General features: G+C 68.2%; 39 protein-coding genes (1 of these 39 running past the window's edge). 14 read left to right on the forward strand and 25 right to left on the reverse strand.

From position 1 onward, the window contains the following. From A8G18_RS03630 to clpB, 9 genes are all read right to left on the reverse strand, one after another. Positions 1–204, reverse strand: partial view of a lysoplasmalogenase family protein gene (locus tag A8G18_RS03630; RefSeq protein WP_064062733.1) — the start only. The gene continues 525 nt to the left of window position 1, outside the view; the window shows 204 of its 729 coding nt (coding positions 1–204); its start codon is at positions 202–204; its stop codon lies beyond the left edge, outside the window. A 23-nt stretch (positions 205–227) separates the two neighbouring features. Continuing rightward, entirely contained in the window at positions 228–1349 is a 1122-nt protein-coding gene (gene galK / locus A8G18_RS03635) for a galactokinase (protein WP_064062734.1), read from the reverse strand. After that, entirely contained in the window at positions 1346–2461 is a 1116-nt protein-coding gene (gene galT / locus A8G18_RS03640; RefSeq protein WP_064062735.1) for a galactose-1-phosphate uridylyltransferase, read from the reverse strand. The genes galK and galT overlap by 4 nt, the downstream gene beginning before the upstream one ends. Positions 2462–2465: 4 nt before the next feature. After that, positions 2466–3005 carry an orotate phosphoribosyltransferase gene (gene pyrE, locus A8G18_RS03645; RefSeq protein ID WP_016935249.1) on the reverse strand — a complete coding sequence of 180 codons (540 nt, stop codon included), beginning with the start codon at positions 3003–3005 and terminating at the stop codon, positions 2466–2468. An 86-nt stretch (positions 3006–3091) separates the two neighbouring features. Further along, the gene (locus A8G18_RS03650; RefSeq protein WP_064062736.1) at positions 3092–3664 is read right to left on the reverse strand and encodes a LemA family protein; all 573 of its coding nucleotides are present in this window, start codon (positions 3662–3664) and stop codon (positions 3092–3094) included. Positions 3665–3822: 158 nt separating this feature from the next. After that, on the reverse strand, positions 3823–4605 hold the full coding sequence (locus A8G18_RS03655; RefSeq protein ID WP_064062795.1) for an SDR family NAD(P)-dependent oxidoreductase: 783 nt from the start codon (positions 4603–4605) through the stop codon (positions 3823–3825). Positions 4606–4645: 40 nt separating this feature from the next. Continuing rightward, positions 4646–5305: a type III secretion system chaperone family protein gene (locus A8G18_RS03660; RefSeq protein WP_026003530.1), complete on the reverse strand. Its 660-nt coding sequence runs from the start codon at positions 5303–5305 to the stop codon at positions 4646–4648. Between the two features lie 29 nt (positions 5306–5334). Beyond that, positions 5335–6186 (reverse strand): hypothetical protein, encoded by an 852-nt coding sequence (locus tag A8G18_RS03665; protein WP_064062737.1) that lies wholly within the window; start codon positions 6184–6186, stop codon positions 5335–5337. A gap of 68 nt (positions 6187–6254) precedes the next feature. Beyond that, positions 6255–8810: an ATP-dependent chaperone ClpB gene (clpB, locus tag A8G18_RS03670; protein WP_064062738.1), complete on the reverse strand. Its 2556-nt coding sequence runs from the start codon at positions 8808–8810 to the stop codon at positions 6255–6257. 267 nt (positions 8811–9077) lie between these two features. Between clpB and A8G18_RS03675 the strand changes: the two genes are divergently transcribed. Continuing rightward, positions 9078–10238 (forward strand): FAD-binding oxidoreductase, encoded by a 1161-nt coding sequence (locus A8G18_RS03675; protein WP_064062796.1) that lies wholly within the window; start codon positions 9078–9080, stop codon positions 10236–10238. A gap of 61 nt (positions 10239–10299) precedes the next feature. On the opposite strand, the gene A8G18_RS03680 is transcribed toward A8G18_RS03675, so the two are convergent. Together A8G18_RS03680 and A8G18_RS03685 are read right to left on the reverse strand one after the other, a co-directional pair. Further along, on the reverse strand, positions 10300–10866 hold the full coding sequence (locus A8G18_RS03680; RefSeq protein WP_016933127.1) for a hypothetical protein: 567 nt from the start codon (positions 10864–10866) through the stop codon (positions 10300–10302). A 51-nt stretch (positions 10867–10917) separates the two neighbouring features. Then, a complete protein-coding gene (locus tag A8G18_RS03685) occupies positions 10918–11295 on the reverse strand; it encodes a hypothetical protein (RefSeq protein WP_064062739.1) in 378 nt (125 codons plus the stop codon). 281 nt (positions 11296–11576) lie between these two features. On the opposite strand from A8G18_RS03685, the gene A8G18_RS03690 reads away from it, so the two are divergent. Continuing rightward, positions 11577–12101 carry an AMIN-like domain-containing (lipo)protein gene (locus A8G18_RS03690; protein WP_242496793.1) on the forward strand — a complete coding sequence of 175 codons (525 nt, stop codon included), beginning with the start codon at positions 11577–11579 and terminating at the stop codon, positions 12099–12101. A 94-nt stretch (positions 12102–12195) separates the two neighbouring features. Here the strand turns inward: A8G18_RS03690 and A8G18_RS03695 are convergent, their stop codons facing one another. After that, the gene (locus A8G18_RS03695) at positions 12196–13749 is read right to left on the reverse strand and encodes an AMP-binding protein (RefSeq protein WP_064062741.1); all 1554 of its coding nucleotides are present in this window, start codon (positions 13747–13749) and stop codon (positions 12196–12198) included. 253 nt (positions 13750–14002) lie between these two features. Between A8G18_RS03695 and A8G18_RS03700 the strand changes: the two genes are divergently transcribed. Beyond that, a complete protein-coding gene (locus A8G18_RS03700) occupies positions 14003–14794 on the forward strand; it encodes an FAD-binding oxidoreductase (protein WP_064062742.1) in 792 nt (263 codons plus the stop codon). Here A8G18_RS03700 and A8G18_RS03705 read toward each other — a convergent pair. Continuing rightward, entirely contained in the window at positions 14779–16482 is a 1704-nt protein-coding gene (locus A8G18_RS03705) for a 3-ketosteroid-delta-1-dehydrogenase (protein WP_064062743.1), read from the reverse strand. The two genes, A8G18_RS03700 and A8G18_RS03705, sit on opposite strands and share 16 nt — an antisense overlap. Before the next feature lie 73 nt (positions 16483–16555). Then, positions 16556–17491: an alpha/beta hydrolase gene (locus tag A8G18_RS03710; protein WP_064062744.1), complete on the reverse strand. Its 936-nt coding sequence runs from the start codon at positions 17489–17491 to the stop codon at positions 16556–16558. A 200-nt stretch (positions 17492–17691) separates the two neighbouring features. On the opposite strand from A8G18_RS03710, the gene A8G18_RS03715 reads away from it, so the two are divergent. The 5 genes from A8G18_RS03715 to A8G18_RS03735 all read left to right on the forward strand — a co-directional run bounded on the left by A8G18_RS03715 (position 17692) and on the right by A8G18_RS03735 (position 21233). Further along, entirely contained in the window at positions 17692–18564 is an 873-nt protein-coding gene (locus tag A8G18_RS03715) for an LLM class F420-dependent oxidoreductase (RefSeq protein ID WP_207213573.1), read from the forward strand. Positions 18565–18666: 102 nt separating this feature from the next. Next, on the forward strand, positions 18667–19050 hold the full coding sequence (locus tag A8G18_RS03720; protein ID WP_245207767.1) for a nuclear transport factor 2 family protein: 384 nt from the start codon (positions 18667–18669) through the stop codon (positions 19048–19050). An 80-nt stretch (positions 19051–19130) separates the two neighbouring features. Continuing rightward, positions 19131–19625, forward strand: coding sequence for a flavin reductase family protein (locus A8G18_RS03725; protein ID WP_064062746.1), 495 nt, complete (start codon positions 19131–19133; stop codon positions 19623–19625). A gap of 82 nt (positions 19626–19707) precedes the next feature. Beyond that, positions 19708–20697 (forward strand): LLM class flavin-dependent oxidoreductase, encoded by a 990-nt coding sequence (locus A8G18_RS03730; protein ID WP_064062747.1) that lies wholly within the window; start codon positions 19708–19710, stop codon positions 20695–20697. 83 nt (positions 20698–20780) lie between these two features. Beyond that, the gene (locus tag A8G18_RS03735; protein ID WP_064062748.1) at positions 20781–21233 is read left to right on the forward strand and encodes a hypothetical protein; all 453 of its coding nucleotides are present in this window, start codon (positions 20781–20783) and stop codon (positions 21231–21233) included. 65 nt (positions 21234–21298) lie between these two features. Here the strand turns inward: A8G18_RS03735 and A8G18_RS03740 are convergent, their stop codons facing one another. The 5 genes from A8G18_RS03740 to dnaK form a co-directional block, all read right to left on the reverse strand. Further along, on the reverse strand, positions 21299–22834 hold the full coding sequence (locus A8G18_RS03740) for an FAD-binding protein (protein ID WP_064062749.1): 1536 nt from the start codon (positions 22832–22834) through the stop codon (positions 21299–21301). Positions 22835–23012: 178 nt separating this feature from the next. Continuing rightward, entirely contained in the window at positions 23013–23417 is a 405-nt protein-coding gene (locus A8G18_RS03745; protein ID WP_016933859.1) for a heat shock protein transcriptional repressor HspR, read from the reverse strand. Beyond that, positions 23417–24601, reverse strand: a complete 1185-nt coding sequence (gene dnaJ, locus A8G18_RS03750) for a molecular chaperone DnaJ (protein WP_064062750.1) — start codon at positions 24599–24601, stop codon at positions 23417–23419. The genes A8G18_RS03745 and dnaJ overlap by 1 nt, the downstream gene beginning before the upstream one ends. Before the next feature lie 32 nt (positions 24602–24633). Beyond that, positions 24634–25266, reverse strand: a complete 633-nt coding sequence (gene grpE, locus A8G18_RS03755; RefSeq protein WP_064062751.1) for a nucleotide exchange factor GrpE — start codon at positions 25264–25266, stop codon at positions 24634–24636. Beyond that, a complete protein-coding gene (dnaK, locus tag A8G18_RS03760; protein ID WP_064062752.1) occupies positions 25263–27104 on the reverse strand; it encodes a molecular chaperone DnaK in 1842 nt (613 codons plus the stop codon). Before dnaK ends, grpE begins: the two co-directional genes overlap by 4 nt. A gap of 384 nt (positions 27105–27488) precedes the next feature. On the opposite strand from dnaK, the gene A8G18_RS03765 reads away from it, so the two are divergent. Beyond that, positions 27489–29114, forward strand: a complete 1626-nt coding sequence (locus tag A8G18_RS03765; RefSeq protein ID WP_064062753.1) for a flavin-containing monooxygenase — start codon at positions 27489–27491, stop codon at positions 29112–29114. A 171-nt stretch (positions 29115–29285) separates the two neighbouring features. On the opposite strand, the gene A8G18_RS03770 is transcribed toward A8G18_RS03765, so the two are convergent. Genes A8G18_RS03770 through A8G18_RS03780 form a run of 3 tightly spaced genes read right to left on the reverse strand, consistent with a single transcriptional unit; the run spans position 29286 to position 31752 of the window. Continuing rightward, positions 29286–30110, reverse strand: a complete 825-nt coding sequence (locus A8G18_RS03770; protein ID WP_064062754.1) for an SDR family NAD(P)-dependent oxidoreductase — start codon at positions 30108–30110, stop codon at positions 29286–29288. 8 nt (positions 30111–30118) lie between these two features. Continuing rightward, positions 30119–30952, reverse strand: coding sequence for a mycofactocin-coupled SDR family oxidoreductase (locus A8G18_RS03775; RefSeq protein WP_064062755.1), 834 nt, complete (start codon positions 30950–30952; stop codon positions 30119–30121). Beyond that, a complete protein-coding gene (locus A8G18_RS03780) occupies positions 30952–31752 on the reverse strand; it encodes a mycofactocin-coupled SDR family oxidoreductase (RefSeq protein WP_084421449.1) in 801 nt (266 codons plus the stop codon). The genes A8G18_RS03775 and A8G18_RS03780 overlap by 1 nt, the downstream gene beginning before the upstream one ends. Before the next feature lie 245 nt (positions 31753–31997). On the opposite strand from A8G18_RS03780, the gene A8G18_RS03785 reads away from it, so the two are divergent. The 4 genes from A8G18_RS03785 to A8G18_RS03800 all read left to right on the forward strand — a co-directional run bounded on the left by A8G18_RS03785 (position 31998) and on the right by A8G18_RS03800 (position 36373). Continuing rightward, positions 31998–33170, forward strand: a complete 1173-nt coding sequence (locus tag A8G18_RS03785) for a 3-ketosteroid-9-alpha-monooxygenase, oxygenase component (protein WP_064062757.1) — start codon at positions 31998–32000, stop codon at positions 33168–33170. A 43-nt stretch (positions 33171–33213) separates the two neighbouring features. After that, positions 33214–34395, forward strand: coding sequence for an acyl-CoA dehydrogenase family protein (locus A8G18_RS03790; RefSeq protein WP_064062758.1), 1182 nt, complete (start codon positions 33214–33216; stop codon positions 34393–34395). A 43-nt stretch (positions 34396–34438) separates the two neighbouring features. Beyond that, positions 34439–35371 carry a biphenyl-2,3-diol 1,2-dioxygenase gene (gene bphC, locus A8G18_RS03795; protein ID WP_064062759.1) on the forward strand — a complete coding sequence of 311 codons (933 nt, stop codon included), beginning with the start codon at positions 34439–34441 and terminating at the stop codon, positions 35369–35371. 213 nt (positions 35372–35584) lie between these two features. Next, the gene (locus A8G18_RS03800; RefSeq protein WP_064062760.1) at positions 35585–36373 is read left to right on the forward strand and encodes an IclR family transcriptional regulator; all 789 of its coding nucleotides are present in this window, start codon (positions 35585–35587) and stop codon (positions 36371–36373) included. Between the two features lie 47 nt (positions 36374–36420). Here A8G18_RS03800 and A8G18_RS03805 read toward each other — a convergent pair whose 3' ends face one another. Further along, positions 36421–37125 (reverse strand): PadR family transcriptional regulator, encoded by a 705-nt coding sequence (locus tag A8G18_RS03805; RefSeq protein ID WP_064062761.1) that lies wholly within the window; start codon positions 37123–37125, stop codon positions 36421–36423. 150 nt (positions 37126–37275) lie between these two features. Between A8G18_RS03805 and A8G18_RS03810 the strand changes: the two genes are divergently transcribed. Further along, the gene (locus A8G18_RS03810; RefSeq protein WP_026003359.1) at positions 37276–37530 is read left to right on the forward strand and encodes a hypothetical protein; all 255 of its coding nucleotides are present in this window, start codon (positions 37276–37278) and stop codon (positions 37528–37530) included. 32 nt (positions 37531–37562) lie between these two features. Here A8G18_RS03810 and A8G18_RS03815 read toward each other — a convergent pair whose 3' ends face one another. Beyond that, on the reverse strand, positions 37563–39017 hold the full coding sequence (locus A8G18_RS03815; RefSeq protein WP_064062762.1) for a dynamin family protein: 1455 nt from the start codon (positions 39015–39017) through the stop codon (positions 37563–37565). Further along, positions 39014–40831, reverse strand: a complete 1818-nt coding sequence (locus tag A8G18_RS03820; protein WP_064062763.1) for a dynamin family protein — start codon at positions 40829–40831, stop codon at positions 39014–39016. The genes A8G18_RS03815 and A8G18_RS03820 overlap by 4 nt, the downstream gene beginning before the upstream one ends. Between the last annotated feature and the right edge of the window lie 112 nt (positions 40832–40943).

Below are 40943 nucleotides of genomic sequence, written 5' to 3' on the forward strand. Positions count from 1 at the left end.
ACCCGCGACCAGCAGGGCGGTGTCGGCGCGGTCGGTGTCGTGGGATCGGCGCAGCACCCGCACCGCGAGCGCGGGTGCGATGAGCGGTTTGGCGATCTTCTGCAGTTTCTCGTTCCCGGACACCCCACCGATGACGGTGGCAACCGACGCCGCGGCGAACACCGCGTGCTCGACGCCCCACTTCTTTCGATCGAACCGACCCATGCGCGCACAGTACCCGGAGATGATCAGCAGCGGCGCGCACCGCCGGACGCTGTGGCGCGCAGGAAGGTCGGTGCCGCGAAGTCGCGACGTGCGGCGGCGTCGGCGACCGCCTGCCGCACCGGGTCGACGTGACCGTTCTCGCACAATGCGATCGCCGACCCGCCGAAGCCGCCGCCCACCATCCGGGCACCCAGAGCACCCGCTGCGACAGCCGCGCCGACGGCGGTGTCGAGTTCGGGGCAGCTGACCTCGAAGTCGTCGCGCAACGAGCGGTGCGACGCGTCGAGCAGCGGGCCGAGATCCCGGATCCGCCCTGCCCGCAACAATTCCGCGGCCTCACGGACCCGGGCGATCTCGTCGATCACGTGCCGGGCGCGGCGACGGAGGACGCGATCGTCGAGCGGGTCTGCGGATGCGGCGTTCCGCAGGGTGCCGACGCCGAGGAGCCGGGTGGCGTCCTCGACCTCACCGCGGCGCTGTCCGTACTGCCCGTCGGCGAGCCGGTGCCCGGTTCCGGTGTCGACGACCAGCACGGTCAGTCCCTGCGCCTCCGCGTCGAACGGGATGTGTTCGCTGCTGCCGTCGGCGAAGTCGAGCAGCAGCGCGTGTCCGGGGCGTGCGTGCAACGCGATCCGCTGGTCGAGTCCGCCGGTGCGTGCACCGGCGTAGTCGTTCTCCGCGCGCACGCACGCCGTGGCGAGCCGATCACGGCCGTCCTCGTCGAGGGGCAGCCCGCACAGGTCGGCGAGTGCCACCGCGATCGACGTCCCGAGCGCGGCGGACGACGAGAGTCCCGCTCCGACGGGCACGTCCGAGGCGACCGCGATGTCGGCGCCGGTGAATCCCGGCGGATCGAGCGTCCAGATCACTCCGGCGACGTAGGCGGCCCAGCCGTCGACGTGCCGGTCGCGCAGATCGAGGTCGACGGGGTCGAATCCGGCGCTGCGCACGCGCAGCAGATGATCGGAGCGGCGACGCATCGCCACGGTGGTGACCTGTGGGAGAGCCATCGGCAGGCACAGACCACCGGCGTAGTCGACGTGCTCGCCGATGAGGTTGACGCGCCCGGGGGCACACCAGCAGCCCTCGGGTTCGGTGCCGAACTCCGCCGTGAACGCCGCGCGGACGGTCTCTGCGAGTGTCATGTCGCCACCTCACGTAGCCGGGTGGCGATCCGTTCGGGGGTGGTGTCGCTGATCCACGCCCCCATCGCCGATTCGGATCCCGCGAGATATTTCAGCTTGTCCGGGGCCCGTCGCAACGAGAAGATCTGGCAGAACAGCCGCACCTCCTCGCGACCCGCACCGATCGGTGCCTGATGCCAGGCGGCGATGTAGGGGGTGCGGTCGACGCCGGGGAAGAACCGGTCGACGCGGCCGAGGAGGTCGCGGTAGGCCCGGGCGAGTTCGTCGCGTTCGGGCTCGCCCAGGGCCGCGAGGTCCGGGACGTCGCGGTGCGGGACGAGATGCACCTCGACGGGCCAGCGGGCCGCGGCGGGGACGTAGGCCGACCACGTGTCGCCGGACCACACGAGTCGGGTCCCTGCCCGGCGTTCGGCGTCGAGGATGTCGCTCTGCAGCGACCTGCCGGTCCGCCGGCGATGCTCGCGGGCACGGTCCAGCAGAGTCTGCGAGCGCGGCGGGACGAACGGGTAGGCGTAGATCTGACCGTGCGGATGTTGCAGTGTCACACCGATTTCCACACCGCGGTTCTCGAAGCAGAAGACCTGCTGCACGTCCGGCAGACGCGAGAGCGCGGCAGTGCGGGCGGCGAGCGCATCGATGACGGTGCGCGCCCGGGGCAGGGCGAGGTCCGCGAACCGGACGTCGTGGTCGGGGGTGAACGCGACGACCTCGCAGCGGCCGGTCGCCGGTCGCCGCGGCCACAGCCCGTCGCCGTCGACGAGATCCTCACCGGCCGGCGGTGCCCCGAGCGAGGGGAAACGGTTCTCGAACACCACGACGTCGTAGTCGCCGGCCGGGATCTCGCTGCGCACCCCCGCCCTGCTCGGGCACAGCGGGCAGTCGACGGCCGACGGCAGGAAGGTGCGGTCCATGCGATGCGCCGCGAAGGTCACCCACTCCCCCGTCAGCGGGTCGCGGCGCATCTCGGAGGTCGCCGCGACCGGCGGCAGGTCGCGGCCGTCGTGGAGGTCGCGGGTCGCGGCACCGGAGACGAACGGCTCGGTGTCGTCGAAGTAGATCAGTTCCCGGCCGTCCGCGAGACGCGTGACGGTCTGCCGGACCCGCGCCCCCACGCGGCTACTCGTCGTCCAGACCCAGGTCGGCCAGGCCGAGCAGGGAGCGGTACTCGACGCCCTCCGCGGCGATGACCGCATCGGCGCCGGTCGCGCGGTCGACGACGGTCGCGACACCCACGACGATCGCGCCGGCCTCACGCAGCGCCTTGACGGCGGTGAGCGGCGAATTGCCGGTGGTGGTGGTGTCCTCGACGACGAGCACCCGCTTGCCGGTCACGTCCGGTCCCTCGATCTGCCGCTGCATGCCGTGGGCCTTGGCGGCCTTGCGGACGACGAAGGCGTCGATGGGGCGGCCGGCGGCGTGCATGACGGCGAGGGCGACCGGGTCGGCACCCATGGTGAGGCCGCCGACGGCGTCGAAATCCCAGTCGGAGACGAGTTCGCGCAGGAGCGTGCCGATGAGCGGTCCGGCCTTGTGATGCAGGGTCGCGCGGCGCAGGTCGACGTAGTAGTCGGCTTCCTTCCCGGACGACAGGGTCACGCGGCCGTGCACCACCGCCAGCTCGCGTACCAGTGCTGCCAGTTCGTCGCGGTCACTCATTGCGTTCTCACCCGTCGTTCGTGCGCGCGACGCCGGTGCGGTCGCGCTCGTGTCGGGGAACGAGCCTAGTCGCTGCGACCTGCCGGTCAGGCAGCGACGGTGCCGGATACCGGCTCGGGCTGCCGGACCTCGGTCCCGGTCGCCGCGGAGGTGTCGGTGGTGCGGCCCGGTGCGGGGACGGGCGCGGGCGCCTCGAACAGCGCGACGGGGCCGACGGCCGCGAGTTTCGCGAACAGCGAGGTGGGAAAGCGGCCGATCGCGGTGTCGAGCGCACTGCCGAGGTCGTTGTGCACGCGGACGGCTCCGGCGATGCGTTGCTCGCGGGTCTGCAGTTCCCGGGCGACCCGGATGAACGGCCAGTGGTTGACACCCTCGAGTCCACTGATGAGTTCGTGCAGCGTCGCGGACAGTGCGTTCTCGGCGCCGGCGCGTTCGGTCAGGCCCAGACGCCGGTCTCGCACGCCGATGGCCAGCGAGCGGGCGCCGACGATCGGCCGGATACGTTCGCGTTCGACGCCGGCTCCGGCCGACGCCGCGATGAGCGCGGGCACCAGATCGTAGCGGTCGTCGAGTTCGTGGAGGAGCAGACGAAGGCTCTCCCGGTGGCGTTGCTGCAACGTCCGTAGACGGCGCACGCCTGCGCGCAACCACAGCACCACCGCAACCACGACAGCAACACAGAGCACCACAGCCACAGACGTCACGCGCAGAAATGTACCCAGCGCACGAATCGCGCCGAATACCGCACCCGGCGTGTCCGGCGCTGTGTATCCGTACTGTGATCTGGGAACGCTCGCCGTCAGTTCGTCCGAGCCGATCAGGTGCGGCCGCGGCCGTTGCCGACGGTGTTGGTCAGCTTCCGCACGAGGTTCTGCGGCACCAGTCGTCCGGCCGTCGCGAGCACCTTGTACTGCAGCCCCGGGATGCTGCGGACCTTGCCCTTGTCGAGGTCGGCGAGCGAGGTACGCACCACCTGATCGACGTCGAGCCACATCGGCTTCGGGGTGGACGACATGTCGATCCCGGCGCGCTGGTGGAACTCGGTGCGCACGAAGCCGGGACACAGCGCCTGCACGCGCACGCCCGTGCCGGCGAGTCCACCGGCCAGCCCTTCGGTGAACGACACGACGTAGGCCTTGCTGCCCGAGTAGGTCGAGCCGCGGCCGGGGAGCAGACCGGCCACACTGGCGACGTTGACGATGTCGCCCTTGCCCGCCTCGATCATCGACGGCAGCGCGGCACGGGTGAACGCGACGACCGAGGTGACGTTGACGTCGAGCTGCGCCTGCAGCAGGGCCGGATCGGCGGTCCAGAACTCGCCGGTCGTACCGAAGCCGGCGTTGTTGACGAGCATGTCGACGCCGCGGCCGAGTCGCGCGACGACCTGGTCGCGGCCCTCGGCGGTCGCCAGATCGGCGACGATGATCTCCGACGACGCCCCGAACTTGTGCTTCAGTTCGGTGGCGAGTTCGTCGAGAGCGGGACGGGTACGGGCGACGAGTACGAGGTCGTAACCGCGACCGGCGAGGGTGCGGGCGAAACCCGCACCGATTCCCGAAGTAGGTCCGGTCACGAGCGCAACAGGTCGGGCGGAAGTCATGGCCGTCACACTAGTGACGCCGGCCCCTTCCGACCACCTGTCAACGATGCGCGGACGGACGTCCCGGATCCTGCGTGCCGCGATCGAGTTCGTCGGGTTCGACGAGAGGTGGCAGCACGTGGAGGATGCCGGAAAGCCGGGCCACCGTCTCGATGGCCGAGTCCCACTCGCGGCCGGTGCTGCCGACAGGGATCGATCCGAGGGTCCATTCGCCTTCGCTCCACAGCATCTGCACGTGGTCGGGGATGGATTCGGTGAACGCGACCATCCGCTGATCGCACACGCGGCGCGCGATCTCGAGGTCGGTGGCGAAGACGATGCGCGGCCCGATGGAGCCGAGCAGGTTCATGTCCGGGTCCTTCGGCGGCGGCGTCGACTTCAGCCGGAGGTCGATGTCGACGTCGGAGCCGACCTTGCGCCGGACCGCGACGATCGTCGCGGTCTCCTCGATGTCGAACAGGATGAATTCCTCGCCGCGGCGAACCCCGCGGACGATGTCGATCGCGCCCAGATACTCCTGCTTGGCGAGCGCCGCGCGGTGCCAGGTGGACGGCAGGTGGTCCTCGGCGGAGGTGTACTTGTAGCCCTGCGCCTTGGCCCAGATCTCCCGGATGCGACCCGACTGCTCCCGCCGTGTCCGGTCGACGTAGAGCAGCGCGACCGCACCCAGCAGTGCGACCGCGGCCAGAGAGAACCACATGACAGTCATCGTCGAGTCAGCCTAGCGGGTCAGCGGCCCGAACCACCGAAGGATGGGAGGGACGCGCTGACGACGGTCTCGGCGGTCATCCGCCCCTGTTCGACGGCGCTGCCGGTCGCCACGGCGGTCGCTCCGACCTCGAGACTCCGGGCCGTGCTGCCGGTCAGGGTGATGATCTCGGTGTCGGGTGTGAGGACGACGGTGACGGTCGAACCGCCGATGACGCCGAGCGTGATGCTGCCGCCGTCGTTCGCGGTGATCGTGCCCACGACCGCACCCGCATCACCCATGACCTCGCCGAGTCCGCCCGGGAGCCGGTCCAGGGGCAGTCCCGGTGTGGTCGGTTCGGCCGGCGGCGGAAGGGTCGTCGTGGGCGGGGGTGCGACGGTCGCCGGGGCGCGATCCGACGCGACCCGCGAGGTGGAGTCGTCGGGCCGGCTGAGCAGGAAGCCGATGGTGCCGCCGAGTGCGACGAGGACCACCGCGGCGAGCGCGAGCAGTCCCCGGCGCGGCCCGCGCGGCGGCTTCCCGGGATCCGCGCCGGGTACCGGGCCCGTGGGCGGCCGGTCCTGGGCGGGGAACACCTGGGTGGGCTGATGACCGTGCGGAGGCGGGTAACCCTGCAGGGACGGAGAAGGCTGTTGCGACGGATGAGGCTGCGCCGAGGGGTAGGCCTGCGTGGGCCGGTATTCGCTCCCCGGTGTGCCCCACTGCTCGTAGCGGGTGTACGCCACCGTCGGGTTGGTCACCGGCCGCCCGTACGCCTCGGCCGGATCGTCGGTGTGCAGCACTCGGGTCGCGGCGTCGTCCGTCCCGTTCGACGACTCGTCGAGTGCGTAGGCCCGTTCTTGTGGGGTGCGCGGATCCTGGGGATTCGTCATAACGTCTTCCAGAGTAGGCCGTGCGCGGGCCCGGCAACCGGAGCTGCCGGGACCGCGCACGGATGCCGTCAGGCGCTGATCACGAGGTGATCGCCGTCCTCGCTCACGCCCACGTGAACGGTGTCGCCGTCCTTGATCTCACCGGCCAGCAGCTTCTTGGCGAGCTGGTCGCCGACCGACTGCTGGATGAGGCGGCGCAGCGGACGCGCACCGTACTGCGGGTCGTAACCGCGCACCGCCAGCCAGAACCGCGCGGTGCTCGAGACGTCCAGCGTCAGTCGTCGTGCCGACATGCGTGCGGCGAACTGATCGAGCTGGATGTCGACGATCTTCTCGAGCTGCTCCTCCGAGAGCGGGTCGAAGATCACGACGTCGTCGAGCCGGTTGATGAACTCCGGCTTGAACGCCGCCCGCACCGCCGCCATGATGTGCTCCCGATCGCCACCCGCGCCGAGGTTCGACGTGAGGATCAGGATGGTGTTGCGGAAGTCGACCGTGCGGCCCTGACCGTCGGTGAGGCGACCGTCGTCGAGCACCTGCAGCAGCGTGTCGAAGACGTCGGGATGCGCCTTCTCGACCTCGTCGAACAGCACCACCGTGTACGGGCGGCGCCGCACGGCTTCGGTGAGCTGCCCGCCGGACTCGTAACCGACGTAGCCCGGAGGGGCACCGACGAGCCGGGCCACCGAGTGCTTCTCGCTGTACTCGGACATGTCGATGCGCACCATGGCGCGTTCGTCGTCGAACAGGAAGTCCGCGAGGGCCTTGGCCAGCTCCGTCTTGCCCACACCGGTCGGGCCGAGGAACAGGAACGAGCCGGTCGGGCGGTTCGGGTCGGCGACACCGGCACGCGCACGGCGCACCGCGTCGGAAACTGCCTGCACGGCGACGTCCTGGCCGACGACCCGCCGACGCAGCTCGTCTTCCATCCGCAGCAGCTTCGCCGTCTCACCTTCGAGCATGCGACCGGCAGGGATGCCCGTCCATGCGGCGACGACATCGGCGACGTCGTCGGGCCCGACTTCCTCCTTGAGCATCACGTCGCCGTCGGCCGACGCACCGGTCGCCTCGGCGGCAGCATCGAGCCTCTTCTGCAGTTCGGGGATGCGGCCGTAGCGGAGTTCGGCGACCTTGCCGAGATCACCGTCGCGTTCGGCGCGTTCCTCCTCACCGCGCAGAGTTTCGAGTTGTTCCTTGATCTCCCGGACGGAGTCGATCGCGGTCTTCTCGTTCTGCCAGCGCGTGGTGAGCTGGCTGAGCTTCTCGCGTTCGTCGGCGAGTTCGGAACGGAGCTTGTCGAGGCGGTCCTTCGATGCCTCGTCGGTCTCCTTCTCCAGCGCCATCTCCTCGATCTCGAGACGCCGGACGATGCGTTCGACGGTGTCGATCTCCTCGGGACGCGAGTCGATCTCCATGCGCAGACGCGACGCCGCCTCGTCGACGAGGTCGATGGCCTTGTCGGGCAGGAACCTCGACGTGATGTAGCGGTCGGACAGGGTGGCCGCGGCGACCAGCGCGGAGTCGGTGATCCGCACCCCGTGGTGCACCTCGTAGCGCTCCTTGAGTCCGCGCAGGATGCCGACGGTGTCCTCGACGCTCGGCTCCCCGACGAGGACCTGCTGGAAGCGACGCTCGAGGGCAGCGTCCTTCTCGATGTACTTGCGGTACTCGTCGAGAGTCGTGGCACCGACGAGCCGCAGCTCACCGCGAGCGAGCATCGGCTTGATCATGTTGCCGGCGTCCATCGCCGACTCGCCGGTCGCGCCGGCACCGACGATGGTGTGCAGCTCGTCGATGAACGTGATGATCTGCCCGGCGGATTCCTTGATCTCGTCGAGCACGGCCTTGAGTCGTTCCTCGAACTCGCCGCGGTACTTCGCGCCCGCGACCATCGAGCCGAGATCGAGGGAGATGACGGTCTTGCCACGCAGCGACTCGGGGACGTCGCCGGCGACCACGCGCTGCGCAAGGCCCTCGACGATCGCCGTCTTGCCGACGCCCGGTTCACCGATGAGAACCGGGTTGTTCTTGGTACGCCGCGACAGCACCTGCACGACGCGACGGATCTCGTTGTCGCGGCCGATGACCGGATCGAGCTTGCCTTCGCGCGCCCGCGCGGTCAGATCGGTGGAGTACTTTTCGAGCGCCTGGTAGCTGGCCTCGGGATCGGCGCTGGTCACGCGGCGGTTGCCCCGGACGGTGGTGAACGCGTCGCGAAGGGCGGTCGGCGTCGCGCCGTGCCCGGCGAGGAGTTTCGCGACGTCCGAGTCGCCGCTCGCGAGGCCGACGAGCACGTGCTCGGTGGAGACGAATTCGTCGGTGAGTTCGGTGGCGAGTTTCTGCGCCGTCGTCATGGCCGCGATCGCTTCACGGCCGAGTTGTGGTGTGGTGGTGGCTCCGCTGGTCTGCGGAAGACGACGGACGAGGTCCTCGGCTTCCCTGCGGACCGCGGCGGGGTCGACGCCCACTGCTTCGAGCAGCGGGCCGGCGATGCCGTCGGCCTGGTCGAGCAGCGCCACGAGCAGGTGGGCCGGACGGATCTCCGGGTTGCCCGCAGCGGACGCCGACTGAAGTGCAGCGGTGAGTGCGGCCTGGGTCTTGGTCGTCGGATTGAACGAATCCACTGCGCGCCCCTTTCTTTCTCGGTGCACCCACGCGCGGCGAGTGCCCCATGTCGATTCTGCAGCCGATCCCCTCTCGTGGACAGGTCTCGGCGGTGTCGAACTGTCCAACCGATCATAAGTTGAGTTTGTTCCACTCAACTTTCCTGAGTTCGGTGACTCTCGCCACAACCCGTTCGCAGGTTGTGACGACCTGGTGGTCAGTGGCCCGCCGCCCTCCGAACGACTACAGTGGCGGCGTTCGCGCAGCACGGATACAGGGAGGATGGCGTGGAGGCTTTCGCCATCGCCCGGGTTCAGCTCAGCTTCGCATCGATCATCGCCACTCCCACCGGAGCCGAACGCTTCGCGACGGCGTTCTACACGGCCATGTGGGCCGAATCCACCGGCATCCGCGAACTGTTCCCCGCCGGGATGGAGAGCATGCGCCGCCGGTTCTCGACCGCGGTCGGCTGGGTCGTCGGACGTCTCCACGAACCCGACACCGTCGACAACTTCCTGGCACAGCTCGCCCGCGACCACCGCAAGTACGGCGTCGAACCCGTGCACTACCGCGTCGCCGGCAGCGCCCTGCTCGTCGCCATCCGCGAATGCACCCCCCTGATCCTGTGGACCGCGGCGCTCGAACGGACGTGGGCCGAGGTGATCGACCGGCTCGTCGAGACCATGGCGACCGCCGCCGCCACCGACGACCTGCCCGCCTCGTGGGGCGCCACCGTCGTCGGCCACGAACGCGTACTCCCCGACCTGGCGATCATCCGCCTCGAGACCGACGGCCCCATTCCCTATCACGCCGGGCAGTACATGAGCGTGCAGATCCCGCAGCGTCCGCACATGTGGCGGTACCTGTCCGCGGCCATTCCACCGAACCCGCACGGGCAGATCGAATTCCATGTGCGACGGGTCTCCACCGGATGGGTGAGCCCCGCGCTCGTCGGCGAGACCGCCGTGGGCGACCGGTGGACGATCGGCCCGCCGCTCGGCGGCCTGCACGTCGACCGCGAGAGCGGCCGGGACGTGCTGATGATCGCCTCCGGCACCGGTCTCGCACCCATGCGCGCGCAGATCATGGAGATGGCGATGCGCGGCGACAACCCGCGCGTCCATCTGTTCTACGGCGGCAAGTACCCGTGCGACCTGTACGACCTCGAGACCCTGTGGCAGATCGCCATGACCAACCCGTGGCTGACCATCGTGCCCGTGCTCGAGGAGAAGGAAAACCCTTGGTGGCACCCGGCTCCCGTGAAGGAACCCCCCACCGGCCTCAACCGGCCGGTGTACGGGAAGCTCGGTAGGGTCGCCGGGCAGTTCGGTACGTGGGCCGATCGTCAGATCCAGATCGCCGGGTCGCCGTCGATGATCCGGACCACGCTGTACGCGCTGTCGGCGGCGGGCACCCCGCGTCAGAACATCAGCTTCGACCCGCTCTGATCCGCGTGCGCAGTTTCCGTGCTGCGAGGATGTTCCGCACCGGGGACACCGGATTCGGCGGCTACATCCGCTGCGCCGCGACCGCCCGCGCGAATTCCGGATGCGCCTGCGACACGACGAGTTCCGAACCGTCCTCCGCCACCGACATTCCCAGAGTCGCCCGTTTCGGTTCGAGCACCCGCAGAGCGACGTAGATCGGCAGGAACGACAGGCCGAAGACGCTGAGCAGCGCCAGGCCGTAGATCTTCGGGGCGCCCTGCACGAGCGCGAACACCAGCGCGAGGAAGATGACACCGAGAACCGTGCATGTCGCGGCGGCAGCGATCTGCCAGCGCGTGCGGACGGCGACGCACCGGGCGCACACGGGCCAATCGACCGCGGCGACCTGCACGGCGTAGGCGGCTTCGAGTGCCGAGCCGATCCGGCTCGACCCCCCGCGGGGCTCCGACGCATCGGCCGCGACCGTCACCCGGACACGACCGGTCTCGGGTTCGCCGTGCCGCGGGCAGATCGGCGGAATGGGATCGACCGGTCGTATCGAACCGTCTCCGAGCGTGTTCGTCGCCCCGGAACCCGGATACTCGACCGCCAACCGCACCTCGACCCGCTGGGCGTCCCCGTTCACCATGCGAGGGAGTATGTCAGCACGCCCCCGGCAGTGAAAGACCGCCCGCGACGATCAGTGCTCGTACGGTTGTGCGGAGGCAGGAAGCCCCCCCGCACGTCCGTCCTCGACAGCGCGCACGAAGTTCGGATGGGCGTCGGCGACGACCAGCACGGAGGCGTCGATCGGGGCTTCGAGTCCCAGCCGGCCCTGACGGATGTACCGGACTCCGAGTCCGAGAGCGGGAGACCACAGGCCCCCGAAGAACGCCATCGTGAACAGCGCCATGTTCTCGCGCGCTGCACCGACCGCGCCGAGGATGCGGATCTGTCCGCGGGTGTGGCGGGTCTTCCGTCTCGTCGTGACCCAGGTGTTCAGAATCCGGACCGCGGGCTCACCGTGCAGCGCACAGACCGGCGGGAGCGGGTCGCGCACGGTGAGGAAGGCGTCCACTCCCCCTTCCGGCTCGGCTTCGCTTCGTCGCGGCGCTTCGGTTCCAGACGTACTTGCGCGCGAGTACCTTTCGTGATCCCCCTGAATCCCATGGACGAAAAGTGTAACGGGCGGTCGCGACACCCGCGTCGATGCTCGGCACCCTCGCGGCGCCGGTGCCCGGCGCACGGGAAGATACGCCCCACGACGAGCGCCTGCAGCAGCGGAACAGAGAAGCGTGATGTAACGCGGATCACATTTTGTGCGATGCCCCATCATCAGCCACACACAGAGGAACGGACATGAGCAGGATTCACGTGTGGCTCGCGATGGTCGTCGCCATCGCGGGGATCGGACTGATCGGCCCGACCGCGTCCGCCGCAACGCCCTATTGCGGCATCACCTGGGGTTCGCTCGACACATCGAACCCGACGATGGTCACCTCACCGTTCACCGCCGTGCGATCGGGACGGCACGAGTGTTTCGACCGGATCGTCGTCGACCTCGCCGGGCCGGCCGCGGGCTACCGCGTCGGCTACGTCCCCACCGTCTACGAGGACGGTTCCGGATTCGAGGTGCCGCTGCGCGGTGGCGCCTATCTCCAGGTGGTGATCCTCGCTCCCGCCTACTACGTGCCGGCCGACCGACGCGAAGTGGTCGATGTCGCCGGCTACCGAACCCTGCGGCAGGTGGCATGGGCCAACAGTTTCGAAGGACAGACCACTCTCGGAGTCGGCGTGCGCGCCCGGCTGCCGTTCCGGGTGTTCACCCTCGACGGCCCCGGCAGCGGTTCACGGGTGGTGCTGGACGTCGCGCACCAGTGGTGAGACAGAGAACAAGGGTGGCAGCAACTCTCGGCGGCCGCGGGCGGCCGCCGAGACCTGTTGCAGGAAACCGGACTGCACAGCGCAGTGAAGACCGTCAGCGGTAGGACGCCCGCAGCGTCTTCTTGTCGAGCTTGCCCAGTGGTGTCAGCGGCAGCGAGTCGAGGAAGTCGACCGACTTGGGTGCGTGCACCGAACCCTTTGCCGCGCGCACCTTCTCGATCAGTTCCTCGGCCGGTACCGACTGCCCCTCGCGCAACACGACGCACGCTTTGACGGCCTCGCCCCACTTGGCGTCGGGCACACCGACGACGGCCACGGACGCGACCGCCGGGTGCGACGAGATGGCGTCCTCGATCTCGCGGGGGAAGACGTTGAACCCGCCGGTGACGATCATGTCCTTCTTGCGATCGACGATCGTCATGAAGCCGTTCTTGTCGGCGCGCGCGACGTCGCCGGTGTGCAGCCATCCGCCTCGCAGAGCGTCGGCGGTCTCTTCCGGCTTGTTCAGATAGCCCTTCATCACCAGCGGACCGCGCACGCAGATCTCGCCGAGTTCGCCCTGCGGCACCTCGTTCAGGTCGTCGTCGAGCAGACGGACGTCGAGCCACGGCACGGGCCGGCCGCACGACGCGAGGCGCCCCGGATCGTCGGCCAGGTGCTCTTCCTTGCGCAGTACCGAGATCGTCATGCCGCATTCGGACTGGCCGTAGAACTGGAAGAAGACAGGACCGAGCCGCTCGATCCCCTCGCGCAGGCGGGACGGCGACATGGCCGAGGCGCCGTAGAACAGGGTCTCGAGGCTCGACAGGTCGCGGCTGTCGACATCCGGGTGGTCGAGCAGCATGTAGATCATCGTCGGCACGAGCATGGTCGCGTTGATGCGGTGCTTCTCGATCGTTTCGAGCACGAGCGCGGGGTCGAAGTGGGGCAGCACGTAGAGGCATCCACCGCGCAGGAGCGTGGGGACGAAGAACGCCGCACCGGCGTGCGAGAGTGGGGTGCACACGAGGAAGCGAGGCTGCTCGGGCCACTGCCACTCGGACATCTGGATCTGGTTGAGGGCCGCGCCCGAACGGAACGAGCCCATCACGCCCTTCGGCTTCCCGGTGGTGCCGCCGGTGTAGACGATGGACGAGGTGTCCTCGATGTCGACGGGCGCGGAGACGAGCCGCTGCTCGGTGAACTGCTCCGACAGGGCGAGAATGTCGGTTCCGACCGAGGACGGGCCGAGAGAGAACAAGTTCTTCAGGGTCGGCACCTGCTCGCGCAGCTCGGCGGCGCGCTCCTCGAAGTGGCCGGGATCGAAGATCAGGGTCTCGATCCCCGCATCGGTCGAGATGTACAGGTGGTCGGAGAGCGACCCCATGGGGTTCAGCGCGGTGTTGCGGCAGCCGGCGACCATCGTGGCGCCCATCGAGATGAGCACCTCGGGCCGGTTCTTGGAGAGCATCGCCACGGCCGATCCCTGCCCGACCTCCACGGATGCGAGCGCCTGCTGGAACCGGCTGATGGCGGCGCGCATCTCCGCTCCGGTGAGGACGACGTCACCGAGGTGCAGGGCGGGGCGGTCGGCGCTGCGATCGAGCGCGGTGATGAGGAGATCGGGCGTGAATGCGGGACGGTAGAGGTCGGCGTACTCCTCGGGCATGGTCGTCCTTCCGGTGTGCTGTGACGGTCCGTTGTGTGACGTCACCGGTCGGCGTTCCGCGTTGTGGTGACCATCACCTGCCGATGGTCACGATAACCGCTCCGAGCCTAAAACTGAAACACGTTCCACCCTGCCTTTTCGGTGATTTCTCGCCTAGAGTCTTGGGCACATCCGGCGACGACGCCCGATTCGGACGCTCACCTCGGCGACGACGCCGATTCGTTGCCACAGCACACCACCCGGGGGATCGCGCATGCAGTCGGCCACGTCGTCACCGAGCAAGACCGAGACGGCAGTCACCGCAACCGTCGTCGAACATCATCGTCTCCGGCACGACCTCGCCGTCGTCCGCCTCGAATGCGACGACGCCATCGTCGATTTCCGCCCCGGCCAGTACGTCGACGTCGCTGTGCCGCAGCGCCCCACGCTGCCGCGTCGCCTCTCCCCCGCTCTGCCGCCCTCGTTGGACGGCAAACTCGAGTTCCACGTGCGCACGGTTCCGGGCGGCTGGGTGAGCGGGGCGATCGTCGCCGACACCCGACCGGGCGACGTATGGCAGATCGGCGCGGGCCGCGGCGGCGACCTCCACATCGACGACACCGGGCGCATCGTCATCATGGTGGCCGGCGGAACGGGCCTCGCGCCGCTGCGGTCGTTGATCCTCGACGCGGCGCGCCGGCCGGAACCCCCCCGCACCTTCCTGTTCACGGGCGCCCGCAACCCGTGCGACCTGTACGCCGCCGACATGCTCACCCTCCTGTCGGAGGCGCTGCCGTGGCTGACGGTGGTGCCGGTCGTGGAGACCCTCGAGATCCCCGACGTCCCCGACCCCTGGTTCGACCGCATCGCGCCGCGCATCGACGAGTTCGGACCCGACCCCGACGAACTGCTCGAGGGCAGTATCGACGAGGTCGTCACGTCCTACGGCGCGTTCGGCGACCACCAGGTGCTCGTGTGCGGGCCGGCAGCCATGGTGCGCACCACCGCTCAGCGACTGATCGAGACGGGCACCCCGGCCGAGAACATCCGCTACGACCCGTACTGAGCGGCGTCGCGGGCAGCGATGTACCCGAACACCAGGCCCTGTCCGATCGTGGCACCCGCGCCGGGATAGCTGTGCCCGAACGCGTTGGCTGCGGTGTTGCCGATCGCGTAGAGACCGGTGATCGGGCTGCCGTCCTCCCGGAGAACCCGCGCCCGCTCGTCGGCGCGCAGGCCACCGCAGGTACCGAGATCGCTCAAGGTCATCTTCACCGCGTAGAGCGGCCCGCGGGTCAGGGGACGCAGGTTCGGATTCGGCTGGACCGTGGGGTCGCCGTAGTAACGGTCGTAGGCGCTGCGTCCACGCCCGAACTCGGAATCCGTTCCGGCTGCGGCGTCGTCGTTGAACTTGCCGAAGGTCGCCGCGAAGGTCTCCACCGGCACCCCCATCGATGCGGCGAGCTCTTCGGCCGTGGATGCGCGGTGGGCGATGCCCGCCTTGTACCAGGCTTCCGGGAGCGGCTGACGCGGGAACACCCCGGCCGCGAAGACATAGCTGTTGCGGTACTTCTGGTCGAACACGATCCACATCGACTCGACCGGATCACCGGTACGTTCGCGTTCGAGCACCAGCTGTCCGAAGGACATGTAGTCCGACGACTCGTTCGCGAACCGTCGTCCGGTCTGATCGACGATGAAGGAACCGGGCAGGGAACGCTCGGCGAGCATGACCATCGGCGGCCTACCCGGGCGGGTCGGTGCAACGGCGGGGAACCACCATGCCTGATCCATGAGGTCGAGATCGGCGCCGACCTCCTGGGCCGCCTTGATCGCGTCGCCCGTGTTGGTCTCCGCGCCGAGGCTCTCGTGATCGAGCAGGTTCTCGGACTGGTACTTGCGCCGCATCGCCATGTCGTGATCGAAACCGCCCGCGGCGAGCACCACACCGCGACGCGCGGTCACGGTGACCTCCCGCCCGTTCTGCGCCACGACCGCACCGGTCACCCGGTCACCCTCGGTGACCAGACGCACCAGCGAGGTCTCGGTCCACACCGGCACCCCCGCCTTCAGCACACCCGCGAACAGGCCCGCGGCGATGGCCTGTCCACCGGCGACGTATTCACGCTTGACGGCGAGTCCGGCGACGCCCTGTGCCAGCCGCTTGAAGATGCGCGGGAAACCCTTGTGCGGCACGCGCAGCATGAGGTTCATCCACTTGTAGTCGGCGCCCGTGGTGGGCATCGGCAGGCTCGCCTCCATGAGTCCCGGACGCAGCCGCGACCGTTCCTCTCCGAGCACCGACAGGTCGAACGGCAGGCATTCACAGCTGCGGCCCACCGCCGAACCACCCGGAAGTTCGGGGTGGTAATCGGAGTAGCCCTCGGCCCAGAACAGCTTCATGGGAGTGGTGCGGCGGAGCATCTCGACCGTCTCGGTCCCGTAGTCGACGAACGCTTCGCCTCGCTCGACGGGGGCGGTACCGTCGACGACCGACCGGACGTAGGTGTGACCACGCTCGACGGTGTCTCCCGAGCCCGACTCCTTCAGCACGGGATTGGCCGGCACCCAGAAGGCACCACCGGAGCGGGCGGTGGAACCGCCGACATATTCGGATTTCTCGACGATGAGCGCCGACAGTCCCGCTTCGTGCGCGGCGATCGCGGCGGCCATACCTGTACCCGACCCGATCACGAGCAGGTCGACGGTGGTGTCCTGGGCGGGTACCACGGGCGGTACGGATGTCGGGGCCATCGACAGTCTCCTTCTCGTCGTTGTCTGCGGGACGCTAGGGCAGTTGCTCAGGACACGAGCCCGGTCGTCCCGGTCACCGGGAGATCCGCCCGTCGACCAGGCTACGCATCATCTTCCACACCTCCTGCCGCGCCGGCTCGGTGAGCGAGAGCGCAGGGAAGGTCAGGAATCCGTGGAACAGGCCGTCGAATCTGCGGTGCTGCACGGACACTTCGGCTGCGGCGAGGCGTGCGGCGTAGTCGTCGCCGGACGAGCACGGCGGATCGAGTTCGGCGGTGACGACGACCGCCGAGGGCAGTCCGGCGAACGTTTCGGCGCGGGTCGGGATCAGGCGGGGATCGTCGGTGCCGTCCGGTGCGTACTGCTCCCAGTACCACCGCATCGCCGCCGCGGAGTTGTAGTAGCCGGTCCCGTACTTCCGGTACGACTCGGTGTCGAAGTCGTCGTCGATCACCGGATAGAACAATGCCTGACCGAGCACCGCCGGTCCGCCCTTGTCGCGCGCGGCGAGGGCGACGGTGGCGGCGAGGTTTCCACCGGCACTGTCGCCGGCGACCACTATGCGCGCCGGGTCTCCTCCGTACGACGCGATGGCTGCGGCCGCCCAACCGAGCGCGGCGTACATGTCGTCGTGCGCGGCCGGCGCAGGATGTTCCGGGGCCAGCCGGTAGTCGACGGATACGACGACGGCCCCGACGCCGTCCGCCATCGACCGGCAGAACTCGTCGTGACTGTCGAGATCGCAGAAGACGAACCCACCTCCGTGCGCGAACACGACGACCGGGAGGGCGGTCTCGGGGGACTCCGGACGGTAGAGGCGCAACGCGAGGTCGCCTCCGGGCCCGTCGACGACGAGATCGTGCACCTCACGCATGGCGGGGAGGTTCCGGAGCGGACCGCGACGACTGCGGATGATCTCCCGGAGTTCCGTCGGCGGAATCGTCGTGACGTCCGGAAAACCCGCCTCCAGGGTCTTCAGCATGGACTCCACCTCGGGATGCAACGGCATGTCGGTCTCCTCCGCAGTCGATACGTGCGGGCCACGCTAGGTCCGCCCCGGGACGCACCGGAAGGCGATATCCCGTCCATCGGGTCGTGTATCGGCAAGCGGGACCGGACGTGCCCCACGTCCCGTCTCGGCGCACACTCCCTGTCGGACCGATCGACGAAGGAGAGCGTATGACCGACGGATCGAACCGCAGTTCGGCGGTGCGCATCGGAATCACCAGTCCGATCGTCACGCGGGTCCCCGGGGTCTCCGCCCGATGGGAAGCGGGCGCGGGTATCGAGGAACTGTCGCAGATCGCGGTCGCCGCCGATCGCGCGGGATTCCACCACCTCACCTGCAGCGAACATGTCGCCGTACCGGTGCCGGTGGCCGAGACGCGAGGTGGGACCTATTGGGATCCGCTGGCGACCCTCGGCTTCCTGGCGGCCCGCACCGATCGGATCCGGTTGGTCACCCAGGTTCTCGTCCTCGGCTACCACCATCCTCTGGAGATCGCCAAGCGCTACGGCACTCTCGACACGGTCAGCTCGGGACGGCTGACGCTGGGACTCGGCGTCGGTTCGCTCGAGGAGGAGTTCGCGTTGCTCGATGCGCCGTTCACCGATCGTGGCGCCCGTGCGGACGACGCCCTCGCGGCACTGCGCGCTTCCCTCTCACAGCGCGAACCCTCCTATCGTGGAGAATATTTCGAGTACTCGGAGGTGGTCGTCGACCCCTGTGCCGTGCAACCGCGGGTGCCGATGTGGATCGGCGGCCGCACCCCGCGTTCCCTACGACGCGCGTGCGAGTTCGGGGACGGCTGGGTGCCCTTCGGTCTGGCCTTCGACGACATGAAGGCGATGCTCGCGAAGAGACAGCCGCCGCCCGGGTTCGAGATCGTGCTGTCGGTCGCCCGGCTCGACCCGCTCGGCGATCCCGATGCGACGCGGAGGCGACTCGACCGGGCGATCGCAGCGGGCGCGACGATCGTCGGCGCCGGTGTGGACGCCGGATCCGCCGACCACTACTGCGACCAGCTCTCCGCCCTCGCCGAACTGTTCGGCGAGGAATTCGGTGATCTCGACGAGCGGTGACCCCGACATCTCCCGCTGTCCGGGAGAACGTCGATGCCGTGTGCCGGTAGGTCGCTAGCGTCGGCGCGACACCTTTCGTCCCGCACCATCACAGGAGCGACCGTGACCGTTTCCGACGCCCGTACGCAGCGCATCCGCGCCACCGTGCACGCCTATCTCGACGCCGTGGCAGCGGGGGTGGCGGTCGACATCGCCGCCCTGTATGCCGACGACGCCACCCTGGAGGATCCTGCCGGCAGCGAACCCCGCGTCGGCAAGGCAGCGATCACCGAGTTCTACAAGGCTGTCGAAGCCACGGAGAACACCACCGAGCTGCTCACGCTCCGGATCAGCGGAGCGACCGCCGCCTTCCACTTCCGCGTGGTCACGACGGCGGGTGAACAGACCTACGAAGTGGAGCCCATCGACGTCATGACGTTCGACGACGAGGGACGAATCACCAGCATGCGAGCGGTCTGGGCGCCGAGCGACATGCGTGTTCGCTGACCGGTCGACGGGACACGGTTCGCGCACTGCGCCGTGGGTGACGGACACTGGAACGAACGCCGATCGATTGGAGTTTTTGGATGACAGCGGAACACGCGGTGCTCGATCCTCGACGGATCCGCGACGTGATGAGCAATTTCTGCACGGGCGTCACGGTGATCACCGCGCTCGACGGCGACGAGCCTCTCGGGTTCGCGTGCCAGTCGTTCGTGTCCGTATCACTGGATCCGCCGCTCATCTCGTTCTGCCCCGCCCGCACCTCGAAGACGTGGCCGAAGATCCGGGAGGTGGGCACCCTGGCCGTCAACGTCCTGTCCGAGAGCCAGCGCACCCTGTGCGGTGCGTTCGCGGTGAGCGGCGGCAACAAGTTCCGCGGGGTGCGCTGGGAACGAGGCGACAACGGCGCTCCGGCCATCGAGGGAGCCCTCGCGCGGGTCGAGGCGACCGTGGAGACCGAGTACGAGGCCGGCGACCACACGATCGTGCTGGCACGGGTCACCGGGCTGACGTCACTGCACACCAACGGCCCCCTGCTGTTCTTCCAGGGCACCTACGGCGGTTTCGACCGCGGATGACGGGAATAGACGGTCACCGGTAGAGGTTGCTCCGGGGGTGTGCCCGGCGGCCGATACCGGGCCCCGACGCGAAGGATCACCGGTGACCGTTCCCCTCTCCATCCTCGACCTCGCCCACATCGGCAAGGGTGAGACCGCCCGCGAGAGCTTCGACGCCAGCGTGAAGATGGCCCGGCTCGCCGAGCAGTGGGGCTACCGGCGCATCTGGTACGCCGAGCATCACAACATGCCGACGATCGCCTCGTCGGCGACGAGCGTGCTCATCGCGCACGTCGCCGCGCACACCTCGTCGATCCGTCTCGGCTCGGGCGGCATCATGCTGCCCAACCATTCGCCGCTGACCATCGCCGAACAGTTCGGCACCCTCGCCACGCTGCATCCGGGCCGCATCGATCTCGGTCTCGGGCGCGCGCCGGGCAGCGACCAGAAGACCATGCGGGCACTGCGACGCGACCCGACCTCGGCCGACAGCTTCCCGCAGGACGTCCTCGAACTGCAGGCGTATCTGAAGGGCGAGTCGCGGATACCGGGGGTCGACGCGATTCCCGGTAAGGGCACCGACGTTCCGCTGTACATCCTCGGATCGTCGCTGTTCGGGGCGAAACTCGCTGCGTTGCTGGGGCTTCCGTACGCATTCGCATCGCACTTCGCTCCGCAGGCGCTCGAGGACGCGGTGAAGCTGTACCGCCGCGAGTTCCAGCCCTCCCCCGAGCATCCGGAGCCCTACGTCATCGCCGGCGTCGGCGTCATCGCCGCCGACAGCACCGAGGAAGCGCTGTCGTTGTTCGAGGCGACCAAGCGCGCACGGGTCGTGCAGATGGTCGGACGCGGACGCACTTTCACCGACGAGGAGATCGACATGCTGCTCGACTCCCCCGCCGGGATGCAGGTGCTCGAGATGCTGCGGTACACGGCCGTGGGCACTCCCGGCCAGGTGCGCGACTACCTCGACCGCTTCACCGAACACGCGCAGGCCGACGAACTGATCGTCGTCTCCTCGGCCCCCGGACGCGACGCCTGGCTGCGCTCGCTGGAGCTCGTCGCCGAGGTCAGCGACCTGGTCCCGGCCTGATCGACGAGGGCTTACGCGTCAGGCTACCGGCGGGTACACTTCGGCGACCGGTCAGAACCCGAGTCGTCAATCGCAGGAGCAGAATGAAGTACCGCACCCGCGCTGTCGCCGCCGCGGCTCTCACCGTCGCGGCAGCACTCACCGCGCCGGCCACCGCCGCAGCCGATTCGCCATCCCCCGACGGACCCACCATCTCGGTGACGATCCGCAACGACACCGACGCACCGATGGTGCTCACGTCGAAGGACAATCCCTACGGGAGGTGGGTGGACGAGCCGGCCACCGTGGTTCCGGCCCGGTCGACGGAGACGGTGTCGGCGAGCAGCACCGATCGCCGCGGATTCGGAATCCGGATCGGCTACACGATGCCCGGCGACGCGACGGTAGCGCTCATGGCCAACAACTACGGCACGGGCGTCGCGAACGGCGACGGTACCCACATCGAAGGCGTCAACCGGCACGGATTCGCGGTCGCGACGACCGTGGAGGACGGATATCCGTTCATGACAGCGAACTTCGCCGTCACCCGCCCCTGACACGGCACCGGGCCCGGAAGGATACCTGCGTATCCTTCCGGGCCCGGACTCGTCGGGTCACATACTCAGCGCGATGCCGCGTCCATCACCGACAGGTGCGCGAACAACGCGCTCGTGCCGATCGGATTGCCGCCGCCGGGGTAGACGGTGCCGCTGGGTGCGGCCATCGTGTTGCCCGCCGCGTACAGCCCGGGGATCGGTTCGCCGTTGCCGTCGAGCACGCGACCGACGGTGTCGGTCCGCAACCCGCCCTTGGTACCGAGGTCCGAGATGCCGAACTGCGCCGCGTGGAAGGGTCCCTGTTCGATCGGAACCAGCGCGGAACCGCCGCCGGTGAAGGCCAGATCGTACGGCTCGCCACCGCGATCGAAGTCCTCGTCGACGCCCTTCGCAGCCAGCTCGTTCCACCGGGCGACAGTCGCCTGCAGGGTCTCCGCAGGCACGCCGATCTGCTCGGCGAGCTCCTCGAGGGTGCCGGCGGTCTTCCACAACCCCGCCTCGACGTACTTCTCGGTTTCGACGAGAGGCACATTCGTCGCCCCGACCGGCGGAACCGCCCCGCGCCGGTCGTCGTAGATCATCCAGAACGGCAGGGTCATCTCACCACGCTCCATGCGGGCGATGACGTCCCGGCCCAGTCGGTCGTAGGGCGCGTACTCGTTGGTGAACCGCTTGCCCTCCTGGTCGACGAAGATGCCGCCGGTGAAGCACAGCGCGAACGCCGAGCGTCCGTCCGGATGGGTCAGACCCGGCGACCACCAGGCCTCGCCCATCAGATCCACATCGGCGCCCACGGCGATACCCGCCTGGTGCGCCTTGCCGAGATTCGACCACGGACCCATGGAGTCCCGTGCAGCGCCCGGCACACCGTACTTGCTGCGCATCTCGTCGTTCTGATCGAAACCGCCGGCTGCGAGGACGATGCCCTTGCGCGCGCGGATCGTCCGCCGCTCACCGTTGTTCTCGACGACCGCGCCGACCACCACACCGTCCTCGACGATGAGTTCCTCGAGCGGGGTGTTCCGGTGCAGCTCCACATTCGGGTACTTGCGCATGGCGACGAGGAATCGGCCGACGAGAGCGCGACCACCGATGAGCACATCGGGCAGGGCCTCACCGTTGCGTTCGCGGCCGAGGGGGCCACGGACCGACTCGTTGAGCTCGGGGTCGTCGGCGACCGGCAGGGGCGACGGGATGATGTGACGGCCCTGCGCGCGGGCCTTCGGGGCCTTGCCGAAATAGTCGGGCCACGGGTAGACCATGAATTCGAGGTCGTCGTCGGATTCCAGGTAGTCGACGAGGGGGGCGCCGCCGCGGACGTAGGCCTCCTGCAGCTCGCGCGGGGTGCGGTCGCCGACGACCGCGTGGTAGTAGGTCAGCGCGTCCTCGATGGTGTCGTCGTCACCGGCACGCTGCAAGACCGCGTTGGTGGGAAACCAGACACCCCCACCACCGGAATACGCCGTGGTACCGCCGAAGTACTCGGACGCCTCGACGAGGATCACCGAAAGTCCTTCACGTGCAGCGGTGTACGCACCGCAACACCCTCCGGCTCCCGACCCCACCACGAGGACGTCGCATTCTTCCGCCCACTCCGTCATGACTGCTGCCTTCCGTCGACCGTTCGTGTGGAACACGCCACACTAGGCAGAAGGTGAAGAGTCGCGACACGATCATCTCGCTGTACGGGAGAAAAACGTCCGATCGGTCGCGCTCGACCGTGGTGCGGTCGGTCCCGCTCGACCGCGGTGCGGTCAGTCCCGCTCGACCGCGGTGCGGTCAGTCCCGTCGGTTGCGCGGCTTCCAGACCACGAGGGCATTGCTGCGGGCCACCGGCACCAGATCGCCGCGCGTCGAACGCAACTGCACGACCTCTGCGTTGAGTTCCGCGACGCGATGCTGCAGCGCCTCGACCTGGTTGGTCAATTCGATGATCCGCTTGATCCCGGCGAGGTTGACGCCTTCGTCCTGGGAGAGTCGCTGCACCTCGCGCAGCAGTTCGACGTCGCGCGGCGAATACCGGCGGCCGCCGCCGCTGGTGCGATGCGGGGTGACGAGTCCGAGTCGGTCGTAATTACGCAGCGTCTGCGCATGCATCCCGGCGAGTTCTGCTGCCACCGAGATGACGTAGACGCGCGCATCGGGGTCCGGTGACAGATCCCGCGGCATTCTCGTCTCGCTCATCACGCACCTGCCCATCCCTCTCGAGGATCGAAACCGCCTGCCTCTTCTGCACGAAGATAGTTGTGAAGTGCTTCCGTCGCCTTCTCGTCGAGATTCTGCGGGATCGCGACCTTCACGGTCACGAGCAGATCTCCGGCGCCGCCCCCGCGCTTGGGGACGCCGCGTCCACGCACCCGGAGGACCCGCCCGTCGGCGGTTCCCGGCGGGATCTTGAGCCCCACCCGGCCGTCGAGGGTCGGCACCGAGACGGTGCCACCCAGGACGAGTTCGCCGTAACTGACGGGCAGCACGAGGGTGAGATCGTCGCCCTCACGGCCGAACACGCGGTCGGGTCGCACGTGCACCGTCACGAACAGGTCGCCCGACGGGGCACCGCGCAGACCGGCCTCGCCCTGGCCGGCGAGACGGATACGGGAGCCGTCCTTGATACCGGCGGGCACACGCACGGTGATGGTGCGGGTGCGGTTCTGGACACCGGTGCCGCGGCAGTCGGTGCAGGGATTGTCGATGATCGATCCGCTGCCCCGGCAGTCGTCACAGGGCTCGGAGAAACCGAACGCACCCTGGTTGCGGGAGACCACACCGCTTCCGTTGCAGTTCGGGCACACCCGCGGACTCGTTCCCGGCTGGGCACCGCTGCCGTGGCAGGTGGTGCACGGCGCCGGGCTGGTCATCCGCAGGGGAATCGTGACGCCCTGAACGGCGTCGCGGAAGTCGAGCGTCGTCTCGGTCTCGACATCGGACCCGCGGCGCGGACGCGAACGACCGGCGGTGGGCGCGGTGCCGCCACCGGCGCGGTTGAACAGCCCGCCGAACAGGTCGCCGAGCCCACCGTCGCCGCCACCACCACCGCCGAACAGGTCGCCGATGTCGAAGGTCGCCCCGGTGCCACCGGAGAATCCGCCGGTGCCGGCACGGAAGCCACCACCGCCGGGGAAACCGCCGGAGGCGAACATGCGCCGGGTCTCGTCGTATTCCTTGCGCTTGGCGGGATCCGACAGAACGGCGTTGGCCTCGCTGACGGCCTTGAAGCGCTCTTCGGCCTTCGCGTCACCGTGGTTGGCGTCGGGATGCAGATCCCGTGCCAGTTTCCGGTAGGCCTTCTTGATCTCGTCCTGCGTCGCGTCGGGGGAGACGCCCAGGTCCTTGTAGAAGTCCTTCTCGATCCACTCCCGCTGGCTCACCGGGCGTCTCCTCCTCTCGCGTTTTCTTGTTCTTACTCTGTGCCGGACTCACCCGACGGCGTATCCACCGGATCGCCGTCGGTCACCGTCACCATCGCGTGCCGCAGAATGCGGTCGCCGAAGCGGTAGCCCTTGCGGAGCACCGCCCCGAGCACCGGATGGTTGCCGTCGCCTTCCATCTGGACGGCCTCGTGCAGTTCGGGATCGAAGGCATCGCCCTCGACACCGAATGCGGCCAGTCCGAGGGAGTCGAACACGCCGGTGAGCTTGTCCGACAATGCTTTCAACGGACCCGACTCGAGGTCGCCGTGCGCGCGGGCACGGTCGAGGTCGTCGAGGACGTCGAGGAACTTCGCCGCGACGGATGCCTTGGCCTCCTCCGCGGACGCCGCGCGCTGCGCTTCGGCGCGGCGACGGTAGTTCGCGAACTCCGCGCTCACCCGCTGCAGGTCGGCGGTGCGCTCGGCGAGTTCCTTCGCCTCCTGCGACTGCCCCTCGGTCTTCTCGGCCTTCTCGGCCTCACCCTCCGCAGGAACCGACTCGATCACCTCACCCTCCTCGGCGCGCGGCTCGTCGGCCGGGTCGCGCACCTCGAAGGTCTCGGGGTCGATCCGTCGCTTGTCGGTGACGGTCACCGGTTCCTGCTCGGGCTTGTCGGCACTCACTTCTTCTCCGAATCGTTGGGCTCGTCGACGACCTCGGCGTCGACGACGTCGTCGGCACCTGCGGCCGCGCCGTCACCGGCAGCGGCACCGTCGGCGCCCTGCGCCTCGTAGATGGCCTGGCCGAGTGCCTGCGACTCGGTCGCGAGCTTCTCGACGGCGGCCTTGACCGCGTTGATGTCCGAGCCGGAGAGAGCGTCGTTGGCCTCCTTGACGGCAGCCTCGACCTTCTCCTTGACGTCGGCCGGCACCTTGTCCTCGTTCTCCTTGATGAACTTCTCGGTCTGGTGCACGAGCGACTCGGCCTGGTTGCGGACCTCGGCCTCCTCGCGACGCTTGCGGTCCTCCTCGGCGTGGGCCTCGGCATCCTTGACCATCCGGTCGATCTCCTCCTGGGACAGGCCGGAGCCTTCCTGGATCTTGATCGTGTTCTCCTTGCCGGTGCCCTTGTCGCGGGCGGTGACGTGGACGATGCCGTTGGCGTCGATGTCGAAGGTCACCTCGATCTGCGGGACACCGCGCGGAGCCGGTGCGATGCCGCCGAGCTCGAAGGAGCCGAGCAGCTTGTTGTGCGCCGCGATCTCACGCTCACCCTGGAAGACCTGGATCTGCACGGACGGCTGGTTGTCGTCGGCCGTGGTGAAGGTCTCCGACCGCTTGGTGGGGATCGTGGTGTTGCGCTCGATGAGCTTGGTCATCACGCCGCCCTTGGTCTCGATACCGAGCGACAGCGGGGTGACGTCGAGCAGGAGCACGTCCTTGACCTCGCCCTTGAGGACGCCGGCCTGCAGGGCAGCACCCACGGCGACGACCTCGTCGGGGTTCACACCCTTGTTGGGCTCGCGGCCACCGGTGAGCTCGCGCACCAGATCGGTGACGGCGGGCATACGGGTCGAGCCGCCCACGAGGACGACGTGGTCGATGTCGCCGACGGAGATGCCGGCGTCCTTGACGACCTGCTGGAACGGAGCGCGGGTGCGCTCGAGGAGGTCGCCGGTGATCTTCTGGAACTCCGAGCGGGACAGCTGCTCGTCGAGGAAGAGCGGGTTCTTGTCGGCGTCGACGGTGATGTACGGCAGGTTGATCGAGGTCGACTGCGAGGACGACAGCTCGATCTTCGCCTTCTCCGCGGCCTCACGCAGACGCTGCAGGGCCATCTTGTCCTTGGTCAGGTCGACGCCGTGCTGCGCCTTGAACTTGTCGACGAGCCAGTTGACGATGCGCTCGTCCCAGTCGTCGCCGCCGAGATGGTTGTCGCCGGAGGTCGCGCGGACCTCGACGACGCCGTCGCCGATCTCGAGGAGGGACACGTCGAAGGTGCCGCCACCGAGGTCGAAGACCAGGATGGTCTGTTCCTTCTCACCCTTGTCGAGGCCGTAGGCGAGCGCGGCCGCGGTGGGCTCGTTGACGATGCGCAGGACGTTGAGACCGGCGATGGTGCCGGCTTCCTTCGTCGCCTGACGCTGGGCGTCGTTGAAGTACGCCGGGACGGTGATGACCGCGTCGGTGATGTCTTCACCGAGGTACGACTCGGCGTCGCGCTTGAGCTTCATCAGCGTGCGGGCGCTGATCTCCTGCGGCGTGTACTTCTTGTCGTCGATGGCCACGGTCCAGTCGGAGCCGATGTGGCGCTTGACCGAACGGATGGTGCGGTCGACGTTGGTGACCGCCTGGTTCTTGGCGGGCTGCCCCACCAGAACCTCACCGTTCTTCGCGAATGCGACGACGGACGGGGTGGTACGGGACCCCTCCGCGTTGGCGACCACCACGGGCTCGCCGCCTTCCAGAACGGAAACGACCGAGTTGGTGGTTCCGAGGTCGATGCCGACCGCACGAGCCATAATTTTCCTCCAATGTTCCTGCCGCGGCGCGTGTGCACCGCGAAAACGTTCCATGCCGACCTGAGCCTGTTCGACTCAGGTGAGCGCGGTCGACTCAAGCCTGCACCGGAGCGACTCTCGTCGTCAAGTGAAGTTGAGCCTGTTGCACTCAAGTTGTCTGACTCGTCCAACGGCAGGTCGTGGGAATTTGTTCCGGAGGTGACGAGCGTCACTCATGTGCCCAATCCTGTCGGCTCGTCTGCCGCCGCGTCCGAAACGACCCGCTGGGCGGGATATGCCGGTGCCGTGCCGCTTCTCTCGGTCATAGCGTGAATTCACTTCATGAACCCCAGGTCCGGTCCTGTACGGACCGGACGGCTCGTGCTCGCGGAAAGGCTTCCCCCAGTGAACGGACGACATTCGGAACCCGAGATCATCACCGACTTCGACGTCGTCGTAGTCGGTGCCGGCATCGCCGGTTTGTACGCGATCCATCGTTTCCGCAGCCGCGGCCTGACGGTCCGGGCGTTCGAGGCCGGATCCGGGGTAGGCGGTGTCTGGTACTGGAACCGCTACCCCGGAGCGCGCTGCGACGTCGAGTCCATCGACTACTCGTACTCGTTCTCCCCCGACCTCGAGCAGGAATGGAACTGGAGCGAGAAGTACGCCACTCAGCCCGAGATCCTGGCCTATCTCGAGCACGTCGCCGATCGTTTCGAGCTGCGCCGCGACATTCGGTTCGACACCCGGGTCACGTCGGCGGTTCTCGACGAGGACACTCTGCGCTGGACCGTACGCACCGACGGCGGCGACGTGGTCTCGGCGCGGTTCTTCGTCGTAGCGGCCGGACCGCTCTCGAATGCGAATATTCCTGCCTTCGACGGCCTCGAACGTTTCACCGGCGATGTCTTCCACACCGCCCACTGGCCCCACGACGGTGTCGATTTCACCGGCCGGCGCGTCGGCGTGATCGGCACCGGATCGTCGGGCATCCAATCCGTCCCGATCATCGCCGAGCAGGCCGAGAAGCTGTTCGTCTTCCAGCGCTCCGCCAACTACAGCATTCCGGCGGGCAACAGGCCGCTCGACGACACCGCCCGCGCCGAACAGAAGGCGAACTACGCCGAACGACGGCGGTTGTCCCGGGAATCCGGTGGCGGTTCCCCGCACCGGCCGCATCCGAAGCCGGCACTCGAGGTGTCCGAGGAGGAACGACGCGCCGTCTACGAGGAACGCTGGAAACTCGGTGGTGTCCTCTTCTCGAAAGCCTTCCCGGATCAGCTCACCGACCGGGCGGCCAACGACACCGCCCGCGCGTTCTGGGAGGAGAAGATCCGCGCGGTCGTCGACGATCCCGCAATCGCCGAACTGCTCGTCCCCGAGGACCATCCCATCGGGGCCAAGCGCATCGTCACCGACAGCGGCTACTACGAGACGTACAACCGCGACAACGTCGAACTCGTCGACCTGCGCAGCACCCCGATCGTAGGGATGGACGAGACCGGCATCATCACCACCGGGGCCCACTACGACCTCGACGGGATCGTCCTCGCCACCGGTTTCGACGCCATGACCGGATCACTCGACAAGCTCGAGATCGTGGGGCGCGGTGGACGTAGCCTGAAGGACAAGTGGGCCGCCGGACCACAGACCTATCTCGGCCTCGGCATCGACGGCTTCCCCAACTTCTTCAACCTCACCGGCCCCGGCAGCCCGTCGGTCCTTGCGAACATGGTGCTGCACTCCGAACTTCACGTCGACTGGGTCGCCGACGTCATCGCCTATCTCGACGCTCGCGGCGCGGCCGGCATCGAGGGCACCCCGGAGGCCGTTGCCGACTGGGTGGAGGAATGTCGCAGCCGGGCCGAGGCGTCGTTGCTGAATTCCGCGAACTCCTGGTACGTCGGCGCGAACATCCCCGGACGACCCCGCGTGTTCATGCCCTTCCTCGGCGGCTTCGGTGCCTACCGCGACATCATCACCGAGGTAGCGGAATCCGGCTACAAGGGCTTCACGATCATCGAGGGTTGACATTCGCCGCGATCGACGCACGTCACGAGGCGGGCTCTGCCGGAACACGGCGGAGCCCGTTCCCTGCCTCGGCGTCCGGGTTCTGCAACCGACGCGAGTACCCGGCGGGCCGCGCCGACAGCCGAGCGCGAATGCTCCGCTGCCGGCACGACCCGGTGTGCGTGATCGGAATCAGTTGCGCCCGTCGAACAACGCGTCCGGTCGTAACTTCTCGTTCAAGGTTCTCGCACGTTTGGATGCCAGGCGCTCGAACTGCTCGGGGTGGCTCGAGATCCAGAAGTCGTCGCGCACGATGCCGTCGAACAACACCCGCGCGGCGTCGTCCGGCGCCATGCCTTCCCGGATCTGTTCACGCCAGAAACCGGCGTCGTCAGTGGTCGCGTCGCGGACCGGGACGTCCTCGAAGATGCGCGTGGCGACCTGGCCCGGACTGAACACCGAGACACCGATCTGCGGATACACCTCGGCGCATTCGAGATAGAGACATTCGGTGAGCGCCTGGACGCCGTGCTTCGACGCCGCGTAGGCCGTCATCCGCGGTGTGATGGCGATGCCACCCACCGAGCACGTGTTCACGATGTGCGACCGACGCGGGTCGGCACCCATCCGCGGGACGAACGAGCGGATACCGTGGAAGACACCCAGCAGATTGACGTCGATCACCCGGCGCCACTCGTCGGCGGGAACCTCCCACGTGAAACCGAGAGATTCCAGCCCCGCATTGTTGAGAAGCACCGACACCGAACCGAATTCGGAGTACACCGCGTCCGCGAGGGCATCCACCGCGGCCGCATCACGGACGTCGGTCGGGATCACCAGCGCCGTGTGCCCGTCGGCTCGCAGCTTCGCCGCGACCGTCTCGGCACGGTGGGCGGAGACGTCCGCGAGCACCACGTTCATGCCGAGTTCGGTGGCCCGGCGGGCCGCGCTCTCCCCGATGCCGCTGCCGGCTCCGGTCACGACAGCGGTGCCGCCCGCAAGATCCTCGAATCGCACGGTGCCTCCTACTTCACGCAGTGGCCGGCGTCGACGGGCAAAGTCACACCGGTGACGTAGCGGGATTCCTCGGATGCGAGGAACAGGCTCGCGTTCGCGATGTCCTCGGGCTCGATCAACGGCACCGGAAGCAGATGCATCGATTGCAGAGCCGCCTCGAATTGTTCCCGTGTCGGGTCCTCGGCACCCGGGCAGAAGGTGCGCATCGTGGCCGGGTTCTCGACCATCGGGGTCCGGGTGTTGGCGGGATGGATCGTGTTGACCCGCACCCGTTGCGGCGCAAGCTCGTTCGCGAGCGATTTCATCAGGCCCACGACACCGTGTTTGGCGGCGGTGTAATGGCCGACACTCACGAGCCCACGAAGACCGGCGATGGAGCTGATCAGCACGATCGAACCTCCGCGCCCGCCGTCCAGGATGTGGGGAATGGCCGCCTTGCACGTGCGCCACACGCCGGTCAGGTTGACGTCGAGCATGGTCTGCCAGCGTTCGGTGTCCATCTCGGTCGCCCGGCCCGAGGAGCTGATCCCCGCCGTCGCGCACACGACGTCCAGGCGGCCGAGTGTTGCGACCGCCTGCGCCACCGCATCGTCGAGCGACGGCTGATCGCGCACGTCCACCTCGAAGGGACAGATCTTCCGACCGAGCGATTCCACCAGTCGCACGGTCTCGGCGAGATCGTGGGGTGACGCACCGGGAGTGGTCGCATGTTCGACCGGTGCGCACACGTCGACGGCGACGATGTCGGCGCCCTCCTGCGCGAACCGCACGGCCTGGGCGCGTCCCATACCTCGTGCCGCACCGGTGATCAGCGCGACCTTCCCTTCCAGGCGTCCACTCATCAGGCCACCTTCTGGGTCAGACCGCCGTCGACGATCATCTGCAGGCCGGTGACGTACCGGGATTCGTCCGATGCCAGGAACAACACCGCATTGCTCACGTCGACCGGTTCGATCCACGGCACGCGCAGGACCGTCTTCCTCGACAGCACCTCGGCGGCGTCGTCGGCGGTGGGAGCGTCGAGGTCGGGGCGCAGCCGCGCGAAGGTCGCGGGATTGAGCGTCATCGGCGTCGCCGCCGCACCCGGGTGGACCGTGTTGACGCGGATCGTCCGTGACCCGAGTTCGTTGGCGAGGGTCTTGGCCAGGCCCGTGACCGCGTGCTTCGCCGCCGAGTAGTGCGACGCCCCCGGTACGGCCTTGATCGCGGCGGTGGAACTGACGATGATCACCGAGCCCCCGGCGGGATCGAGTTCGGCGACACCGGCCTTGACGGTGTGCCAGGTGCCGGTGAGGTTGACGTCGATCGACCGGTTCCAGATCTCGTCGTCGATCTCCCAGGACGGTCCCGGATTGTCACTGATGCCGGCGTTGGCGACCACGACGTCGAGCGGCCCGAGTTCGGACACTCCGGACCGCACCGCCGCGACCACCGCGTCGAAGTCGCGGACGTCCGCGGTTCCGGTGACGATCCGGCGCCCCGTGGCCCGCACGAGGCGGGCAGTTTCGGCCAATGCGGGCTCCGTGCGACCGCCCGGCAGATCCAGCGCGACGATGTCGGCGCCTTCCTCGGCCAGCCGTGTCGCGCACGCGCGACCGAGCCCACCTCCCGCACCCGTGATCAATACGGTCTTCCCCGTCATCCGCATGGTGCACCTGCTGTCGTCCGCACGATCCGTGTTTCCTTCCGACGTGGCTTGCCGTGAGGTGACGCTAACCAGCGGGGACTCGCGTTCGGGAGGGTTTCTCCCACGTGGCGGGAGGGACGCGTCCGAGCCTTCGGTTCTTCGCGTTCCATCCAGCGGGAGGAACTGTTTCCCTCCGACACGCCGATGAGTTCTATGAGGCAGATCACATATCTCTCCCCCATGACGGTACGGAGGAATTCATGTCTCTCGACGCAACCCCGGCAGTCTCGGACGACGACATCGAGGTCCGCGAGATCGAAGCCGCGGCAGCCCCCACCCGCTTCGCGCGTGGCTGGCACTGTCTCGGTCTCCTCCGCGACTTCCAGGACGGCAAGCCGCACTCCATCGAGGCCTTCGGCACCAAGCTCGTCGTCTTCGCCGACAGCAAGGGACAACTCAACGTCCTCGACGCCTACTGCCGGCACATGGGCGGTGACCTGAGCCGCGGTGAGATCAAGGGTGACTCCATCGCGTGTCCGTTCCACGACTGGCGCTGGAACGGTAAGGGCAGATGCACCGACATCCCCTACGCCCGCCGCGTGCCGCCGATCGCCAAGACCCGCGCGTGGACGACGCTCGAGCGCAACGGTCAGCTCTACGTGTGGAACGACCCGCAGGGCAACCCGCCGCCGGCCGACGTCACGATCCCCGAGATCGCGGGCTACGGCACCGACGAGTGGACGGACTGGAGCTGGAAGACTCTGCGCATCAAGGGCTCGCACTGCCGCGAGATCGTCGACAACGTCGTCGACATGGCGCACTTCTTCTACATCCACTACTCGTTCCCGCGTTACTTCAAGAACGTCTTCGAAGGCCACACCGCCACGCAGTACATGCACTCCACCGGCCGGGAGGACGTCATCTCCGGCACCAACTACGACGACCCCAACGCCGAGCTGCGTTCTGAGGCCTCGTACTTCGGTCCGTCGTACATGATCGACTGGCTCGAATCCGATGCCAACGGCCAGACCATCGAGACGGTCCTCATCAACTGTCACTACCCGGTGAGCAACGACGAGTTCGTGCTGCAGTACGGGGCGATCGTCAAGAAGCTGCCGGGTCTGTCCGACGAGGCGTCGGCCGGAATGGCCGCACAGTTCGCCGAGGGTGTGCAGCTGGGTTTCGAGCAGGACGTCGAGATCTGGAAGAACAAGGCACCCATCGACAACCCGCTGCTGTCCGAGGAGGACGGCCCGGTGTACCAGTTGCGCCGCTGGTACCAGCAGTTCTACGTCGACGTCGAGGACGTCACCGAGGACATGACCAAGCGCTTCGAGTTCGAGATCGACACCACCCGGGCGGTCGCGAGCTGGCAGAAGGAGGTCGCGGAGAACATCGCGAAGCAGGCCGAGGGTTCTGCCACGGCGTCCTAGTCCCCCGCCGCGCAGAACCACACCCACCAGAAGGAAAGTCAGCATGAGCTACGAAGTCCTGGCCTGTATCGAGGCCGCCGCCGACGACATCTTCGTCGAAGGCATCGAGGCCGAGCGGATCGGCAAGGTCGCCGACGCGACCGCCAAGCGCATGAAGGAGGCCGGCTGCATCCGCATGCTGCAGCCCAAGGAACACGGCGGCCTCGAGGCCCACCCGCGCGAGTTCGCGGAGACCGTCATGCGGATGGCGTCGATCAACCCGTCGGCGGGCTGGGTCCACGGCATCGTGGGCGTGCACCCCTGGCAGCTCGCGTTCGCCGACCCCCGGGTCCAGCAGGAGGTCTGGGGCGAGGATCAGGACACGTGGCTCGCGTCGCCGTACATGCCGGGCGGCATGTGCGTGCCGGTCGACGGCGGTTACACGTTCTCCGGCAGGTGGTCGTTCTCCTCCGGGACCGACCACTGTGACTGGGCGTTCCTCGGTGCCTTCGCGTGCAACCCGGACGGCAGTATGCAGATGCCGCCGCGAATGCTGCACGTGATCATTCCGCGCTCGGACTACGAGATCATCGAGGACTCCTGGGACGTCGTGGGTCTGCGCGGCACCGGCTCCAAGGACGTCGTGGTCGAGGACGCGTTCGTGCCCGACTACCGCGTCATGGACTGCGACGAGGTCATCGACGGGACCGCGGTGCGCAAGTACGGCCGCACCGAGACGCTGTACCTGATGCCGTGGTCGAACATGTTCCCGCTGGGCATTACGTCGGCCACCATCGGCATCTGCGAGGGTCTCCTGCACCACGCCAACGAGTACCAGCGCGAGCGCATCAACCCGCAGGGCACCGCGGTCAAGGACGATCCGTACACGATGTTCGCGATCGGTGAGGCCACCGCGAAGCTGCGGTCGGCGCGGGATTCGCTGCTGGCCAACGTCGATCGCATGTGGGATCTGGTCGACGCCGGCAGGACCCCGACGTTCGAGCAGCGCGCTCTGGGCCGCGAGACCCAGGTGAACGCGGCATGGCAGGCCGTCACCGCGATCGACCAGGTCTACGCCCGCTGCGGCGGCAACGCCCTGCGCATGGACAAGCCCATGCAGCGCTTCTGGCGCGACGCGCACGCCGGGCTGCACCACGCGATCCACGTTCCCGGCACCGTCTACCACGCCGCGACATTGAGCAGCCTCGGCGTGGACCCGCAGGGCCCGCTGCGTTCCATGATCTGACCGCTGGATCACCACTACTTCGAATCCACAACGGAGACATACCATGACGAACCCCCATGTCGGCGGCTTCGGCACCGACATCCGCGCCCTGGGCTACGTGAAGGTCCAGACCGACAACATCGAGCGCTGGCGCACCTTCGCGTTCGACGTGCTCGGTTTCGCGAAGGGCTCCGGCCCGGACCCCGACGCCCTGTACCTGCGCATGGACGAGCGCGCCGCGCGCATCGTCGTCGTACCGGGTGAGACCGACGAGGTCGTCACGGTCGGCTGGGAGGTCCGTGACCATGCCGCACTGGTCCGGGTCACCGAGGCCGTCGAACGCGCCGGCATCGCGGTCAAGCCGCTGTCGCTCGAGGAGGCGGACGCCCGCCGCGTCGAGGAGGTCGTCACCTTCCAGGATCCCGCCGGCACCACACTCGAGGTCTTCCACGGCGCGGTCCTCGACCACAGCCCGGTCGTGACCCCGTTCGGTGCCGAGTTCGTCACCGGCGCACAGGGTCTGGGTCACGTCGTGCTGCCGACGATGGATCCGAACGGCACGTTCGACTTCTACACCGACGTCCTCGGCTTCCTGCCGCGCGGCGCCTTCCGGATCCCGGCGCCGCCGGAGTTCGGCCCGCTGCGGGTGCGTTTCCTGGGTGTCAACCAGCGTCACCACAGCCTCGCGCTGTGTCCGGCCCCGCACGGCGGTGCGCCCGGCCTGGTGCACATCATGGTCGAGGTCGACACGCTCGACGCCGTCGGGCAGGCGCTCGACCGTGTCGTGAAGGACGGCTTCTCGGTGTCGTCGACGCTGGGCCGCCACACCAACGACAAGATGGTGTCGTTCTACGTGCGGGCCCCCGGTGGCTGGGATATCGAGTTCGGCACCGACGGGCAGTTGGTGGACGAGACGTTCTACACGTCCGAGGAGATCACCGCGGACAGTTACTGGGGCCACGACTGGTCCGGCAGCGAACCTCTCGCAGCGATGTAGCGCCACACGCTGCGCAGCCCTGTCCGTACAACCACAGATCGCTCCCCGAGGAGGGGGAACCCCATCCGGCCAGGACAACGGGTTCCCTCTCCTCGGCATACGATCCGGGTGATCCACTTCACAAAGCGGCAAGAGTATGTCACTATTCCTAATAGAAATACCAACGTCAGCTGTGTTTCGTGGCAATCTTCGCCCGGATCGAGGGAGATATCGGTGACCGCACCCGCGACTGCAGACTCCACCCCCACCGCGATTCTCGAACGAATCTCGCTCGTCCTGGACGCCTTCGACGGCCCGGGGCGCCTCACCCTCGCCCAGGTCGTCAGGCGGACCGGGCTCCCCCGCTCCTCCGCTCATCGGATGCTCGAACGCCTCGTAGAGATACGGTGGCTACGCCGCGAAGGCCGCGACTACGAGCTCGGCACCCGCCTGATGGAACTCGGCTCGATCGCCGTGCACCAGAACCGCCTGCACAGCGCGGCCGCTCCGATCCTGCAGGACCTGCACCGCGCCACCGGTTATGTGGTGCATCTCGGAGTGCTCGACGGATCCGATGTGCTCTATCTCGACAAGGTCGGTGGCCGGCTCGCTGCGGAGCTGCCCACCCGCGTGGGCAGCCGCTATCCCGCACGTGATTCCGCAATCGGCAAGACCCTGCTCGCCTACACGCCGGACGGCACCCACGACCTCACCGACTTCACTCCCGAACTGCGCAAGGTCCGGGAGATGGGCGTGGCGTACGAGGTGAGCCGGATCTCCGGGGGAATCGGCGTCATCGCGGTCCCGATCGGCCCCGTGGGCGATGTCGTCGCCGCCCTGTCCATCTGCGGACCGACCGGACACCTCGAATTCGATCATCGTCACGCGGCCCCGGTCCGTATGGCGGCGAAAGCGATCCACCGATCCCTCACCGGACGTCCCCGCACCGCGCCGGCTGCGCCACGCCCACGTCACCCCGGTCCGCCCGCCGCGACAGCGCACTCCCGCCTGCAATACGCCTGACCACCACATCCTGCGCCGTCGGTGCCCGCCACCGGCGGAAGGGAGAACTAGCTCCGCTCACGCCGTTCGAGACCGAGCACGAAATCCTCCACCTCGCGCCAGGATCCCGACGCCTTCGGAACCGGATTGCCCAACTCGTCGCGCGCCCGGACACCCGAGAACGTCTCGGCCGCCTCGTCGATGTCGGTCAGCACCTGTCTGGCCAGATCGATCTCCGCCTGGAAATAGCGTTCGGCCCACAGCAGGCTCATCCTGGAGAACGCCCAGGCGGGTTCGCGAGTCGCGTGCTCTCCGTGCAACCCGGCCCGCTCCCGCATCGCCTCCATGTTCTCGATATGCGACCGGACGAGTTTCTTCAGTTCCTCGGGCTCGTTGAGATGCCCCATCCACAGCCGCAGCATGAGGCCGTGTTTGAGGACCGGCTGCTCCACGGGCGCGTCCCGCGACCAGTTCCGCACGGCGCGGGTGCCACGCTCGGTGATGCGGTAGACCCTGCGGCCCCGCTCCCCGGGCTCGGACACCATTTCCGACTCGGCCAGTCCCGCCGACTCGAGTTTCTTCAACTCGGCGTAGATCTGGCTGACGGACGGACTCCAGTAGAAGAAGCCGATGCTCCAGTCCGCCCACTTCTTCAGGTCGTATCCGGTGAGTCCCTCACCGAAGGTGAGCATGCCCAGAACAGCCCAGCTCGTGGCGGGCAACGACGGATAACTGTCGTCGGACACGTCGGCGACAGGCTCGATCTCGGGCATGTTCGAAGCCTAACAGCCCAGGTAGATGCGGGTGCGGCAGCCGGGATTCCGTACCCGGGCCGGAACATGATCTCCCGGTCCGTGGGAGAACGGGCAGCCGGGCCGCTCGCCGGTGACTACCGTCGCAGTCACGATCAAGGAGGTCCGATCATGGACAGCGTCCGGTGCAACACGTGTGGCAATCGCGTCCTCGTCGAGAAGTACAGCGAGGCGCACACCAGCATCCAATGGCTCGACGACGCCGACCGCGTCTGCCCCGAGTTCGCACGGTCCCGCACCACCCGGGACGGTCGCGCCTGGGTTCCCACCTGCCACAAGTTGCAGCAGACGATCGACGACCTGATCGTCTCGGGCCAGATCGGCCTGTCGCTGCGCAGCTATCCGGTGCCCGGTCGACTCGAGTGACCCCCGACGGACCGCCGATCTCCCTCCCGGGGCTACCGCACCCCCGCGACCAGCCCTTCCGCACTGCGCGCCGCCACCGAGGCGGCCTTCGCGGTGAACGGATCGAGCAGCGGGTGCTCTGCACGGGACCGCCAGTGCCGCACCGCATCCACGGCCGCCGCCCGGATCTCGGCGGGCGAGGCGTCGTCGACGAGACCGAGCCGACGGGTGGCGCCGATCCCGAACCCACCGACCACGCGCTGCAACGCGAGAACCTCTTCGCCGGGCAACGACACCGTCGACGACCGCAATCTGCCCAGCAGTCGGAGCTCGGCGAAACCGTGGTCGTCGGCCAGTTCGCGCCGCACCACTCCCAGCAGTTCGCGGTCGCCGCACATGTCCAGCACCCGTTCGAGTGCCAGCAGCGCCGAGTGGGTCTTGAGCTGATCGGCACGCTGACCGAACTGCACGTCGATCACCTGACGCAGCTCGTCGAGCCCACTGCGCGCGACGAGTTCGGCGGCGAGAGAAGGTGAATCGCGGGCACCGAGCTGCACGAGCAGCACCGCCGTGCGGATGCCGAACAGACCGAACCTGTCCACCAGACGCGCGCGCATCCCGGGATCGACGGGAAGGTCGACGTCCGGTCGCGCGAAGCGGTCGGCCGACAACATCGCGACCTGCAGTTGCTCCGCCGGGACCTGCGCGAGCGCCTCGAACGCTGCGAACTCGTTCTGCCGCAGCGTCCGTGCGGCGAGCGCGAGCAATCCGGCGACCGGCACGACCGCCTGACACAGGCCGGTGCGTTCGAGTTCGTCGGTGAACCTCGCCGCGACCTGCTTCGCCGACATCATCGCGTCGGCGCGACCGGCCCCGACCTCGTCGGCACGCGACACCACCCCGACGATCCCGAGCGGCCCGGCTCCCCCGCCGACATGCCGGCCGATCCGCTCGAGGAACTCGACGTCGGCGGCACCGAGCGAACGCATCAGGTAGACGACGGCGTCGGCACCCGAGGCCGACTCCTCCGGGGTGAGCAGGGCCAGGGTCCGCGCCGACACCTCCCGCGACAGCGACGACGTGCCGGGAGTGTCGATGATGGTGGTCTGGGCCAGGGCGCTGGCCGGCCATTCGACGTCGATGAAGTCGACGCGGTCGGCGGTGAGATCACCGAGGTCGAAGGTCAGACGGCCGTCGGGGCGCTGCACGGGCACCGGCATGTGACGATCCCCGTCGTACCAGGCGTTCACCGACGGTACGGGTCCGTTGCGGTACCAGGTGACGACGCGCGTGCATTCCGTCGCGTCGGTGGGCGCGATGTCCTGTCCCACGAGCGCGTTGAGCAGGGTCGACTTGCCGGCCTTGAGGGATCCGGCGAGCGCGACCCGCAGCGGCTGGTCGAGTCGCGCGGCACACTCGTCGAGTCGGTCTGCGACAGCCGGGTTTCCACCGTACGACGCGCGGGCCCGGCCGAGCAGGTCGCGGGCGCGGGCGAGAGCCGGGATCACGCCTGCACTCCCGCGAGTTCCGCGGCGCGGGATCGCAGTCGGCCCAGTTCCGCGACCTGCATGTCGAGTTCACCGATCCGACGCCGGCGTTCCTGCTCCTGCACGGTCGCGGCCTGCCGGGCCGCGTCGAGCGACTCGTCGAGCGAACGCAGTGTCTGCTCGGCGATCTCGGTGAAGTGATCGCGGAGCTGACGCTGGATGAGGCGCAGCCGGTCCTTCGATTCCTTGCCGACCTGGAAACTCACGTCGTCGGTGAACTTGCGGATCGCGTTCTTCGCGTCGGCGCGACGCTTGGTGAGCCGTACCTGCTTGTCGTCGCGGTATGCCTTGGTGCCCAGCACGACTCCGGCTCCCACCGAGATCGGGTTCACGAGGGCCATGCCCATGAGGGTGGTGACGAGACCGAACATGAGCACCCCACCGTAGGAGCCCTTCATGCCGACGAGCACCTTCTGACCGATCCCGATCCGGCCGGATTCGAGATCGGACAGGTTCTCGACGGGTTCGAGCAGTCTCGACAGGTCGCCGAGATGCAACGACGGCAAGGAGTCGTCGTCGAGTGCGAAGTGCTCGGCGACCTTGCCTGCGAGCGCCTCGGCGCGTTCGTGCGCCCACACGAAGTTGTCGCCGACGGATTCGGCGACCTGCTCGGCCAGCCACTGCCCGAGGCGCGGCCATTCCTTACCCGGATCGCATTCGTCCACGGACGCTTCAGCATCGCGGGTGACCGTGCGCAACCGGTCGCGCAGATCGTGGTCGATGTCGGCCGCGAGGTCGGCGATGCCGTCCGACAACGTGATCTGCCACCGCGCCGCCCGCGTGCGCAACGCTTCGGTCGCGGCGCGCGCCCGGTTCAGGTCCTCGATCGCGGCATTGCCGGATTCGGGATCGCGCAGAGCTGCGAGTTCGCTCTCGCACCCGAGCGCGAGATGGTCGACGACGGTCTTCACATCGTGTGCGACGGACAGTCGCGCCGAATCGGCGTTCCGCGCGACCACCTGTTCGCGCAGGAAGTCGTAGATCGCATCGAAACCCGACTCCCGGTGCAACGAGGCATCTTCGGTGCGCAATGCGTACTCGCGCAGCAGCGACGAGACGGGCAGCAGCGGCAGGTCGAGCCCGGCTCGCTGCAGGTGTTCACGGTCGGCGTCGACGATCGCACGCCAGTGCGGATACACATCGGTCTTGGTGACGAGCACCGCCGAGGCCGGGCACAGCGTCTGCACCTGCCGCAGGAACGACATCTCCGGCGCGGTGAACTCCTGGCTCGCGTCCGAGACGACGAAGACTGCGTCCGCCGTCGCGAGCAGCGTCAATGTAGCTGCGGTGTGCGGATTTCCGTGCCCGCCCACGCCCGGGGTGTCGACGAACACGAGTCCGTCGGCGAGCAGCGGACTCGGCACACTCACCTCGAGCCGGTCGACGTCCCGACCGGCGCTGCGCGGCGCGACCTGCTGCAGGTCGTCGAAGGGAACAGGGATCCGCGGGGCCGAGCCCGACGGGACGAGTTCGGCGGACGGTTCGTGTCCGTGCTGCACGAGCGTGGCGACCGCGGTGGTCTCGTCGTCGCCGACGGAACACACCTCGAGGCCGAGCAGTGCGTTCACGAAACGGCTCTTGCCCTGGTTCAGTCCCCCGACGACGACCACCCGCAGTCGCGGGTCGGAGACCTTCGTGCGGGCGGCCGTGAGCCTGTCGGTGAGATCGTTGCGCCCGGCGCTACGGGAGCGGTCGATCGCGGAGTCGATCAGGTCGAGGAGCGCTCGGCGTCTCGAGGGATCGGATGAACGCTGCGTATCCGGTGACTGCTGCATGGGCTGCGTCGACTCGCCTTCCGTCGGTGCGGGCTCCGGACATTATGTCCTGGACGCCACCGACGATGCGAGTCAGGGCAGCAGTTCGTCGAGCTCGGTGGAGTCGGTGGCG

The organism is Rhodococcus gordoniae, from assembly GCF_001646655.1.
Classification (GTDB): Bacteria; Actinomycetota; Actinomycetes; order Mycobacteriales; family Mycobacteriaceae; genus Rhodococcus; species Rhodococcus gordoniae.

What these genes read in the sequence shown, in the direction of transcription:
- galK (WP_064062734.1), bottom strand. Translation starts at nt 1,349, where the DNA reads ATGACACTCGCAGAGACCGTCCGCGCGGCGTTCACGGCGGAGTTCGGC.
- pyrE (WP_016935249.1), bottom strand. Translation starts at nt 3,005, where the DNA reads ATGAGTGACCGCGACGAACTGGCAGCACTGGTACGCGAGCTGGCGGTG.
- A8G18_RS03655 (WP_064062795.1), bottom strand. Translation starts at nt 4,605, where the DNA reads ATGACTTCCGCCCGACCTGTTGCGCTCGTGACCGGACCTACTTCGGGA.
- A8G18_RS03660 (WP_026003530.1), bottom strand. Translation starts at nt 5,305, where the DNA reads ATGTGGTTCTCTCTGGCCGCGGTCGCACTGCTGGGTGCGGTCGCGCTG.
- A8G18_RS03665 (WP_064062737.1), bottom strand. Translation starts at nt 6,186, where the DNA reads ATGACGAATCCCCAGGATCCGCGCACCCCACAAGAACGGGCCTACGCA.
- A8G18_RS03680 (WP_016933127.1), bottom strand. Translation starts at nt 10,866, where the DNA reads ATGGTGAACGGGGACGCCCAGCGGGTCGAGGTGCGGTTGGCGGTCGAG.
- A8G18_RS03690 (WP_242496793.1), top strand. Translation starts at nt 11,577, where the DNA reads ATGAGCAGGATTCACGTGTGGCTCGCGATGGTCGTCGCCATCGCGGGG.
- A8G18_RS03695 (WP_064062741.1), bottom strand. Translation starts at nt 13,749, where the DNA reads ATGCCCGAGGAGTACGCCGACCTCTACCGTCCCGCATTCACGCCCGAT.
- A8G18_RS03700 (WP_064062742.1), top strand. Translation starts at nt 14,003, where the DNA reads ATGCAGTCGGCCACGTCGTCACCGAGCAAGACCGAGACGGCAGTCACC.
- A8G18_RS03705 (WP_064062743.1), bottom strand. Translation starts at nt 16,482, where the DNA reads ATGGCCCCGACATCCGTACCGCCCGTGGTACCCGCCCAGGACACCACC.
- A8G18_RS03710 (WP_064062744.1), bottom strand. Translation starts at nt 17,491, where the DNA reads ATGCCGTTGCATCCCGAGGTGGAGTCCATGCTGAAGACCCTGGAGGCG.
- A8G18_RS03725 (WP_064062746.1), top strand. Translation starts at nt 19,131, where the DNA reads ATGACAGCGGAACACGCGGTGCTCGATCCTCGACGGATCCGCGACGTG.
- A8G18_RS03735 (WP_064062748.1), top strand. Translation starts at nt 20,781, where the DNA reads ATGAAGTACCGCACCCGCGCTGTCGCCGCCGCGGCTCTCACCGTCGCG.
- A8G18_RS03740 (WP_064062749.1), bottom strand. Translation starts at nt 22,834, where the DNA reads ATGACGGAGTGGGCGGAAGAATGCGACGTCCTCGTGGTGGGGTCGGGA.
- A8G18_RS03745 (WP_016933859.1), bottom strand. Translation starts at nt 23,417, where the DNA reads ATGAGCGAGACGAGAATGCCGCGGGATCTGTCACCGGACCCCGATGCG.
- dnaK (WP_064062752.1), bottom strand. Translation starts at nt 27,104, where the DNA reads ATGGCTCGTGCGGTCGGCATCGACCTCGGAACCACCAACTCGGTCGTT.
- A8G18_RS03775 (WP_064062755.1), bottom strand. Translation starts at nt 30,952, where the DNA reads ATGAGTGGACGCCTGGAAGGGAAGGTCGCGCTGATCACCGGTGCGGCA.
- A8G18_RS03780 (WP_084421449.1), bottom strand. Translation starts at nt 31,752, where the DNA reads ATGACGGGGAAGACCGTATTGATCACGGGTGCGGGAGGTGGGCTCGGT.
- A8G18_RS03785 (WP_064062757.1), top strand. Translation starts at nt 31,998, where the DNA reads ATGTCTCTCGACGCAACCCCGGCAGTCTCGGACGACGACATCGAGGTC.
- A8G18_RS03790 (WP_064062758.1), top strand. Translation starts at nt 33,214, where the DNA reads ATGAGCTACGAAGTCCTGGCCTGTATCGAGGCCGCCGCCGACGACATC.
- bphC (WP_064062759.1), top strand. Translation starts at nt 34,439, where the DNA reads ATGACGAACCCCCATGTCGGCGGCTTCGGCACCGACATCCGCGCCCTG.
- A8G18_RS03805 (WP_064062761.1), bottom strand. Translation starts at nt 37,125, where the DNA reads ATGCCCGAGATCGAGCCTGTCGCCGACGTGTCCGACGACAGTTATCCG.
- A8G18_RS03810 (WP_026003359.1), top strand. Translation starts at nt 37,276, where the DNA reads ATGGACAGCGTCCGGTGCAACACGTGTGGCAATCGCGTCCTCGTCGAG.
- A8G18_RS03820 (WP_064062763.1), bottom strand. Translation starts at nt 40,831, where the DNA reads ATGCAGCAGTCACCGGATACGCAGCGTTCATCCGATCCCTCGAGACGC.